Source organism: Sphaerospermopsis aphanizomenoides BCCUSP55, assembly GCF_001586785.1.
Taxonomy (GTDB): domain Bacteria; phylum Cyanobacteriota; class Cyanobacteriia; order Cyanobacteriales; family Nostocaceae; genus Sphaerospermopsis_A; species Sphaerospermopsis_A aphanizomenoides_A.
Genome location: NZ_LUFH02000030.1, coordinates 1 through 53687, shown reverse-complemented (window position 1 = coordinate 53687; position 53687 = coordinate 1). Strand labels below are relative to the sequence as shown.

47 protein-coding genes are annotated in these 53687 nt (G+C 39.6%); 26 read left to right on the top strand and 21 right to left on the bottom strand.

Annotation, left to right across the window (positions count from 1 at the left end; translation table 11 throughout):
* Positions 1–121 precede the first annotated feature (121 nt).
* Positions 122–1291, bottom strand: a complete 1170-nt coding sequence (carA, locus tag A0J48_RS09885; RefSeq protein ID WP_200322652.1) for a glutamine-hydrolyzing carbamoyl-phosphate synthase small subunit — start codon at positions 1289–1291, stop codon at positions 122–124.
* 480 nt (positions 1292–1771) lie between these two features.
* On the opposite strand from carA, the gene A0J48_RS09880 reads away from it, so the two are divergent.
* On the top strand, positions 1772–2827 hold the full coding sequence (locus A0J48_RS09880; protein WP_200322650.1) for a retropepsin-like aspartic protease family protein: 1056 nt from the start codon (positions 1772–1774) through the stop codon (positions 2825–2827).
* Here the strand turns inward: A0J48_RS09880 and trpD are convergent.
* The 4 genes from trpD to A0J48_RS09855 all read right to left on the bottom strand — a co-directional run bounded on the left by trpD (position 2757) and on the right by A0J48_RS09855 (position 8151).
* The gene (gene trpD, locus A0J48_RS09875; protein ID WP_200322648.1) at positions 2757–3806 is read right to left on the bottom strand and encodes an anthranilate phosphoribosyltransferase; all 1050 of its coding nucleotides are present in this window, start codon (positions 3804–3806) and stop codon (positions 2757–2759) included. The two genes, A0J48_RS09880 and trpD, sit on opposite strands and share 71 nt — an antisense overlap.
* Positions 3807–4543: 737 nt before the next feature.
* Positions 4544–6733, bottom strand: a complete 2190-nt coding sequence (locus A0J48_RS09865) for a lytic transglycosylase domain-containing protein (RefSeq protein ID WP_200322644.1) — start codon at positions 6731–6733, stop codon at positions 4544–4546.
* A gap of 175 nt (positions 6734–6908) precedes the next feature.
* Positions 6909–7493, bottom strand: a complete 585-nt coding sequence (locus A0J48_RS09860; RefSeq protein ID WP_200322642.1) for a hypothetical protein — start codon at positions 7491–7493, stop codon at positions 6909–6911.
* Between the two features lie 151 nt (positions 7494–7644).
* Positions 7645–8151, bottom strand: coding sequence for a GNAT family N-acetyltransferase (locus A0J48_RS09855; RefSeq protein WP_200322640.1), 507 nt, complete (start codon positions 8149–8151; stop codon positions 7645–7647).
* 18 nt (positions 8152–8169) lie between these two features.
* Between A0J48_RS09855 and A0J48_RS09850 the strand changes: the two genes are divergently transcribed.
* Positions 8170–9342 carry an NAD(P)/FAD-dependent oxidoreductase gene (locus A0J48_RS09850; RefSeq protein WP_200322638.1) on the top strand — a complete coding sequence of 391 codons (1173 nt, stop codon included), beginning with the start codon at positions 8170–8172 and terminating at the stop codon, positions 9340–9342.
* 130 nt (positions 9343–9472) lie between these two features.
* Here A0J48_RS09850 and A0J48_RS09845 read toward each other — a convergent pair whose 3' ends face one another.
* The 7 genes from A0J48_RS09845 to A0J48_RS09815 all read right to left on the bottom strand — a co-directional run bounded on the left by A0J48_RS09845 (position 9473) and on the right by A0J48_RS09815 (position 18422).
* A complete protein-coding gene (locus A0J48_RS09845; protein ID WP_200322636.1) occupies positions 9473–10069 on the bottom strand; it encodes a hypothetical protein in 597 nt (198 codons plus the stop codon).
* Positions 10070–10073: 4 nt separating this feature from the next.
* A complete protein-coding gene (locus A0J48_RS09840) occupies positions 10074–11834 on the bottom strand; it encodes a GGDEF domain-containing response regulator (RefSeq protein WP_200322634.1) in 1761 nt (586 codons plus the stop codon).
* A gap of 9 nt (positions 11835–11843) precedes the next feature.
* Positions 11844–12278 (bottom strand): response regulator, encoded by a 435-nt coding sequence (locus A0J48_RS09835; RefSeq protein ID WP_200322632.1) that lies wholly within the window; start codon positions 12276–12278, stop codon positions 11844–11846.
* Between the two features lie 115 nt (positions 12279–12393).
* The gene (locus A0J48_RS09830; protein WP_200322630.1) at positions 12394–14565 is read right to left on the bottom strand and encodes a PAS domain-containing sensor histidine kinase; all 2172 of its coding nucleotides are present in this window, start codon (positions 14563–14565) and stop codon (positions 12394–12396) included.
* 786 nt (positions 14566–15351) lie between these two features.
* Complete coding sequence (ilvD, locus tag A0J48_RS09825; RefSeq protein WP_200322628.1) at positions 15352–17043, bottom strand: dihydroxy-acid dehydratase; 1692 nt, start codon at positions 17041–17043, stop codon at positions 15352–15354.
* A gap of 168 nt (positions 17044–17211) precedes the next feature.
* On the bottom strand, positions 17212–17982 hold the full coding sequence (locus A0J48_RS09820; RefSeq protein ID WP_200322626.1) for a pentapeptide repeat-containing protein: 771 nt from the start codon (positions 17980–17982) through the stop codon (positions 17212–17214).
* 269 nt (positions 17983–18251) lie between these two features.
* Complete coding sequence (locus tag A0J48_RS09815; protein ID WP_200322624.1) at positions 18252–18422, bottom strand: hypothetical protein; 171 nt, start codon at positions 18420–18422, stop codon at positions 18252–18254.
* Between the two features lie 371 nt (positions 18423–18793).
* On the opposite strand from A0J48_RS09815, the gene A0J48_RS09810 reads away from it, so the two are divergent.
* The 4 genes from A0J48_RS09810 (at position 18794) to A0J48_RS09795 (ending at position 22675) form a co-directional block, all read left to right on the top strand.
* Positions 18794–20365 carry a histidine kinase gene (locus A0J48_RS09810; protein WP_200322622.1) on the top strand — a complete coding sequence of 524 codons (1572 nt, stop codon included), beginning with the start codon at positions 18794–18796 and terminating at the stop codon, positions 20363–20365.
* Between the two features lie 106 nt (positions 20366–20471).
* Positions 20472–20927 (top strand): BON domain-containing protein, encoded by a 456-nt coding sequence (locus tag A0J48_RS09805; protein WP_200322620.1) that lies wholly within the window; start codon positions 20472–20474, stop codon positions 20925–20927.
* A 429-nt stretch (positions 20928–21356) separates the two neighbouring features.
* Entirely contained in the window at positions 21357–21800 is a 444-nt protein-coding gene (locus A0J48_RS09800; protein ID WP_200322617.1) for a CAAD domain-containing protein, read from the top strand.
* 467 nt (positions 21801–22267) lie between these two features.
* Positions 22268–22675, top strand: coding sequence for a hypothetical protein (locus A0J48_RS09795; RefSeq protein ID WP_200322615.1), 408 nt, complete (start codon positions 22268–22270; stop codon positions 22673–22675).
* A 133-nt stretch (positions 22676–22808) separates the two neighbouring features.
* On the opposite strand, the gene A0J48_RS09790 is transcribed toward A0J48_RS09795, so the two are convergent.
* Together A0J48_RS09790 and A0J48_RS26855 are read right to left on the bottom strand one after the other, a co-directional pair.
* Entirely contained in the window at positions 22809–23768 is a 960-nt protein-coding gene (locus tag A0J48_RS09790; RefSeq protein WP_200322613.1) for a YegS/Rv2252/BmrU family lipid kinase, read from the bottom strand.
* Positions 23769–24031: 263 nt separating this feature from the next.
* On the bottom strand, positions 24032–25234 hold the full coding sequence (locus A0J48_RS26855) for a GGDEF domain-containing protein (protein ID WP_234300823.1): 1203 nt from the start codon (positions 25232–25234) through the stop codon (positions 24032–24034).
* 183 nt (positions 25235–25417) lie between these two features.
* Between A0J48_RS26855 and hemC the strand changes: the two genes are divergently transcribed.
* From hemC to A0J48_RS09765, 4 genes are all read left to right on the top strand, one after another.
* Complete coding sequence (gene hemC, locus A0J48_RS09780) at positions 25418–26386, top strand: hydroxymethylbilane synthase (protein WP_200322611.1); 969 nt, start codon at positions 25418–25420, stop codon at positions 26384–26386.
* A gap of 279 nt (positions 26387–26665) precedes the next feature.
* Positions 26666–28078, top strand: a complete 1413-nt coding sequence (gene glgA, locus A0J48_RS09775; protein WP_200322609.1) for a glycogen synthase GlgA — start codon at positions 26666–26668, stop codon at positions 28076–28078.
* A gap of 476 nt (positions 28079–28554) precedes the next feature.
* Entirely contained in the window at positions 28555–29418 is an 864-nt protein-coding gene (locus A0J48_RS09770) for a M23 family metallopeptidase (RefSeq protein WP_200322607.1), read from the top strand.
* Positions 29419–29838: 420 nt separating this feature from the next.
* Positions 29839–30411 (top strand): peptidoglycan-binding protein, encoded by a 573-nt coding sequence (locus A0J48_RS09765; RefSeq protein ID WP_234300822.1) that lies wholly within the window; start codon positions 29839–29841, stop codon positions 30409–30411.
* 47 nt (positions 30412–30458) lie between these two features.
* On the opposite strand, the gene wecB is transcribed toward A0J48_RS09765, so the two are convergent.
* Positions 30459–31574: a non-hydrolyzing UDP-N-acetylglucosamine 2-epimerase gene (gene wecB, locus A0J48_RS09760; protein ID WP_200322603.1), complete on the bottom strand. Its 1116-nt coding sequence runs from the start codon at positions 31572–31574 to the stop codon at positions 30459–30461.
* Positions 31575–31704: 130 nt separating this feature from the next.
* On the bottom strand, positions 31705–32076 hold the full coding sequence (locus A0J48_RS09755) for a hypothetical protein (protein ID WP_200322601.1): 372 nt from the start codon (positions 32074–32076) through the stop codon (positions 31705–31707).
* A gap of 904 nt (positions 32077–32980) precedes the next feature.
* On the opposite strand from A0J48_RS09755, the gene A0J48_RS09750 reads away from it, so the two are divergent.
* The 7 genes from A0J48_RS09750 (at position 32981) to A0J48_RS09720 (ending at position 39999) form a co-directional block, all read left to right on the top strand.
* Positions 32981–34252 carry a type IV pilus twitching motility protein PilT gene (locus tag A0J48_RS09750; protein WP_200322599.1) on the top strand — a complete coding sequence of 424 codons (1272 nt, stop codon included), beginning with the start codon at positions 32981–32983 and terminating at the stop codon, positions 34250–34252.
* A 155-nt stretch (positions 34253–34407) separates the two neighbouring features.
* Complete coding sequence (locus A0J48_RS09745) at positions 34408–35181, top strand: circadian clock KaiB family protein (RefSeq protein ID WP_200322597.1); 774 nt, start codon at positions 34408–34410, stop codon at positions 35179–35181.
* 108 nt (positions 35182–35289) lie between these two features.
* Positions 35290–36054, top strand: coding sequence for an MBL fold metallo-hydrolase (locus A0J48_RS09740; RefSeq protein ID WP_200322595.1), 765 nt, complete (start codon positions 35290–35292; stop codon positions 36052–36054).
* Between the two features lie 253 nt (positions 36055–36307).
* On the top strand, positions 36308–37915 hold the full coding sequence (locus A0J48_RS09735) for a tetratricopeptide repeat protein (protein ID WP_200322593.1): 1608 nt from the start codon (positions 36308–36310) through the stop codon (positions 37913–37915).
* Positions 37916–38058: 143 nt separating this feature from the next.
* A complete protein-coding gene (locus A0J48_RS09730) occupies positions 38059–38628 on the top strand; it encodes a hypothetical protein (protein WP_200322591.1) in 570 nt (189 codons plus the stop codon).
* Between the two features lie 164 nt (positions 38629–38792).
* On the top strand, positions 38793–39206 hold the full coding sequence (locus A0J48_RS09725) for a hypothetical protein (protein ID WP_200322589.1): 414 nt from the start codon (positions 38793–38795) through the stop codon (positions 39204–39206).
* A gap of 13 nt (positions 39207–39219) precedes the next feature.
* Complete coding sequence (locus A0J48_RS09720) at positions 39220–39999, top strand: pentapeptide repeat-containing protein (RefSeq protein WP_200322587.1); 780 nt, start codon at positions 39220–39222, stop codon at positions 39997–39999.
* 98 nt (positions 40000–40097) lie between these two features.
* Here A0J48_RS09720 and A0J48_RS09715 read toward each other — a convergent pair whose 3' ends face one another.
* Complete coding sequence (locus tag A0J48_RS09715) at positions 40098–40712, bottom strand: hypothetical protein (protein ID WP_200322585.1); 615 nt, start codon at positions 40710–40712, stop codon at positions 40098–40100.
* Between the two features lie 99 nt (positions 40713–40811).
* Between A0J48_RS09715 and A0J48_RS09710 the strand changes: the two genes are divergently transcribed.
* The 6 genes from A0J48_RS09710 to A0J48_RS09685 all read left to right on the top strand — a co-directional run bounded on the left by A0J48_RS09710 (position 40812) and on the right by A0J48_RS09685 (position 46621).
* A complete protein-coding gene (locus A0J48_RS09710; RefSeq protein WP_200322583.1) occupies positions 40812–41444 on the top strand; it encodes a hypothetical protein in 633 nt (210 codons plus the stop codon).
* Complete coding sequence (locus tag A0J48_RS09705) at positions 41437–42399, top strand: pentapeptide repeat-containing protein (RefSeq protein ID WP_200322581.1); 963 nt, start codon at positions 41437–41439, stop codon at positions 42397–42399. The genes A0J48_RS09710 and A0J48_RS09705 overlap by 8 nt, the downstream gene beginning before the upstream one ends.
* Positions 42400–42676: 277 nt before the next feature.
* Entirely contained in the window at positions 42677–43225 is a 549-nt protein-coding gene (locus tag A0J48_RS09700) for a pentapeptide repeat-containing protein (protein ID WP_200322579.1), read from the top strand.
* Between the two features lie 726 nt (positions 43226–43951).
* Positions 43952–44776: a sulfite exporter TauE/SafE family protein gene (locus A0J48_RS09695; RefSeq protein ID WP_200322577.1), complete on the top strand. Its 825-nt coding sequence runs from the start codon at positions 43952–43954 to the stop codon at positions 44774–44776.
* Positions 44777–44786: 10 nt separating this feature from the next.
* Positions 44787–45344 (top strand): DUF1634 domain-containing protein, encoded by a 558-nt coding sequence (locus A0J48_RS09690; RefSeq protein ID WP_200322575.1) that lies wholly within the window; start codon positions 44787–44789, stop codon positions 45342–45344.
* A gap of 581 nt (positions 45345–45925) precedes the next feature.
* Complete coding sequence (locus A0J48_RS09685) at positions 45926–46621, top strand: hypothetical protein (RefSeq protein WP_200322573.1); 696 nt, start codon at positions 45926–45928, stop codon at positions 46619–46621.
* A 132-nt stretch (positions 46622–46753) separates the two neighbouring features.
* Here the strand turns inward: A0J48_RS09685 and A0J48_RS09680 are convergent, their stop codons facing one another.
* Positions 46754–47302, bottom strand: coding sequence for an NUDIX hydrolase (locus tag A0J48_RS09680; protein ID WP_200322571.1), 549 nt, complete (start codon positions 47300–47302; stop codon positions 46754–46756).
* A gap of 101 nt (positions 47303–47403) precedes the next feature.
* Complete coding sequence (gene folK / locus A0J48_RS09675; RefSeq protein ID WP_200322654.1) at positions 47404–47883, bottom strand: 2-amino-4-hydroxy-6-hydroxymethyldihydropteridine diphosphokinase; 480 nt, start codon at positions 47881–47883, stop codon at positions 47404–47406.
* A 506-nt stretch (positions 47884–48389) separates the two neighbouring features.
* On the opposite strand from folK, the gene A0J48_RS09670 reads away from it, so the two are divergent.
* Together A0J48_RS09670 and psb35 are read left to right on the top strand one after the other, a co-directional pair.
* Positions 48390–50681, top strand: a complete 2292-nt coding sequence (locus tag A0J48_RS09670; RefSeq protein WP_200322569.1) for a transglycosylase domain-containing protein — start codon at positions 48390–48392, stop codon at positions 50679–50681.
* Positions 50682–50970: 289 nt separating this feature from the next.
* Positions 50971–51168: a photosystem II assembly protein Psb35 gene (gene psb35, locus A0J48_RS09665; RefSeq protein ID WP_200322567.1), complete on the top strand. Its 198-nt coding sequence runs from the start codon at positions 50971–50973 to the stop codon at positions 51166–51168.
* Positions 51169–51274: 106 nt separating this feature from the next.
* On the opposite strand, the gene A0J48_RS09660 is transcribed toward psb35, so the two are convergent.
* Positions 51275–51697 (bottom strand): tellurite resistance TerB family protein, encoded by a 423-nt coding sequence (locus A0J48_RS09660; protein WP_200322565.1) that lies wholly within the window; start codon positions 51695–51697, stop codon positions 51275–51277.
* Positions 51698–51754: 57 nt separating this feature from the next.
* On the bottom strand, positions 51755–53095 hold the full coding sequence (locus tag A0J48_RS09655; RefSeq protein ID WP_200322564.1) for a 16S rRNA (cytosine(967)-C(5))-methyltransferase: 1341 nt from the start codon (positions 53093–53095) through the stop codon (positions 51755–51757).
* 186 nt (positions 53096–53281) lie between these two features.
* Here A0J48_RS09655 and A0J48_RS09650 point away from each other — a divergent pair, with 186 nt between their 5' ends.
* The gene (locus tag A0J48_RS09650; protein WP_200322563.1) at positions 53282–53626 is read left to right on the top strand and encodes a Pepco domain-containing protein; all 345 of its coding nucleotides are present in this window, start codon (positions 53282–53284) and stop codon (positions 53624–53626) included.
* Positions 53627–53687 lie beyond the last annotated feature (61 nt).

Here is a 53687-nt window from a genome sequence, read left to right as displayed (position 1 = left end):
GGTGTGGGGTGTGGGGCTTACAGACAGCCCCAACAACCTTTGGGATACAAGCCCTTTCTGTTCAAGACGCGAGCGAGCGTCCTTGGCAGTTCAAGCTCCTTCCAAGGCTGTCCCCTACACCCTATACCCTAACCCCTACACCCTGTTGTTGACGTGCTGTTTGCATTTCTAGCACAAACTGCTCAAACAAGTAATCTGCATCGTGGGGACCGGGACTAGCCTCTGGGTGATACTGTACAGAGAACACAGGTAGAGACTTGTGACGGACTCCAGCAACAGTGCGATCATTTAAGTTGAGGTGACTAACCTCTACAACTGTTGATGGTAATGAATCCGGATCAATAGCAAAACTGTGGTTTTGGCTGGTAATTTCTATCCGTTGTTGTAGACCTGCGGGTTGATTTAAACCACGATGCCCAAATTTTAGTTTAAAGGTTTCTGCCCCCAGTGCGTGACCCAAAATTTGGTGTCCCATACAAATACCAAACATGGGTTTTTGGCTTTCTAGCAATACTTTGGTGGTGCTAATACCTTCTGTCACTGCGGCTGGATCACCAGGTCCATTGGAGAGAAATATGCCATCTGGATTATATTTGAGGATTTCTGCTGGAGGTGTATCGGCAGGAACAACTATGACTCGACAACCATAGCTGGCTAAACGGCGCAAAATATTACGTTTTACGCCAAAATCTAGAGCCACAACGGTAAAAGTTTCACCAATCTTCGCCACAGCTTCTGGGTTAAACTCCCAGGCGGTTTTGGTGGATTCAGACCATTCATAAACTTCTGGAGTCGTAACTTCCCGCACCAGATTTAATCCTGTCATATCGGGAGCAGCTTGTACCAGTTCTAATAATTCTGCTTCATCTGTAATCGAGGTAGAAATACCACCATTCATAGCGCCATACATCCGAATTTTGCGGGTGAGGGCGCGGGTGTCGATGCCAAAGATTCCAGGAATTTGGTGTTGTTTCAGGTAGTCTGGTAAGGATTGAGTAGAACGCCAGTTACTTGGTTTATGACAGATATTGCGAGCGATCGCACCTCTGACATGAGGTTTTGCTGATTCCTCATCTTCGGGATTAACGCCTGTGTTCCCCAATTCGGGATAGGTAAAAATGACAATTTGACCGCTATAACTAGGATCAGTTAACACTTCTTGATATCCAGTCATACCAGTGTTAAACACAACTTCACCGATGGTTGTTCCCGTGGCACCAAAAGACCAACCACGATAAGTTGTACCATCTGCTAAGACAAGTAGAGCCGGTATTGGATCAGATAAAGACATAAATAATTAGGGAATAGGGAATAGGGAATAGGGAATAGGAGTTCAGGAGGAAGAGGTGACAGGTGACAGGTGACAGGTGACAGGTGACAGAAAGCAGGAGTTCAGTAGTTCAGTAGTATGGCTTGCGCCAAGCTGCGCTATCAGGAGTTCAGGAGTATGGCTAACGCCACGCTTCGCTATCAGGAGTATGGCTAATGCCACGCTTCGCTATCAGGAGTTCCAGGAGTTCAGGATAAAGAAGAATTGAAGAATAAAGAACTAATTTTTTCTCCCCTGCACCCTGCACCCTGCACACTGCAACCTGCCCCCTACACCCTGCCCACATCTCCTACTGCGACTGTTTATTATCCCATGAGTTCAGTGTTTTGGACTTGGGGAGCAGTTAATTAAAAATTAAATAATCAACATTAAGCCTGGAGCATCTTTTTGTTTGGGGCGGTACACTTGGAAAGAGCCAGGGCGGTTAACCTGAAAGGAACTATGCTTGAGTCTTTTTTATCCCGCGCAGCCCTAATTATTCTATCCGGTAGTCTGGCAGTTGTAACTGTTGCCTGTGGTGACAATAAACAAACTGCTGGTAATCATGAATCTTTGCCTGTTGGTAATTTGGCAGCTATACAGCCGCCTAATAAGAAACCAGCACCACCATCAGCAAGTCTCAACTCACAGCCACTGGAGGAGTCAGCAACTGAATCCAGTGCTTTAGAATTAGCTCTTGATAAAGCTACTGGTGGTTTGAGTATTAGTCAATCTGCTCAATCTCCAGATGATTGGAATTTGGTGGCAAGTAAGTTTCAGGATGCGATCGCTCTCATGAAACAGGTACAACCAGATAGCCCCAATTTTCCTTTTGCCCAAAGAAAGATTGCCGAATACCAGCGTCAAATTCAATTAGCACGACAGAAAGCTAATCCCCGTAATTTAGCATCTCCAGTCACTAAACCGCCACAGGTAGTTGTGGCTGTTCCTCAACCGAAACCTATCAAGGTACAGCGTTATTCAACTCCTTACCCGACTAGACAAACACAACCACTACCACCACCTCAACCTGTTTTTCCTTCATCGGAAATCGTCGCTGAAAATAACGAGGTATTTATCGCCCCGATTAAGCGGCGAGTTGGTGGTACACCAATTGTGGAAGTTACTTTTAACGGTAGACAGCGATTTGAAATGATTGTTGATACCGGGGCTAGTGGTACGGTAATCACTCAGGAAATAGCAAGTGCTTTGGGTGTGGTGCCGGTGGGCAAAGCCAAAGCCAATACAGTTAGTTCCAAAGCGGTGGAATTTCCCGTTGGCTATTTAGATTCAATGGAAGTTGGTGGGGTAATGGTGAATAAAGTTCCCGTAGCGATCGCAGGTGCAGAATTAGAAACGGGATTACTAGGACATGACTTTTTTGGTAACTACGACGTTACCATCAAGCGCAATGTCGTCGAATTTCGTCCCCAACACCACTCAGAAATTAATCCCGCAGGAATTCAACTAACTGTTCCAACTTTTTCCAGGGGCTACCGTTTTGTAAAATTTCCTTAGCTAAACTCACACCTTGAGCATGATTAAATAAGGGGACTACACCCGCTACTTGTAAGGCCAAGGACGCATTTATTGCCACTGCATCCTGTTGGGCTTGAGTTCCCTTTCCTTGCAGGACATTCTGGAGAATTTCTGCATTTTCTTGCACATCCCCACCTTTTAAAGCTGTAATAGGCGCGGGAGTCACACCTACTTCTTGGGGATTAATAGTAGTTAACTCTACTTTACCATCAGACAATACCGCCAAATCGGTGATATCGCCTAACCCCACTTCATCTAATTTTTCTCTGCCATGTAGAACAATTGCCTTCTGTGTTCCCAACTGGTTTAATGCTTGGGCAATTGTTTCTATCAGCTTGGGATCAAATACCCCTATAACTTGGCCTGTGGGTCGCAGGGGATTTACTAATGGACCGAGTAAATTAAATACAGTTCGTACTTTCAAATTTCTTCGTAATGGTGCAACTGCTTTTAGTGCGGGATGCCAACCAGGGGCAAATAAAAAGGTAATTCCTACTTCTTGTACTGCTGCTTGTACCTTGTCACTAGCGGCACTCAAGTTCACTCCTAAAGCTTCTAAAACATCTGCACTGCCTGTTAAACTGGAGGCAGAACGACTACCATGTTTAGCTACAGGTACACCAGCAGCCGCAGTTACAAAAGCCACTGCTGTAGAGATATTAAATGTTGATGCCCCATCTCCACCTGTACCACAGGTATCAACTAAGGGAATATCAGATTGAATTTTTGTTGTTTGGATGGAAAGAGACTTCAAAACTTCTGCCATTCCTGTTAACTCTTGTGCAGAAATACCTTTGAAGTTCAAAGCCATTAAAATTGCCCCTGATAATTCTGGGGGAACGGCTTCATTAATCCATCCTTGCATCAATTCTGCTGCTTGGGTACGAGATAATGATTGACGGTCTAATAATTGTTGTAGCAAAATAGACCAATTAACAGTAACTGGAGAAGTAGTCATAACTGAGGTTTTTATTTGATCGCACGCTGGAGTTATCTTACCTAAAAACGGTAAGCAATCATCCCTATTCCTTTTGTAAGCACACAATCCCTCACAGAAGAAAAGAGTTTTAACAATTGACAATGAATAATGGAAAATGACCTCTTCCTAAAAGGTAGAGAATGGAAAGTAAGGAAAGATTTTTCTGGATCTTCCTCTTTAAAAAGGCAAATCATCAATTGATAATTGATAATTAATAATTGTTTCATTTAATTTTTAAAATCTACCATCTCCCCAAAAAAAAGAAAAAAATTCTATTTCTCAATTCGTTCACAAATGAAGGAGAGGTAATTGTCAATTGTCAATTGTCCATTTTTACTTACGAGTCAGGTGATTAGCAACCTCTTCCAAAGTTTGAATCAAATTTTCTAGAGTATAAATGTTTGATTTGTCTTTATGGGAATCGCGCTTCTCAGTAGACACTTGTGTTGCATTTTGAGAAGTGTTTTGTTTGATAGGTTGCATTGATTTCCAGCCCTGAGTCACTAATACGGTTAAACACTATGGAATTACTATAAATGATGTACGGGTGCAAATACTGAGACGATATCATTTTTTATGTAATTTTTAAGAGAAAACCAGGAGTCTTCACTTTTACTTTATAAATCATACTGAAGATGGATGACAGGGAAGAAGAGGCAGGAAGCAGGAGGCAAACGTTTTTGAATTGTTTTATATCCCCTACAACCCAGACCCCTTTACTGTTGAGGTAATTGCGGTTGTTCTGTTGAGTATTTAGCCACTAAAGCGGAAATTGATGGGTTATACAATCGCAGATAATTCCAGTAATTACCTAAGACTTGCCTGACGTAATTTCTGGTTTCACCAAAGGGAATTTCTTCTACAAATTCATCTGGGTCTTGTTTGGGTATGGTTTGCAGCCATTTGGCTACGTTACCTGGCCCTGCATTGTAACTAGCGATCGCTAACATGGAATTGTTGCCATACTGCTGATGGGTATGATCTAAATACCATGTACCCAGCATGATGTTATCATTCGGGTTTTCCAAGTCAATGGTTTTCATATCCACATTGATTTGTGGGGCTATCCAAGCTGCGGTAGTGGGCATTAGCTGCATTAAACCAGTTGCACCCACCACAGATTTAATTTTGGGTTGAAACATCGACTCTTGTCGCATCAAAGCCGTAACTAGCAGGGGATTAACTTGACGGGCAGTAGACCATTTAGCAATTTCTGGGAAATAGGGAAAAGGATAACGGGCCTGCCAATAGGTGATCTGTTTACTTAAAGCTGCGTATTCTTCCTGTTCTGCGGGTGTTTCCCGATCTTCCAATTTAGAAATCTTGGCAATACCGACCAGATATTCGCCCTTTGTGAACCGCATCAACCCTTCCGTAAATGCTTCTGCTACCGTGGGTTGACTGTTATTCTTAAACTCTGTCTCCCACTCAAACCAAGCATCTCGATCCTGCCCCAGCAAATATAACTCTTTAAAAGTATCAGAACCCGCTGTCGGTACAGGACGCTGCGGTGGAGTAATTTCTGGGTTCATCATTCGCAGGTTATTAAAATCACCTACATCCAAACCCAAAATGCTGGCAGAACGCCATGCGTAATAAGATTGGGGAAATTGACTCAGTACATACTCATAAGCTTTGCGGGCTTCCTGCTGCTTTCCTAGCATAGCTGCCCATTTACCTACCCAAAAACTGGCTCTGGGTGCCAAAATACTGTTAGGATTCTCTGTAGCAATTGGTTGCGCCCATTGCCATGCACTTACGTAATCTCGATTTTTGGCTTTATTAAGGGCAGTTTGCCAGCGATATTCGGCGGCTTCCTCAGATTTGCTGTATTTACCTAAGAGTAGTTTCCAAGCTGCATTAGCTGACTGGTTATCTTTAAGAGTTGCCAATAACTTGGCTTTCTGTACCAGTGCGGCAGGTGCTTGTTTGGGAAACTTATTAATAATTTGGTCAAGGTAAGGTATGGCTGCTTTACCTGGGGCAATTTCTGCTAATCTCAACAAGGCTGTTCCTGTTTCTTCGGCAGTGGGAAACTGTTGTATTTGTTGTTTATAAATAGCAACTGCCTGATCCCGCTTTTTGTCTAACTGCAACCCTCTGGCTGTGCGGTACAAATTTTTTGCTGTTTTCGGTGCTTTAGCATAAGCCGTAGCCGCTTTGGTAAATTGATTATTATCCCAATATACTGAACCAATTAATTCCCAGTCTGCGGGTGTGAGTCCTGACTGTTTCAGCAACGGTTCTAAGATGCCAATAGTTCCCGGCTCATCAGCCGCGTATTTGGCCAAAATTAATCTTAATTTAGGTTGATTGGGATTATCTTGTAAACGTTTGCGGATAATTTCCCAGGTGAGGGGATGGAAAGGAAATTGTGCGATCGCTTGATCCTGTAGTTTTGGTTGTCCAATTAAGTACATAGCCTTGACTACGGCCGCTTCCTGGGGATAATCTTTTAACACTTTTTGCCGCAGATCCGAAGCCTGACCCTTCTCACCCACAATATCTTGCGCCTGGGCTTGTTTAAGCAAAATATAAGGCGCTAAAGCAGGATAGTCTTTCTCCAACCCATCTAATAAGCTGAGTGCCTTTTCTCCTTGGTCTGTTTCAATGTAATCACTAGCCAAAAGATAACGGGCCCGTTCTTTATCGGGAGAACTGCCTTTTTCAGTAATTTCAATTAATTTAGCGGCTCGTTCTGGTAAAGATTGAGACACTAAACTAAATACGACTGACTTGGCTTTATTAGCCTCTGATAATTTCTCTGGCTGACTCTGACTCAAGTTCAACCATTTACTCAGGGTTTTTCCAGCTTGTGGTGCTGCTACCATACCCCCGACTAAAAAGGCACATAGTCCTGCACCAGCAATCAGATAAATTTGCTTGTTTTGTAGTTTCCTCAGCATGGATACCCGCAGTTAGTTTAGCGTCTCGAACAGAAAGATTTCGATCACTTTTCTGCAACTTTAACAGAAAGAAGGAGTTCAGGAGTTCAGTAGTATGGCTTACGCCACGCTACGCTATCAGTAGTTCAGGAGGAAGAATTAAATTTTCCCCCTACACACCTACACCCTGACTACTCTATTTTGGTAAAAGAGTAAAAGAATCACAAAATCCAGTAATACTCTTGGTTAAATATTTTTGCTTCTGTTTAGTCGTTTCTGCACTGACTTGATATAACCTTTTTTCCACTAAAAATATTCTTTGCTTGATAATTTTGTCACCTGGTTTTGTATAATTAACTTCTTTGCCCAAATAATCACCTAAATTTATTTTTTCTTCACTGATTAAAGTACCTTTGGCATTCTGTAAAGCTGTTTTTTTACCAGCATCTATCGCTTGTTCTACAAGATTATTTCGTTTCAGTAACTCAATATAATCTTCTGGATAATCAATATAAGCTACTGTATATTTTACTTCATCTTGTTGACGCTCGATAGTAAAAAGATTCACTTCTACAGTGCCATTTTTAGTATTAACTTTTTGTTTAGATTCTGTAGGTGTACCAGGCATTAAAATACTAAATTTACCTTCTGGTGAAGAAAATTTCTTCCAGATAGATTGAGATATTTTTTGAGGCTGATTAGCTGATACAGGTTGAGTGATTGTATAGCCGCTGCATAAAACAAATACTGTCAGAAAGTAAGGTGTAATTTTTAAGTTCATAGTTCTTGTTGTTACAAATCTGATCGTAAGATTATATTATTTACATAAATTTTTGCTATAAAAAGATACAATTTTTAATAGTGCTTCTACATAAATTCAACAAGGAGGCAACTAAAAAGTTTTAATGCTGACCGCTGATAACAGATGGATATCAAACCCCATCAAAAGCAGGAGGATAAACCACCTTACCCCGATACTTTTCCTCGTACCCTGACAAAGTTTTCACCATAAAAACGTCCTCTGGAACTGGAAAGGGAGATTCAATTTGATAATTTATGGATGGTTGAAAACCAAAGGGGTGATAAAGTTTAGGATAACCTAATACAACAATTAATGCTTCTCCTCTTTTGTCTGCTAGTTCCAACCCTGTTTTTAGCAGGGCTTTACCAATACCTTGATTTTGCAATTCTGGATGAACTGCCATTGGTGCTAAACTCAATACTGATAGTTTTTCTTTACCTACCAACTCAATATAGCTAAACATAATATATCCAACTACGGTATTTTCAATTTCTGCAACTAAAGAAAGTTCAGGAATATAACCGTTAGATGAGCGAATGATTTCTACAAGTTTAGCTTCTTTTTCTCCACCAAAAGCTAGTGTATTTACTTCTGCTATAGTTGGGTAGTCTATGATATGTTCAGGACGGATATTCATAATTATTTTTAACTATTTATGAAAGTGTATGATTGGATTGTAATAGGTGCAGGAATTACTGGTACTGCACTTGCTTATGAATTAAAGAAAATCGGTTTTTCTGTGTTGTTATTGGACCAAGATCAAACGCCGCAAAATGCCACTCGCTATAGTTATGGTGGGGTTGCTTATTGGTCGGGGACAACACCAATTACACAACTACTATGTCAAGAAGCGATCGCACGTTATCAAATTCTACCTCAAGAATTAGATACTGATATCCAATTCAGAGAATTAGATTTACTACTGACTATCGCTGCGGATACTGATCCAAAAGTAACAGCTACATCTTATTCCCATCTTAGCACTCCGCCCCAACTACTGAGTATTCAAGAAGCCTGTGAATTAGAACCACTGCTCAATAAAAATGCCATATCTGGTGCTTTAACCATCAAACACGGTTCTATCCATCCAGAAAAACTCACACAAGCATATATTCAAGCCTTTCGGCGGTTAGGGGGAGAAATACAGTGTAGTCAAGTATTAAAACTTACTGACACTTCTGATCTAGGAAAGAGTTTTCGGGGTGTAAACACTACTAACGCCACTTTCCACAGTGACAAAATAGCTATTTGTACTGGTGGACTAACCCGAAAGTTATTAAAATCAGCAGGTATCCCGATCAAAGTGTATTTTTCTCATGCAGAAATGATTGAAATTCCACCTGTAAATTTGCGGTTACAGACTATAGTAACACCAGCTAATTTACAACGTTGGCAATTAGAAATTGAGTCAACTCAAGATGATCAATTATGGAATGACCCTGGTAATGAACTAGTTCCACCCATTTTAGATGTAGGTGCAGTACAGTTTATTGATGGTAGTTTACGGTTGGGTCAAATTACTCGTGTGCTTACAGATCCTTATGCTCAAATTAACTCAAAGGAAAGTGAAAAATGGTTGCGAACAAGTATTATGCAAATATTACCAGATTTAGCAAATTTACCAGGAACTTGGCATCATTGTTTAGTCGCTTTTAGTAAAGATAAGTTACCATTAATTGGTGCTATTCCTGAATTTGACAATATTCATATTTTCTCTAGTTTCACTAGTCCTTTTGTTTTTGTTCCACCTTTAGCACAACGCTTTGCTAAATTTGCCTCTGGTCAGGAAGATGAAATAATTAATCAATTGGTAATTCTTCCGGAGTAACGAGTACCGAGTAATGAGTAACCCCATCACTAAAGTTAGGGTATTGAAACAAGGAAGCATTATTTCTAGTGCTTTGCATCTCGTTCACGCAGCGTGCCGTAGGCATAATAAATATTTTCTCTCTTCCCTGTCACCTATTCTCTCTATCAGAATCAATCAATTTAGCTGCTTCTTGTAAAAGTTGCTGCTGTTCATTGTGAATTATTTCTAACCTCTGATAAATTTCTGTTAATCTTGTTTGTTTATCTTGATAACTTATTGTCTCGACAAATCTGATTTTATTATTTTCAGTCTTTTGCTTATTCCCATTCGTCAAATTAGCTAATGCTAAAAAAATAGCTTTACTCAAAATTTGCCCCAAGTTTAAAGGAATTTTTAATATTGACCAACTAGCTGTCTCAATTAAATAGAAAATTCTTTTAATAATTCCTCCAGTACAAGCAATTATAAATAACAGAATTATGCCACTGATAATTGGGTGATTAATTGTCCAATTTAGGGTTTGTAAAAAATGTAGAAATTTAGGGTTTTGTGTTGGCAAATCATGAATATAGCCAGTAATTGTATTCTCAATTACTCCTGATGCGTTATTTGTTATTTGTGTAGCCGTTTGCCAGCTATTTTCTAAATAACCTTGAGCTTTATTTAAGGTGTTTGTGACTGTAGCAATTGTCCTACCTGACCACTGACTGCTGATAATTTGGGAAGTTTTTAAATTTTCTAACATAGAATTATAGATATTCAAATTCTGATGTTAATTGCAAATTTAGATTAACATCTAAGCTTGATTCTATTTTGTTTTTTTGCAACCAATCCTCAATTTGATGGGCTGGCATGGGTTTAGAAAATAGATACCCTTGTCCATAGTTACAACCAAGCGATCTCAAAATTCTCATTTGTGCAACTGTTTCCACCCCTTCCGCAACCACATCTAAGCCTAGTGTTTTGGCTAAAGTAATAATTGCTTGTACAATACCTAAACTGCATCTTTCTCCTTCTATACAGGATACAAAAGAGCGATCAATTTTCAGGGTATTAACAGGCAAATCACGTAAATAAGATAATGAAGAATAACCAGTACCAAAATCATCAATACTAATTTTCATACCTGCGGCACGTAACTGCTCTAAACAATTAATGATTGTTTGTGTATTAAGCATTAATGTACTTTCTGTAATTTCTAGTTTGAGTGTTACTTGAGGACAATTGAGTGATTGATAGTGTTGAATAATTTTGGCAACCATATCTGGTTCATGTAACTGAATACCTGACAAATTTACTGCCAAACTTAAGGGTAGATCATCTAAGAACTGATTTTGCCAGATATTCAACTGACGGCAAGCTGCTGCTAAAATCCAATCACCAAGGGGAATAATTAACCCAGTTTGTTCTGCTAAGGGAATAAATTTATCTGGTGAAATCCATCCTATTTGTGGATGTTGCCAACGAATTAAAGCTTCAAATCCCACTAATTTGTAAGAATTTAGACTCACAATAGGCTGATAAAATAATTGTAGTTGTTGTTCAGCAATTGCTTGTCTCAGTTCAGTTTCCATCTGCAATCGCTCTAAAGCTTTAGTCTGCATCCTTTGATTGTAGACAACGGTGGGATATTGTAATCCTTGTTCTTTAGCATTGTAATTAGCGATTTCTGCTGCTCGCAAAAACTCTTCCGGTTCATGAAAATCAACGTTACAATCTACTATACCAATTGTAACTGAGGCATAAATGAGAAAACCTTCTAACTCAAAAGGAGGATCAATTAGTCGATGTAGTTCTGTTGCTTTGATTTCAGCTTCACCTACATCAGTAATATTTCCTAGTACAAATGCAAATTCGTCTTTGCCGATTCTTGCTAAATAATCATACTTACACAAGCAATTTTGCAGGCGTTTTCCTACCTCAATTAGCAGTTGTTCACTTTTGATATGCCCAAAGCCATATTTAATTTTGCGATATTGATCAATATCTAAAAATAAAACTGCAAAATTATGCCCGTTATGTATATATTCTGGCAGCACATTTAAGAAAGCATTGCGATTAGGTAAGCCTGTTAATTCATCATAAAATGCTAAAAATTGCACCTTTTCCAAAGCCTGTTTGCGTTCATATCTGACCTTGGCTTCTCGTAATTCCCTTTCTATGGCTGGTGCTAGTCTTGTTAAGTTGTCTTTGAGTAAATAATCATGAGCGCCATCTTTCATTAATTCAACTGCAATTTCTTCACCAATTGAACCTGAGACAACAATAAAAGGAGTATCTAAATTGCGTTGCTTGACTAAATTCAGGGCAGCAACCGCACTGAAATGAGGCATGGAATAGTCTGTTAAAATTACATCCCATTCTTGACAATCTAGAGCTGCGTCCATTGCTTCAGCAGTCTCAATTTGTTGATAAACAACCTTGTAATTTGTTGCTTCCAGTGCTAATACCATTAATTCAGCATCATCTGGGTTGTCTTCAACAATGAGAATTCTCAGTGAATCATTCATAAAAATAGATTATTGGGTTAGAGGCGGAGGACTGTTGATAATCAACCAGTACATTCCTAGCTGTTGTAGAATATTCACAAACTGGTCATAATCGACTGGTTTGCAAATGTAGCTATTACAACCCAAACTATAGCCTTGGAGGCGATCACTCTCTTCATGAGAGGTCGTCAAAATCACAATAGGTAACAACTTAGTCCGAGCATGAGAACGAATTTGTTGCAGCACTTCTAATCCATTGATTCGCGGTAACTGCAAGTCCAATAAAATCAGATCAGGAAGGGAATCTAATGCTGGATTTTCTGTAAATAGATAGTTAATGGCTTCAACACCATCTCTAGCAATAACAATATTTTCTCGTAGTCCTGTTTGCTCAAATGCAAGTAGTGTTAGTTCTATGTCATCAGGATTATCCTCAATAATCAACAGCGTAGATGTCTGAGCCATATAGCTTGGAAATATCAAGTTCGGGTGATTGTTGATAATTACCGCATCTGTGCAGAATTTTCCTGCAATTTGCTGTAAGTCTGGAACTAGACATTATATGACAACCGTTTTCATTCTACAGTGTGAAATAAAAAGTTGCACCTTCTCCAACAGATGCATTTACCCATACATCACCGCCATGACGGCGAATAATTCTTTGCACAGTTGCTAAACCAATACCTGTTCCTGGGAATTCTTCCACGCTATGGAGACGTTGAAAGGCTTGAAACAGCTTGTTAGCATAAGTTTGATCAAAACCCACTCCATTATCCCTGACTATGTAAGTTAAGTAATCAGTGTTTTCACTTTCAGACACCAAAGTCGTGAACTCAATTTTGGCTTGTATTTTTTTAGATGTAAACTTCCAAGCGTTATTTAGTAGGTTTTCCATAACAATGCGTAAAAGTTGAGCATCACCCTGAACAATGATATTAGGAGAAATTACCCACTCTACCTGTCGTTTTGGTTCTGTTTCTGCCATTTCTTGAGCAATTTCTTGAGCAATCACACTGATATTAACCTGATTATACTGCATTTGAGTGCGGGTGACTCGTGAAAGTTGCAGGAGACTGTCAATCAGTTCCCCCATCCGCTGAGTTCCCACCCGAATCCGAGTTAAATAGTGCTTACCTTTATCATCTAATTGATCTTGATAACGCTCTAGCAATGTTCTACTAAATCCATCAATACTACGTAAAGGAGCGCGGAGGTCATGGGAAACCGAGTAAGAAAATGCTTCTAGTTCTTTGTTAGCTGCCCTGAGTTCAGCGGTGCGTTGTTGTACTATTTCTTCTAATTGTTCATTCAGTTGGTGAATTTTTAGTTCCGCTTGTTTGCGTTCGGTAATATCAGCCGCAATCCCTACATGACGTAATATGATGCCAGATTGGCTGTAAATAGGGAAAACACGGGCTAAAATCCAAGTTATTGCTCCGTTTGGACTCATGATGCGATATTCTTGCTTGAGGGGTTCTCCTTTGATCAAACGTTGACAAGCAGCCAAAACGCGAACTCGATCATCTGGGTGTATGGACTCACTCCAAGATTCAGGATGCTGGTACAGACTTTCGCAACTTCTTCCCCATATTTCTTCATAGCCAGGACTAACATATAACATCTCACTCAAGTCAGCAGAGTTAATATGAAAGACTTCGTGAATATTTTCCGCTAGTTCTCTAAACTTAGCTTCACTGTCTTTGAGTGCTTGTTCTGCTTGCTTGCGTTTCGTAATATCCGCAATTGAACCCACCAAGCGCACAGGATTTCCTTCTTCGTCCCATTGGGCAATAGCTTGAGACTCTACCCACCTGTAACTACCATCCTGATGACGCAGACGATATTCACTGTGATATTGGGGAGTCCGATGTGTAATGTAGTCCTCAACTTTTTTAATCACCTGTTCACAGTCATCAGGATGAAGATACCTCATCCACTCTGCCCTAGTGATAGTCAGATTTTGGGCTTTTTCTCCCAACAAATTGAACCAGCGTTCAGATAACGTGGTTGTATCACTGGCACCATCCCATTCCCAGATAGCATCTAAGGCGCAACTTGTGGCTAGTCGCCAGCGTTCTTCACTTTTACTTAATGCTACTTGTGTCTGTTTGAGAGAAGTAATCTCAGTAATAAAACCTTGAATGCTGTTGTTGCCATCAATTAATGTTTCAATTCCTTTTTCCCACAACCATTTTTCCTGACCACATTGAGTATGAATACGATACTCTACCTCGTAGGCATTTTTATTCTTGATTGCTATTTGAATTGCCGCAACAATTTTGGGTACATCTTCTGGCACAATTAAATCTTGAAATGTGCGATCGCCATCAGATAATTCCTTGGCACTGCAACCAATTATAGAGAAATAACCATCACTTAAAGTCTGAATTGAGTAATCACTATTAAAACTACGAGAAAACACAATTCCTGGTAAGGTGTTGATCAGATTTGATAACTGAAGACGGCTATTTGTCAAAGCTTGATTTGCTAACTCTAATTGGGATGTACGCTTTTGAACTTTTGCTTCTAAATTTTCATTAGATTCCTGTAATGCTTGTTGAGCATTTTGGTATTTTTTGTCAGTAGCATTTAAATATCTGGCATTCCACCATACAATTGTACCTAAAACACAAATATTGAGAATAGAGGGAACAATCAATGCTGCCTCAATATTAATAGTATTATTTCGGTAAGCCGACAAAAATAATCCTGAAGTCAAAATTGGCATCCCAATCACCAAAGGTAATATCATGTCCGGTTGTTCGCGTAGCGTCTCGTTAGAGATATTCTTATCATTAAGACAGCAGGGGGCAGGGAGCTTTCTAGCAGGGGGAAAAGAATTTTTTGGATTTCTGCACAACCAGTTATATCGCAAGTGATTAGGCGGACATGATATAAGAGATTACGGGCAATCATTCCACCCAGATAAGGATTCATTACTTCCCTGAACCAACCTCTTTCTGGCTCAACTAACAAAACTCCTATTGAGCATCTTGACCTTATGCCTTACGGCTGCAATTCTTCTTATGAGAACTACTTGTGCGACTGCAACGTCCCTGTCAGTGGTATGACCGCAATTTGTACAAACATGAGTACGTTTTGAAATGCTAAAGACATCCGTAATTATAATATTTTTGCGGTTTTTTGTATTCAATTTTAATTGGACTATACTGAATTATAATTAGCAATACATCTTTAGTTATATTTTGAATCTATCTCCAGATAGATGTTTAGTAACAATACTTATGATTTTTTTCAACTCTTACCGAAAAAATGGGTTTGAAGTTCCCCGTTCGGAGACGGCTTTGTGATCACATCAAATAATGGAAACAGGCAGGGCATTGTCTGTTGGGCGAGATGGCTGTGGAAGTAAGTAGGTAGGCGTTGAAATTTATCGTTATGGCAAGGCAAAAGGCAAGAGGCAAAAGGCAAGAGGGAAGAGACTTTCACCGACTTTACATTTTGTAACATACCTCGGTTTTTTCGAGCCGACTTACTTATATTCTTTGCCAACAGCCAACACCCTTCGTCACAATGGCTAATTACCAAACAAATCTAAGTCTGTAACTGCACCAACACTACTAGAAGATACGAGTTTGGCATATTTCGCCAGCACACCTTTTGTATAACGGGGTGGGCTTGGTTGCCAGTTAGCGCGACGACTAGCTAATTCTGCATCGGATATATTTACTTGCAATAATCGAGAATTAGCATCAATGGTGATACTATCGCCTTCTTCTACCAAGGCAATATTACCGCCAACTGCGGCTTCTGGGGCAACGTGACCAACTACCATCCCATAAGTACCACCAGAAAAGCGTCCATCGGTAATTAAACCAACAGCATCACCTAAACCAGCACCAATAATTGCAGAGGTGGGAGCGAGCATTTCCCGCATACCAGGCCCACCTTTTGGTCCTTCGTAACGGATAATGATGACATCACCGGCTGTTATTTTCCCTGCCAAAATTGCATCTAAGCAAGATTCTTCCGATTCAAATACTCTTGCTGGTCCAGTAATTACTGGTTTTTTCACACCTGTAATTTTAGCAACGGCTCCTTCAGTAGCTAAGTTACCTTTGAGAATTGCTAAGTGTCCTTGTGCATACATGGGACGATCCCAAGGACGAATTACATCTTGGTTGGGTGATGGTTCTGCTGGTATGTCTGCTAAAACTTCGGCTACTGTTTGTCCAGAGATAGTCAGACAGTCTCCATGTAGTAAATCATGAACTAATAGCATTTTCATGACTTGAGGTATACCACCAGCTTTATGTAAGTCTGTGGCTACATATCTACCACTAGGTTTTAAATCGCACAAAACTGGAACACGACCGCGAATAGTTTCAAAGTCGTCTAAAGTTAGTTCTACACCAGCAGCACGGGCGATCGCCAGAAAATGTAATACTGCATTGGTAGAACCACCAACGGCCATAATTACAGATATGGCGTTTTCAATAGATTTGCGGGTAATAATTTGCCGGGGTAATATCTGCTGACGGATGGCTTCGACTAAAACAAAGGCAGATTTTTCGGTGCTATCGGCTTTTTCCGCATCTTCTGCGGCCATAGTCGAAGAATAAGGTAAACTCATGCCCATCGCTTCAAAAGCGGACGACATAGTGTTAGCTGTATACATTCCCCCACAGGAACCAGCACCAGGACAAGCATTGCGTTCAACTGCTAAAAGTTCATTTTCGTCAATTTTACCGGCGCTGTATTGACCAACTGCTTCAAAGGAACTAACAACGGTTAAATCTTTACCATCGTAGTGTCCGGGTTTGATTGTACCACCATAAACAAAAATAGCCGGAATATTCATGCGAGCGATCGCTAACATTGCACCGGGCATATTTTTATCACAACCACCAATAGCCAGCACACCATCCATACTTTGGCCAGTACAGGCGGTTTCAATGGAATCTGCGATGACTTCCCGTGACACTAGGGAGTATTTCATCCCCTCAGTTCCCATGGAAATTCCATCACTGATGGTAATTGTGCCGAAGATTTGGGGCATAGCTCCAGCATTTTTGACGCTAATTTCTGCCCTTTGTGCTAATTGGTTAATCCCCATATTACAGGGGGTGATGGTGCTGTAACCATTCGCAATACCGACAATGGCTTTGTTGAAGTCTGCATCTTGAAAACCAACAGCCCGCAGCATAGCCCGGTTAGGCGATCGCTGTACACCTTGTGTGATAACTTTACTCTTTAAGTTTTCTGGCATCTATCTTTGTTCCTTCTTTAGCATCATCGCCATCATGACGATTTTTGTAGACAATTATTCTCTCAAAAATTAGTCATTAGTTATTATTTAGTTGTCAGTTGTTAGTTTTGATTCTCCCCCTACTTCCGTTTTTCTCTTCTCTGTCACTTGTCACCTATCACCTGTTACCTAAAAAGGCAGAAATTGTAGTAATACTGATCCCAAACTCCCGACAAAATCCATAAAGCTGGGTTTACCACTAGTTACTTTTTCACCATAGGGTGTTTTCAGTTCCAGAATAAACGCTTGTGCTGTTTGTATTCCTTCAGCATTTTTTTGTTCTGCAAACAGTTTTGCGGCCATTTGGGCATCTTCCAAGGCGCTTTTTCTGTCTAAGTTTTGGTAACTAGCTACACCACGGGATAAATACGCACCTGCATAATCTGGTTTAAGTGCGATCGCTTGACTAAAATAATCAATAGCTGGTTTTAGGTTGCCTTTATCAGCCGCTGCTACACCCCAAGCATAGAATTCCTCTGGTTTAGCAATTTGCAGAGGTATACCCACTGCACCTTGAAAGTTAGTACCGTTGAGGTTAGCGTTTGTCAATTCTACATTCATTAAATAAGTATTTCGCAAATCAGCACCCGTGAGATTTGCTTCATTGAGTTTAGCCCTACTTAAATTAACACCAAATAAACTAGCACCAGCCAAGTTTGCACCCCGCAAATCAGCACCTGTCAAATTCGCACGACTCAGGTTAGCACCTTCCAGGTTCGCACCTCTCAAATCAGCCCCCGATAAGTCAGCAATTGCTAAACCAGCATTAGCAAGCTGACAGTTTTGACATTTTTTAGTAGATAACAACTGTCTTATCTCTTCATCATTTGCTGCTTGCGCGGTTATTGGCAAGCTAAGGGTAAGCAAAAACGCTGCTGTAGAAATAATTTGGCTTTTCATACTTAGTGTTGCAATATATTTTCACCTTGACTCAATCTTTGTTGCATCTAGATTGAGATTGAGTGGATGATATGAGTAATTTGCGTCAATCTAACACAGTATTTGCTTGGGTAGCAATCTTACAGCAGCTATCAACGGAAAGCAGATTACTAACTAGAAAGGCTTGAAAAAACAGAAGTAGGTAACGAAACTTAAATTTGCCTAAAAACCTTTTTCCTCTTGCCTCTTGCCTGATCATAACGACAATTGTTAACGCCGACCTGCTTCAGTTACCGATTTATGTCTATCTCTGGATTTTTGTAATTGTGAGTTAAAGTAAAAACTTCATGGTTATAGGAAGGGGTTTCTACGAGTTCCTTTCTGGGATTAGACGAACCCATATCTGTCAACAGACTGACGCTAAATGTTAGGATGGATGCTAATAATATTTTTTCCAGCATAAGCGTAACTCCCCATAATTACCACACAATAATTTAAGAATTTAGTGGATATATTTTGAAACTGATTTAGTTAACTACAAATTAACAGCTAATTTAATCTAGTAACAGTGACTTTAATAATAAAAAAATTGTGATTAATATCACAACAGTATTTTTACTTGATTTTCAAATTTTCATCTAAGAGTAATCCAATAGTTGTTTGTGCTGAATGCTGAATGCTGATAGCTGCTATATCTAATGGTAGAAAAATAAATTCCTCCAAGGGAGTGATGAAACCCGAATCAAAAAACGTAGTAATAGAGCTATTGCCTGCAATAAATTCAGAAATAATTCTTTGCTATTTATTTAGCAAAATATGGAGGAATATAAGTATGGTTATAGATAGACACAGGCGTGCTTTAGGGGTATTTCCTGCTCGTCGTGATGCTGAACAGGCGCTACATGAATTAAAAAATTCTGGTTTTCCCATGGAAAGAGTTTCTGTAATTGCCAGAAATGATGATGGTCAGGAAATTGCTGGTACACCAGTGCGAGAAAAAGTTGGTGATAAAGCTGATGAAGGAGCAAAAACAGGAGCGATTTCTGGAGGGGTTTTAGGTGGATTAACTGGTTTATTAGTGGGACTGGGAACTTTAGCATTACCAGGAATTGGTCCAATTATGTTGGCTGGAGCTACTGCTACCGCCTTAGCAACAACTCTTGCTGGGGCTGGTATAGGTGCAGTCACAGGTGGTTTAATTGGTGCGTTGATTGGTTTAGGAATTCCTGAAGAAAGAGCCAGAATTTATCACGAAAGAGTAGAACGGGGAGAGTATCTAGTTATCATAGATGGTACTGATGCGGAAATTGCTAAAGCCAGAGAAATTCTCCATCGGTGGAGAATTGAAGAGTTTGAAATTTATGATCATCCAGAAAATAAACAAACTACCCCAGAAGTTATTCATCAGGATGTAACTGTTAATAAATACGCCATTGGTTACTTGACAATGCTGCAAGATGCAGAAGCAGCAATTAATGATTTACGAAATGCAGGTTTTCCCTTAAACCAAATTTATTTAATTCATAGAGAACGCCCACAAAGGAATGCTTTTGGGGGAATTCATGTTAGAGATAGCATTGCTCCTGCTGTTTTAAATCTGCCACCTAACCGGACTCAGTTTTACAACGATTGCATCCATCAAGGTAACTATATAGTCATAGTCACTGGTAATGATGCAGAAATCCACCAGGCTGCGGCAATTCTCAGCCGACATCACATCAAACAGTGGGAAGTTTACGAAAAAAATGGCCATCAGGATTTACCTTTGCAAACTGCTAAAAGAGCAATTGGTGTTTTTTCCCATCGTCGAGATGCAGAAGCAGCATTGAGAGAATTACGTAATGTTGGTTTTCCCATGAGCCAAGTTTCCCTGATTGGTAAAGATACAAATGGCGGTGTACACAGGGATGTAGACAGAGGTAATAGAGCCGACGAGGGACTAAAAACTGGTGCTGCTACGGGTGGGGCTTTAGGTGGTTTGGGTGGTTTATTAGTAGGTCTTGGTGCTTTGGCAATTCCGGGAGTAGGGCCTGTCATCGCTGGTGGAGCAGCAGCTACGGCTTTAGCCACAACTCTAGCAGGTGGTGCTGTGGGTGCAGCAGTGGGAGGTATTGCTGGGGGATTGGTTGGTTTAGGAATTCCTGAAGGACGAGCGCGAGTTTACAGCGATCGCTTTCAAAAAGGTGACTACTTAGTCATTGTTGATGGCACAGACGCAGAAATTCATCATGCTGAAACAATTCTCAAACGTGCAGGAATAGAAGAATTTTCCATTTATGATGCCCGTAATGTCAGCCAACCTCAACCTAGTTTTGAACCAGTCAGAAATACTGAAACCGTACCCAGCCATCATCCTGAAGAAGCTCCTGTAGTGATCATTGACCACCGCGAAAAAACGGTTTAATTTTCCTTCAATTAGTCCAAAATTAGGAGCATTGACATCAAAATTTTGCTCCTAATTTCTAACCTATACAATCAAAAAAATTACATTTATATCAAGAACTAAACAAATGAAAAAGTTAACTTCTTTCTTAATTGGTTCAATTTTACTTTTTAGTGCTGCTTGTGATAATACAGCCAAAACAAGTGTGAATGCTCCAGAACCTGGAGAAGCTCCAGCCAGCCCAGCCGCACAAACAACACAGGCTGCAAAAGAAGACGCTCAAAGTCAAGTCCGCAGAAGACAACTAAATGCAGATATTCGCTCCCGTGAAGAACGAAATTTGGCAACTGGCGATCGCACAGATAGAGCCACAGGGGATTTAGCAAGTGAAGTCCGATCTAAATTAGAAGCTAATATCCCTGGTGGTGAATTAACAGTAAATGCTGCTAAAGATGGCACGGTTACTGTCTCAGGAACTGTGAGTAATCAGGAACAATTAGCCAAAATAGAACCTTTATCAAAAGAAATTAAAGGAGTCAAAAATGTAATTGTTAAAGTAGCTGTTGCACAACCAAAAAGGTAAAGTTGCTAACAATTCAATTGATAATTGACAATTGTTTCCTTCAAGGTTTAAAACCTCCTCTTTGAAGCGAAAAAAAGAAAAAAATTCAGATTTTTCCATCCTCCTGCCTTGCCAGGGAGAGGAAATTGTCAATTGTTCATTATTGAACTTTCCTTTTCCCCTTCACCGAGCGTCAACTGTGGATAAATCCACCACTTCGTGGTATTGTGCGAAAAGTTGTCACTTAATCCCTGAATACGGTCAAAAACCCAATAAGTGGAGACAGCTAAAAAATCCAATCCAGGCAACATTGAGATTAAACTCAGTGAAGCCATGAGAGGCGCTTTGGCTACGCCTTTAAGAGTCCGATTTTCGGTCTACTTAGGAATCTCTGTAGCTATAGCTCGGAGAAAAGTCAAGTTCAGTCACTTATCAGAACTGTTCTGCCAAATGGCAAACGTTATGGAAACTCAACAACAGCCACCAGAGACAGTAAATACAGGTACACCTGAAGGTGGATTAGCCCTTGAGGGTGCAGCAACGAGTAAGTTGCCAACACTACCGTCAGCTAAAGCTCCTGACACCCAATGGCAACGAATTAGCAAACAAATCCTTGACTTGTTAGACCAACTGCCCAATTATATAGGTAGTTTTTTTGACAAAAATAAGCAAGCTATTTTCACTCTTGTTTTGATTTTGTCTGCGTTTGTTACAGTCAAGGTAGAAATTGCTGTCCTAGATGCTGTTAATGGTGTGCCGTTACTAGCTCCCATTTTTGAGATAATTGGCATATTTTATGCCATCTGGTTTACTTTCCGTTATCTCATCAAAGCTGAAACTCGGCAAGAATTATCCCACAAGGTTAGTTCATTCAAACAGCAACTTTTAGGTTAAGAATTGTCAGATCCTTTAATATCAATCTATTTATGAATTTAATGTAGGGTTAGCCTTTTTTACCCTACATTTTTTATCAGTTATGTAGGTAGAAACTAAAAAACCCAACTATAGGACTCCTATTTGATTATTGAACAAAACTCCGTACACCTAAATCTTCTACAACCCTTTTGCCTTTTGCCTCTTGCCTCTTGCCTGCCTACACAAGTATTTATGGCTTACGCCACGCTGCGCTATCAGGAATCAAACCGGATGCCTATATGTAAAAAATAATTAACAAGCTGCAAATTCTCTTCCCTCTTACCTCCTGCTTTCAATGTTATGTATCTTTAGATAGATCATCTAAAGTAATATTTATCTTTAATTCACTTCTGAAGATAGTATTTTTATCATCTCCAAAAAACTAATCTAGTTCTCGAAGTTATTTCTCAAAACAATTAAAGATAACTAAAAAGAGGACTAAATATATGGCTAATAACCCAGTTAAGAAAACAGTAGATTCTGCTCATCGAGTTGAAGCAGATACTTATGACCGGGGAATTATCCCAGCCGAAACAGCCGCGCGTATGGCTAGAGAAGGAGAACATTATAAACAACTGCCCACTGAAGAGAATTTGTCTAACGCCCCTACAGATGATCAAACAAATGTTGAAAGTATCCGCACTACCGATGGTTACACTGTGGATAAAGAAGGTTTGTTAAATAATTATCCAGTTGAACCAGAAATGTATTATGAAGTTCCCGGTGATGCACAGGAAGAGATGGCTGAAGAAACCGCAGAACGTTTGCAAGAACTCAGAGAAGTGAATGAAGATAAGGAAGGTGAGTTAACAGAAAAAAGAGACAGTCGCGGTAAAGGTCCAGGAATAATTTAGTTATCAATTGATAATTGTTTAATTTCCGGATTAAAACCTCTCCTTTCAAGGAGAAAAAAAGAAAAATTTTCCTGTTATCCAATTTTCTCACTTTCTCCTGAGAGGTAATTGTCAATTATCCATTGTCCATTGATTAGTCTTTCATCTCCACAGTTAAGTTAGGCAAACCTTCTAATTTTTCTGTGGGAATTTCTTCTGGTGTAGATGGTACAAAAACCTTCAAACCTGCTGGTATGCACTTAATTTCTACAGGAGTTATCCCAATTATTTCTCCATCTACAACTACTTTTTGCGGTGGTTCAGTTGTAATTTTAAGGTGTTTGGATCGCAAATAGCCAATGTCATTTCGTTCTACTGGTGTACCTGTAGAGGCTGTTTGAAATAAATGAAATGTGGCTGCGATCGCACCTACTTTCGTCTCTGGTGCTACAATTGTTAAATCTAGTAATCCATCATCAAAAATAATACCTGCTGGCCCTTGAGCTAAAACAGAAGTGGGAGGTGCGGCATTTGCTACGGTTACTGCTGAAGCAATAGTTTTAATTATTTTATCTTCGGTTTCAATTTCTACATCAAATCTTTGCAAGTTTCGCAGTTCTTGAAATCCAGCTAAAATGTAAGCCATCATCCCAAAGCGATTTTTAGCTTCTCTATCTGCTTTTTCTACAGTTGCTGCTTCAAAGCCAATTCCTGCTAATAATACCATCTGTCGCTCATTGCAACAGGCTACATCTATTGTCCGGGTTTTACCTTGTAAAATTGTCTGACAAGCTGCGGCAATTGTATCAGGAATACTTAAAGCTGCGGCAAAAGCGTTTGCTGTTCCCCGTGAAATAATCCCAAAGGGAATATCTGTATTAATTACTGCTTCTGCTGCTGCGGATAATGTACCATCTCCCCCAGAAGCAATAATTGTCTCTACTCCCCGTTGTACCGCTGCACGTGCAAGTTCATCAGCATCAACTTCTTCGGTGGTGAAATAAATATCTAAGGCAATTTCTGGTTCTAATATTGACCTAATCTGATCTAGTTCTAATTCTGGATCACCCTGACCTGCAACGGGATTAAAGATTAAACAAGCAGAACGATTCATAAAGATAAAATCATAAAGTTATGGATGATACCTAGTTATTCCTAGCATAGTTGTAAAATTTAAACTTCTCTCTCAAGACTGGTTTAACAAAAGAGCCAAATTTTTTAACGAAGGCCGAAGGCCGTTGTTGTAACTGGGATTTATACCTCACTCCAAAAACTTTTCGCCTTAAAAGGTGTTAGCGTAGCGAGACGAAGTCCGGTTTTAGACCCGATTGTTTTGATAAAATTACTAATGAAGCTAGGAATTGGTTGGTTCACGTTTCATTTGAGATTGCTATATTTTGGTACACTAATTACCTGATTACGACCCTTTTTTTTAGCTTGATATAGGGCTTGATCAAGGGCGATAAAGAATAACTCTAATGAATTTATATAAGCTTCTTCAAAAGTTGCTAACCCTAAACTAATGGTGTAATTAATTCGTCCATCAGCCGCTGGATTTTCTTCAACTCTTGTTCGTAACCTTTCAGCAATCAGAGATGCACTCTCAATATTTGTGTTTGGTAATAAGATGAGAAACTCCTCTCCTCCCCAACGACTGACCAAATCTTGAGAACGGAGAGATTGTTTAAGGGTGTTAACTAGGTGCTGTAAAACAATATCTCCATAGGTATGCCCATAATTATCATTAATTAATTTGAATTTATCAACATCTATTAAAATTAAACTAAAGGGTGTTTGACTGCGACTAAATCTTGCTACTTCATGGTGTAAATACTGTTCTATAGCTCTACGATTTAGCGCCTTTGTTAAAAAATCGGTTGTAGCTAATGTACGTAAATCTTGATGCAGTCGTTGATTGACCATCATAATAAAGCCGGAATTACGCAGGTAATCAAATAAAAATATTGACCAAAATGTGATGATATGTATGCTATTTGCTTGCATGAAAGATTTTGTGTTAGTCAATGGTATTATGACTGCGCGTAGAAGTGAGACAATTATCGGAAGCATGATAGTAATAGGAGTAAACAGAGAAGATGCGAACAGTGATCTCTCTAGATTCGAAAAGAGATAATAGACAGCAAGAATATGAATTATGGTTATGGATGAAATATTAATCAAATTCCTGGATAAAAAATCATCTTTGATATAGACATAATAAACCTGGATGACAAAAAAGGCAGAACTAAAAGCAACTACAATCAGGTAATTTATGGTCTTGCCAACAAACTTTACAATGCCTATGGTGTACATTATTTGAGCCGTGGTCATCAATGAATTACCCACAAAACGGAGATTCAGGAGCAATATTTGATCTGATAAAAATAAGCGCATGGGGAACATGAGAAATCCCAAGGCTGATAAAACTGTGCCAATCGCATAAATACCAACTCCGCGATTCTGATTTGCTAAGAAGAATAAAAATACCAGTGTAATTGATTGCAAAACAGATGCAGCACTCACCATCAACGACATAGTGCCAACATCAATCATCATCATGGTAACTGAAAAATTCTGCATATAGGTAAATCCTGAAAAAAAAGGATATGTAAAAATATACCTAAAGTTTTATCAGCCTCAAGGCTGCTGTTGATGTATGAAAAATGTAAACAAATGTAAAGACATGAGTTCAATCCGGTAAGTCACTTGCTGAGGTAGTCTAGATCAATGTGAATTTATCGCCTGGTTTGACAAAATTGTTTTATGACTTCAGTTTCTAGCCCTCCACGCACTATTCGTATTGGTTCACGTAAAAGCCAACTGGCTTTAGTTCAAACATACTGGGTAAGAGATCAGCTTCAAAACAGCTTCCCTGATATCACATTTGAAGTCCACACCATGTCTACCCAAGGCGACAACATCCTGGATGTAGCATTAGCCAAAATTGGCGATAAAGGATTATTTACCAAAGAACTGGAATTGGGAATGCTGAATCAAGAGATTGATTTTGCTGTTCATTCACTCAAGGATCTACCCACTAACTTACCACCAGGGCTAACACTGGCAGCAATTACTGAACGGGAAAACCCAGCGGATGCCTTGGTACTGCATGAAAAATACAAAGGACAGACTATCGACACTTTACCAGCAGGTGCAGTGATAGGTACATCTTCTCTCCGCAGATTGGCACAATTACGCCATCAATTTCCCCATTTTACTTTTAAAGATGTGCGGGGAAATTTGAATACACGCATGGCAAAATTAGATGCTGGTGAATATGATGCTCTAATTTTAGCGGTAGCTGGTTTAGAAAGATTAGGAATGAGCGATCGCATTCACCAGAAGTTACCTCCAGAAATTTCCCTTCACGCAGTGGGACAGGGTGCTTTAGGTATAGAATGCCGTGCTGATGACCCTGAACTGATCACCATCCTTAAAGCCATTGAACATCCGCAAACACGCGATCGCTGTTTAGCAGAACGCTCTTTTCTCCGCTCTTTAGAAGGCGGTTGTCAAGTACCTATTGGTGTAAACACAGAAATAGTTGGTGATAATTTAACACTAACAGGTATTGTAGCTAGTGTAGATGGTCAAAAACTGGTAAAAGACATCGTTACTGGCTTGGCTAAAGATGCCGAACAACTAGGAACAGAACTAGCAAACATCTTACGCCAACAAGGAGCTACAGAAATTTTAGAAGAAATCTTTACCGAGATTAAACGCGGATCATAAGGTGACTGGGGAATTGAGGAGATGGGGAGATGGGGAGATGGGGAATTGAGGAGATGGGGAGATAGGGAGATGGGGAATTGAGGAGATGGGGAGGTAGATTTTAGATTTTAGATTGGAGATCACAAAAACAATCCAAAATCCAAAATCCAAAATCCAAAATCCAAAATCCAAAATCCAAAATTAAGAATTTCTGTCACCTGTTCCTTGTACCCTGTTCCCTATAACCTGTTCCCTTTTTTCCAATTATCAATTACCAACTACCAATTACCAATCAATACCATGCGGATTCTATTTGTTGCAGCTGAAGCTGCTCCCATTGCCAAAGTAGGTGGAATGGGTGATGTTGTCGGTGCATTGCCAAAAGTCCTCAGACAAATGGGGCATGATGTACGGATATTCTTACCCTACTATGGTTTTCTGCCAGACAAAATGCAGATTCCTTCAGAACCAATTTGGAAGGGATATGCTATGTTTCAGGACTTTTCAGTTTACGAAACCGTCCTTCCTGGAACAGATGTCCCTTTGTATTTATTTGGACATCCTGCCTTCATGCCTCGCCGTATTTATGCTGGAGAAGATGAAGATTGGCGGTTTACCTTGTTCTCCAATGGTGCAGCGGAATTTTGCTGGAATTATTGGAAGCCAGAAATCGTCCATTGTCACGATTGGCACACAGGAATGTTACCCGTGTGGTTGAGCCAATCCCCAGATATTACTACTGTATTTACCATTCATAACTTAGCTTATCAAGGTCCGTGGCGCTGGTATTTAGAGAAAATTACTTGGTGTCCTTGGTATATGCAAGGTCACAACACCATGGCCGCAGCAGTGCAGTTTGCTGATAGGGTAAATACAGTTTCTCCTACCTATGCAGAACAAATCAAGACACCTGCTTATGGTGAACAAATTGAAGGTTTGCTATCTTTTATTAGCGGTAAGTTATCAGGGATTATCAACGGTATAGATACAGATGTTTATAATCCTGCTACTGATAAATATATTACCCAAACTTTCACCACTGATACCTTAGATCAGCGTAAAGCTAATAAAATCGCCTTGCAAGAAGAAGTAGGTTTAGAAGTTAATTCCAAAGCCTTTTTAATTGGCATGGTGAGTAGGTTGGTAGAACAAAAAGGTCTGGATCTGGTATTGCAGATTCTTGATCGCTTCATGGCTTATACAGATGCTCAGTTTATCTTATTGGGAACTGGCGATCGCTATTATGAAACCCAAATGTGGCAGTTAGCATCCCGTTACCCTGGACGTATGGCCACCTATCTTTTGTATAATGATGCTCTTTCTCGTCGCATCTACGCCGGTACTGATGCCTTCTTAATGCCGAGTCGGTTTGAACCTTGCGGTATCAGTCAAATGATGGCTTTACGTTACGGTTCTGTTCCTATTGTCCGTCGCACCGGAGGATTAGTTGATACTGTTACCCACCACGAACCCGTAGAAGCAGCAGGTACAGGTTATTGTTTTGACCGTTATGAACCTTTAGACTTATTCACCTGCATGATTCGTGCTTGGGAAGGTTTCCGCTACAAACCCCAATGGCAAGAATTACAAAAACGCGGTATGAGTCAAAACTTCAGTTGGTATGAATCTGCTAAACAGTACGAGAACCTCTATCGGTCAATTTATGGTTTACCACCACAAGCAGAAGAACCAACACCAGAACCAGAATCATAGCAAGTAACAGGATTTGAGGAGTATGGCTTGCGCCACGCTATGCCTACGGCACGCTGCGCGAACGCTATCAGGAGTTCAGGAGTAAAGATGAATTGAAGAATAAAGAACTAATTTTTCTTCCTCATTTCCCCTGCTCCCCTGCTCCCCATATTTGAGACACAATAAAGCAAGTATGCTTTCTAATAAACCGGGAATGAGATCCTGTATTTGATTATATATATTTTTTTATATATTTTTTTTATATATTTTTTTATATGGGCGTACAGATTCCCATTATAATAAAAGCATAATATTTAGTAACAAATTTGTCAAGGATTAAATCAGGCGCAGATGCCAAAATTCCGAAAGAAGTTAGGCATATCTTTGTAACCCAATGATTTAAGCTTGTTGTATGTATCTTATATTTAACGGTAACAATTTTCCTGATGTTGACCGAGTTACCCTGAAACAGCAAATAAAGAACTCAAGAGTTTTTTATGAAAAAAAATACTATATCTCGGTTATGTACTTATACTTTGATAGGGTTAATATCTTTAACTTCTGTTTTAGCTACAGCTAACTCTGCATTACCTCAGACTGTCAAAGCTGCTCCCGTTAAGCAAATTCCCTTACCCAGTAGCAATTTAATCTGGCCTACTCACGGGATTGTTTCTCAAGGGTTTCGTAAATATCAACATGAAGGAATTGATATTGCGGGTGCTATTGGCACTCCTGTTGTTGCCGCTGCATCAGGTACAATTGTTAAAGCTGGATGGGATGATTGGGGATTAGGAAATCTTATTGAAATTCGCCATCCTGATGGTAGCGCAACAGTCTATGGTCACAATAATCGTTTGTTAGTGAGCAAAGGTCAAGAGGTTACTCAAGGGCAAATCATTGCAGAAATGGGATCTACAGGTAATAGCACAGCACCTCATTTACACTTTGAATTTTATCGAGATGGTCGGTTAGCAATTGATCCGATCAAACTTTTATCCTCTCCAACTACTGCCCAATTACCAGTAGAGCAACCAGTTACTCCTTCGCAACCAATTCCTGTCAGCATTGCACCTATAAAAGCTAATGTTGAATGTGCTGGAACAGCAGTGATTACAGGTGAAACGGCAAAAATTCGTGTTCAAGTCTGTGAAGAAAACGGCCAACTGTTTTACATTGGACAATCAAAACAAGATGCTAGTAACCCTGTCAAGATAGTTGCTTGGAATGTTGGTAAAAATAAATATCGAGCAGATAACGGTTCTTTTTCATACTTAGTCAGTCCAGAAAAGGTGGAAGTTTGGCGTAATGGTAGTCAGATTCGTTCTGATAGTTTTAATACTTCCCAACACGCTGGCAATTAAAATTACTGTTTGTTTCCGTAAGTTATCATTTCCTGAAAAACACCATAGTGTGACAGTTGAAAGGGCGTAATATGGTGTCAAAAATTCTGCAAATTAAAGAGTATAAAATGTAAGCATTCAGCCGTCAGCCGTCAGCCGTCAGCTATGTACCTGGAATCTTGAAATACAAAGAAGGAAAAAAACGGATGCAGATAACATTCCTGAAATTAAAACTTCTGAATCCTTGCTATTGCTACTATTGGCTGTTAGCGTAGCTTGGCGTAGCTACTTACTGATTACTGATTACTGATAGCTGAATACTTACTATAAAATACATCTAGATTTAATCTAGAAAAAATCACAGACACTGTTTGTAATATCTCCAATATTTATATCAAGGAGCAGAAAATTATGGAATATATGGCTTATTCCTATATGTATATGGCGAACGAAGAGACTCCCGTTACAGTGGATTTGCATCTTCCCAAGATATCATTTAATTGGCAAAAATTACTGAAGTCTTCTGCTTGGTTGGCTTTAGCTGGTATCAGTGTTTTAGTTGCTTCTGTTTCTCAAATTCAGCAAGCCTCAGCAGATTATGTGAGAACTAATGGTAATTGTTTATATATTCGTAAGGGTCCTAGCAGTGATTATTCATCGGTAGCTTGTGTACCCAATGGTACAAATATTGGGGAAACTGGAAATGTGAGCAATGGTTATGCTCAAATCACTACAGGACGTTACCAAGGAAATTATATTGCGGAAAGATGGCTTGGGATGAAGCCGGGGAATTCTCATGGTCGTCCTGGCCCTGGTGTTGGTGGTCGAATTTTGCTTAGACAGGGAGCCAGGGGTGAGCGAGTGAGAGTTGTTCAAAGAGCTTTAGGTATTAGAGCCGATGGAGTTTTTGGACCAAATACCGCTCGACAAGTCCGCAATTTTCAAAGCAGAAATGGTTTGCTTGTGGATGGTATAGTCGGCCCAGCTACTCGCAGAGCTTTGGGTATCAATTGATAATTGATAATTGATAATTTACCCAATCATCAATTACCTATTACCCATTATCCATTACCCATTTGCAAATAATTTTTCACAATCTGCAAAATGCGTTCTGCTGCATGACCATCACCAAAGGGGTTAATAGCATTAGCCATTGCTGCGTAAGCTTCTGTGTTACTTAATAACTCACTTGCAGCAGCAACAATACTCTCTGTTTGCGTTCCTACTAATTTAGCTGTTCCGGCGGTGACTGCTTCTGGTCTTTCTGTGGTATCTCTGAGAACGAGTACCGGTTTACCGAGACTTGGTGCTTCTTCTTGTAACCCACCAGAGTCTGTTAATAATAGGTGCGATCGCCCAATTGCTCCTACTAATTCTGCATAATCTAAGGGTTCTGTCAAAAAGATTCTGGGATGTTTACCCAATAGTTGCTGTAATGGTTCTCTAACGGTAGGATTCCTGTGTAAAGGCAATAATAAAGCTGTATCAGGAAACAGATCCAAAATCTGTAAAAATGCTTGAGCGATCGCTTGCAGTGGTTCTCCCCAATTTTCCCGACGATGGACTGTTGCTAATATCGTCCGATATTGATCCCAGTTTAAACCGGGAATATCACAAGCTGGGTTAGTTGCAGCCACATTCAACAAGGCATCAATTACTGTATTACCTGTGAGGTGAATTTCTCCCAACACACCGGAAGCTTGCAAGTTTTCCACCGCCAGGGAAGTAGGCGCAAAATGTAGTTGAGTAATTTGGGAAATTAACCTTCTATTAGCTTCTTCGGGATAAGGATTAAATAAATCATCGGTTCTTAACCCTGCTTCCACATGACCTACAGGAATTTTTTGATAAAAAGCCGCCAACGCCGCAGCAAAAGCAGTTGTTGTATCTCCCTGAACTATCACTAAATTGAGCTTTTGTTCTGTAAATAAAGCTTCTAAACCTTGTAAACTCCGACAGGTAATATCATTCAGAGATTGTTTAGGCTGCATAATCTCTAAATTCCAATCTGCTTTCAGGTTAAATAATTCCATTACCTGTGCAACCATCTCCCGATGCTGTCCAGTCAGAATTACCTGCACTTCTACATCAGGTGAACTTTGAAAAACTTGAATTACTGGTGCTAGTTTAATCGCTTCGGGACGAGTACCTAAAATAATCCCAACTTTATTAGTCATTAGTCATTTGTTATTAGTTATTAGTCATTTGTTATTAGACAACCAACAACTGACAACTGACAACAATTAAAAATGAAAAAACCCGGCTTCACCGGGCAGATGTACTGTTTGTCGAATTTAACAATGTTAATTATTTGAGTTCACAAGTTAAAGGACAAGCTGCGTAAACAGTGGTTTGAGCTTTGTCTTCCTCACCATGTAACCAGCTTAACCATTTAATTTCTTTGGGATGAATACCTTTAGCAGTTAGTACACCAGCCACTATTAATACTGCCATAACATTGAACATGATTAAACCACCTGCTACCAGTAGCACTGCACTCACAGGCATTACTGATTGCAGAACAATCGACAACAGGCATCCGACCGTAGCCATTAACACAACCAATGGAAAACCAACAACAAGCAGACATACTGCTAATGTGAAAGTCCAGATTAAAAAGCTTTTAATCATCAACAAGGAGTAGGTCTTCCCTTGATTAGAGCTTTGAGCCAAAACCATGACTTTTCCTCCCAATTACACAGCAAAGTTTAAAGCTGAATTTTTTAGTTGTAGCTCGCTGTTTACGAGTTAACTGTTTTGATTCAGTGAAATCCAGTATATAGAACCCTGGGATAAAGATGAGCATTTCTTTATTAAACTTTACAGTTAATTTTTTGTAATTATGGAAGTGTCGTCTAGTTGGTATTTCTGTGGTCTGACCTCTTGACTCATACGTCTCCAGGAATAGACCTTTGTGGATAGAATCGCAACAGTCTGATCCCCGAAACCTTTATTGGAGTTAGCTTAACATTTCTTATAAAAATTAGGATTCCTTCTCATAATTCTCAGGCGATGCTGAAAAAATTATCTGCTGTTGATTTTATGGGTCGTTTGAGTGGAAATAGATCACAAATTTCTCATTTAACACCTGGAAATATTCATACCTTACATTCTAAGTAAGAATAAATACTGTGATATTATCAAATATTTAAGGGATAACACTGAAGATTAACCTGTGTAAAACAAGGTTATATTGGTTAAAGTAGTTGGATATAATCAGTAAAATATCCTGCAAATAGCAGTGAAAAAATACATAAGGAGGTGGATGAACTGAAACTAACTGTTGTGCCTAATTTCAAATCATTTACCTCTGTGTAAGTAGCTCAACTAAAAAAACGTAATTCCTAGATTCCTGACTTCTCAAAGCTGTTAGTTATCTATCTTCTGAGCTTTTTATGTTTAATTTTGTTGACCTACTGATCAGGTCTTTACATAACTTCAAGTATTTCCCAAATTTTGTGGAGAACAGAAATTTTGTTAAGGCTGGTAACGAGTAATTGGTAATTGGTAATGAGTAGAAATTCTTACCTATTCCCTATTCCCTAAGTTGATTTAATTTTTAACCTACTCAAGTTGAAGATATATGACAGAATCACAAAGCCGTAATCTACCACCTGCACCACCACCACTAACAACATCTGCTGCACAGCGCCCCACACAAACGATGCAGATGCAAACAGAGATAAAGAGTAATCCTCCTGTAAGGACTGCACCACCTCCACCACCAACTGGGATGCAACGTCCAGCGGCACCACCACCAATGCCACCTGCACCAGCTACTCCTAAACAGCCGTCAGGAATGACTTTGGCTCAATTGGTGCAAGAAGCTTTTGATCAGGGATATTCTGACGTTCACGTGGGTATAGGTGAAAAACCCCGCTTCCGTAACCGAGGAGAAATTCAAACAACGAATTATCCAGAAACTGATAAAGCGACCTTTATTAGTTGGTTACGGGAGATCATGACTGATGCAGAAATCCAACGCTTTCAAGACAATTTAGAATTTGACGGTGCGACTCAGTACGAATTTGCCCGTGTACGGATTAACGTTTTTGACTCCCTTCGCGGCTATGCAATGGTACTGCGGTTGATTCCGCTCAAAATATTGTCGATGGATCAGTTAAGATTACCACCAATATTTCGAGATATTTGCCATTATCACAAAGGTTTGATTTTGGTGACTGGGCCAACTGGTTCTGGTAAATCTACAACAATGGCAGCAATGGTTGACTACATCAATCGAGAAATGCCCAAACACATTATCACCATTGAAGATCCCATTGAATTTGTTCACCAAAGCCGCAAGTCTCTGATTAAACAGCGGGAAGTGGGAATGCACACCCGCAAGTTTGACAATGCTTTAAAAGCAGCTTTGCGGGAAGACCCAGATTTGATTCTGGTGGGGGAAATGCGGGATAAAGAGACTGTGAATACTGCCTTGAAAGCCGCTCAAACTGGTCACTTGGTGATGGGAACCTTGCACACTAATAGTGCGGTGAAAACTATTGAACGGATTCTCAATTTGTACTCAGGTGAGGAACAGGAAGCCATGCGGGTGGCGGTTTCTGAGTCTTTAGTGGCGGTCATTGCTCAAGGTTTGTGCCGTACAACCGATGGCAAGCGGGCTGCTTTCCACGATATTCTGATTAACACTGAAGCAGTGAAAGAATGGATTAAAGATGGTAAGTATGATGAAATTACAGAATTGATGAAACAAGCTAGTTTTGACGGCATGATTACTATGAATCAGGCTTTATTCAATCTCTATCAAGAAGGACGCATTACGGAAGAAACTGCAATAGAAATGTCACCAACTCCCAATGAAATGATGCAATTCCTCCGTGGTCGTGTTTAATGGGTAATGACAAGAGGGTGTAGGGTGTGGGGTGTAGGGTGTGGGGTGTAGGGTCTAGGGTCTAGGAAAGAACTTTTACCCCATCTCCCCATCTCCCCATCTCCCCATCTCCCCATCTCCTCATCTCCCCATCTTCCCATCTCCCCCTTTCTTGGATGCTTGTGATTAAGTTGAATTTGGACAAAGTAGCTAGACCCCAGTTGTTTAAAGGTATTGCTCTGTTTACACCTGGAGGAGATTTAATTTACTGTATTGATCCTAGTAAGCAAGATCGATGGCATTTGCATTTGTGTGCGTCTTTGCAAGAAATCCTGGATTTACCAGAACCGCCACATTTTTTAGTACCTTGTTATACAGCAACTATTGACCACTGGTTAAACCCACGTACACAACAAGTACAAACCTTTGCAGAAGCTTATCCAGCAGTTATGCGTCATCAATCTGTACTACGAGCAATTTTTGGTACTGGGGAATTAGTCTGGCAACCAGCACCTTGGCAGGATGGTTTGTGCGATCGCATGGTGTTAGCAACGTATCGCGCTTCTTTTCCCCAACTTTGGGAAGATCATGATTTAATCGTGCGTTTAGACCTGGCAGATATAGCACCAAGATACCCTCAAAATACACTGTATCCGCAACGGGAAAAACCTAATACTCAAGGCTATGTGTTACGCCTGTTTGTTGCTGGTCATAGTGCATCTACTGAACGCAGTTTAGAAAATTTACATGAATTACTAGAGCGATCGCTAAAATATCCTTATACCCTGAAAGTGATTGACGTTTTAACACATCCAGAACAAGCAGAAATCGATCAAGTTTCGGCAACTCCCACCTTAGTCAAGGTTTGGCCTCATCCCATTCGGCGCATTGTTGGCGATTTGGATAATGTTGATAAACTATTACAAATGTTAGGAGCAAAGGATAATTGATAATTGATAATTGATAATTGATAATTCGTAATTGTGAATTAAGCATACAAGTCTTACAACAAAAGCCTTTTTACTCTGTCAACTATAAATCTCATTACCTACTCAGTTATGTACTTCACTTGGTTAGACAACAATAGTTGGTTAATAGAAATTGGCGAACAAAGGATACTGCTTGATCCTTGGTTAGTTGATTCCTTAACTTTCAGTAATTTGGATTGGTTATTTAAAGCTTATCGTCTTCAAGATCGACCAATACCAGGAAATATTGATTTGATTTTGTTATCTCAAGGTTTGGAAGATCATGCTCACCCACCAACTCTTAAGCAGCTTGACAAAAATATTCCGGTTGTCGCTTCTGCTAATGCTGCGAAAGTAGTAGAAAAATTGGCTTATACCAATATAATTACTCTCAATCATGGTGAAATTTTCACTTTGAACAATCAAGTAGAAATTCAAGCTTTACCTGGTTCTTCAATAGGCCCAACTATTTTAGAAAATGGTTATCTTCTTAAAGAATTGACCAGTGGCTTAAAAATTTATTATGAACCACATGGAAATCATTCCCCACAACTTAAACAGCTTGCACCAATAGATGTGGTAATTACACCAATTGTTAACTTTGATTTACCTTTGGTGGGGTCGATAATTAAAGGTATGAATAATGCCTTAGAAGTCGCTAAATGGTTGCAACCACAAATTATGTTACCAACAGCAGCGGGAGGTGATGTTTTATTTGAGGGATTATTAAACAAATTTTTGCAAACCAAGGGAAGTATTGCAGAATTTCAGGCGTTATTAGAAAGAAATAATTTCACTACACGAGTAATTGCACCTAAACCAGGGGAACAGATTGCTTTTAATGCTGAGTCCTGAGTAAGAATTTTCTTACCTGTTGGGAGCATCCCAATGAAAGCAAAAATAAACGCAGCAATACTAAAAACTCTCTTAAAACCTCTTAACTTTGTGTCCTACCCTGCGGGAAGCCGCTCCGCGTCTATGCGTTCTTTGCGGTTGATTCATACCTTGGATCAATTGCCTTTCTTTCAAAAAAAATAAACTTACACATTTGGGATGCTCCCTACCTGTTCCCTGTCACCTGTCACCTGTTCCCTGTTCCCTGTTATAAATGGATTGGATTACCTTACTGCGATCGCTACAGTCTGATTTTCTTCAAAGGTTAAAATCTGGTTCTCTACTTCACTGTGAAGCCGAAGGTCAGCATAGTGAATTAACTATTATTTCTGGTAAAAGATTAAAGGCATTACGGGAATTCTGCTGGTTGATGGCAGAAAAATATAAACGTACTTCCCCAGTCCGTGATGTTTTTATTAGTAACCTCAAAGGAAAATTAGGTGAAGAAGTAGTCAAAGAACGGTTAGCTGATTTTATTACTGAAGTTGATTATGAGAAACGCTTTGGTGGTGATGGAAAAAGTGATTTTACTCTCACCTCAAACCCTGCTCTTGGTGTAGAGGTGAAATCTCGTCACGGTACTATTGATAAAGTTAGATGGTCAGTCAGTGCTGAAGAAGTAGAAAAAAATGCAGTTATTGTTTGTATCTTAATTCAAGAAGAAGTAAATGAAGCTCAATCAGAATATCATCTTTTTCTGGCTGGGTTTCTACCTACCAAAATGATTAAATTAAAAACAGGAATAATTTCCTTCGGAATCAATCAATTATTATATGGTGGAGGGTTACTCTGCTATCTAGAACAACAAGTTTCTCTAGCTAACTCTCCTCAACAAGAATCTCATACTGAGCAAACAACTATATCTAAACAACAAATACCTAACTATCCTACGTCGCCAGAAATATCTAAATCTTTAGAAACCGACTTAACAATTGCTGAAAAGCTGGGAGATGAATATTATTTAAAAGGTGATTATGCTGCGGCAATTAACAGCTATAATCAAGCATTACAAAATAAATATAATCAAGCAAATATCCATTATAAAATAGGTTTGGTTTATCACAAATTAGGTGATTATCAAACAGCGATTTTAGATTATAATAAGGCTATTAACATTAATATTAATTACGCCAAAGCTTATAATCACAGAGGGTTAGCATATTATCAATTAGGGAATTATCAGGCAGCGATTGCAGATTACAATCAAGCAATTAGAATTAATCCAGAATTGGCAGTTAATTATAGCAACCGTGCTGATGCGCGTTTTCGGATTGGAGATAATCAAGGAGCAATTGAAGATTATAATCAAGCAATTAGAATTAATCCTCATTATGCTATCATTGGCAAAAATAAAGAAATTACTGCATATCTGTTAGAGAATAAAGAGAATAAACATAAATTAATTCAAGGAATTAAAATTTCTCCTAACGATGCTATTGCTTACAAAAACAGAGGTAATACTCTTGCGGAATTTGGAGATTATGAAGGAGCAATTGCAGATTATAACCAAGCAATTAAAATTAATTCTGATTACGCAGATGCTTATTACAGTCGGGGTAATGCTTATTTTGATTTAGGAAACCATGCAGCAGCTATAGATGATTTTAATAAAGTAATTAAAATTAATCCTAATTACACTGATGCTTATTACAATCGCGGTCATGCTCGTTTAATTATAGGAGATAAGCAAGGAGCAATTGAGGATTTCCAGAAAGCAGCAGATTTATATTGGAAAAACGGACAACTAGAAGAACATAAAGATACACAAGCTAAAATTCTAGATTTAGAAATAGAAAAATCATTAGATATTTTAAATTTCTAAAAATTTCTAAAAATCAGTTATACGAATTAAAAGTTCACAATTTAAAAATTTAAAAAAATTAAAAATTTTGGGTATATGTCTGTTGCATTCTTTTTTACTCTTGGTATAAAATTTATAATATTGTATCAACCTGGTTCTTGAGTATGATTGTTAAGTCAATAAATATTAGTGCTGTCTCTGCCCTATTTTTTTTAATTAGTATCAGTAGCTTCCACAATGCAGCTATAGCATCTGCCAAAACTCAATCCCAGTTATTAGCAAAACAGCAAGTTAATAACACAACATCTCAGCCACATCCAGTTTTTAAATCAATTCTTCCCAAATTAAAACAAAAGAGTCAAATTAAGATTCTATTACCGAAGTATGTTCCTGAATCAGATGGAGAAAATAAACTTTACGCGATTATCGAAACTGTTGGAAAAAATAAGTATGACATATTACTAGGTTTCAGCCCAGATTGTAGTGGAGGTACAGCTTGTCGTCTGGGTATTATTAGTGCTGAAGCTATTAATAACAAAACTCCTAAACTCACTGGAAAATTTGTATCTATAGCTAAAGGTATTACTGCCTATTTTGTAGATGCTCAATGTGGTGCTAATTGCTCCGACTCTACATTAACTTGGCGACAAAAAGGTGTGCAGTACACTATTGGATTAAAAGCAGGTAAGCAGACTGAATTAGTAAAAATGGCAAAATCAGTAATTGCATTTTAGAAAAAGATCCTTGACTTCTGTAATGAAGTTGGGGATATGAGTATAAGTAAATCGTGTCTAATTTTACCGTAAGGAATACACGTATCAGATAGTATTGCTATAGCAGCATATAATGACAGCATATTGCAGAAAAATGCTGTAAAAATTGAAATATTCGAACTATTATGAATCAGCAGCAGAACCCACAACCACCATCACCTCCACAGCCTGTAACACCATCTCCAGTAGCAGATACAAAATTGGGGAAAAGCACCAAAACAGTAGTGATGAACGTTCTAGAATTTGTGGATCAGTTATTTTATGGATTCATGGGAGAGTTGGGGAGAACGGTTTATGCTTCCATTCAGGATGCGATCGCTCTTAGTATTCTCTTACAAGTTCCCGGATTAATTGGTAAAATCATTATTGGTAAGGATTTCTCCAGTTTTGATGTTTGTTTAAAAGAAAATCCATTAGGTGCGTCCTGTTACGCCTGTTTTATTATAGTTACATCAGATTTCTTACTATGGATTGTTCTCGCTGGTCGGATAATTGCTCGTTTTTGTGCTGATATTAAGAATTTGCGGAAAAAACCATAGGAGCAGCAAAATTATGACATTAACTAGCCACAAGCAAATTAGCCTTTATCAAGAAGCTAAAGCCGGATTAAATTCTTTAGTCAAGCAAACGGCTCAAGTTGGTTTAGGTTTTTTAGTCATGTTATTGCTCACAGGTGGGAATCCTCCTGCTTTTACGGTAGGATTAAGTGTTATTGCTGGAATTGGTTTTGTTGCTTGGAGTGAAGAAAAACGACTAACCAAACAGAGATTAACAAGTAAAATGCCTGTTTTAAAAGAAGAAATTCAACAGCAAGTAAAACTGCTTCTGGAAGCAGACACAGAAAACTTGTCTGAATTAATTAAAAGTGCTGGATTAAATCCATCTGCAGATTTAGTTGGAGCTAATTTCGTTGGTGTTAAAGGTGTTGGTTGCACCCTCAATAGTTTTAACCTCAGTGCTGCTGATTTAAGTGAAGCTGACTTGAGACGCGCTGATTTGAGTGGTGCTAACCTCAAGGATGCAAAACTACGGTCTGTTAAACTCAGTCGTGCCTATTTAGTAGGTGCTAATTTATGTAATGCAACGCTAATAGATGCTGATCTCAGTCATGCTGACATGAGAAATAGCAACTTGAGTAATGCTGACTTGATTAATTCTGACCTCAGTGGTGCTGACCTGAATGGTGCTAACTTAACTGAGACAAATTTCACCAGTGCCATAGTAATTAATACTCTATTTGGTAATAATGCTGGACTGACTGATGATGTTAAATCTGACCTGAAACAGCGAGGGGCAATTTTTCCCCAGGATCAACTTGTTCCCATAAAATAAACACAGTGCGTTACCCAAACTAAGAAAATTGTAGGTTGGGTTAAACGAAGTGAAACCCGACATTTCCCGAATTTTGTTGAGTTTGCATTTTAGCCTGTTCAAATCTCTTTAACCCAGATAGCCAAACCACCCCCACGGCCACGCGCTGCAATACAATTCTCCGTAACTAAAAAGAAAGCAAAAAAGGGTAATTTAGCTATGGGTTGGTTGTAAAAATTCTCAGATTGAACTTTACCAGAACGAATAGGTTGATTGTAAACAACACGATTAAATAAACTAATCTGCATTTGGTTAAAGTCAAATGCCAATAGATTTTTTTTACCTAAATATTGTGCTGATCCGGTCAGCTTTAAGAATATCGAGCCTAATTGTACCTGATTGGCAATTTCGCCTCTAACTAAAGCATCTTCAGTGGCACTAAAAGAAATATAAATTTTCACGAATTTAGGTACATAAAATCCTTTGCCTAAAATAATTCCTCCGCGCTGTCTGACTTTTTTAGTACCAGTAGCAAAGCACAACCGCCATTTACCAATCAGAGATGGAAAAGGATAATTAAGCCGTTGTTGTTTGGCAGTCTTTTCTGCTTGCAGCAAAGCATTGACTACTACCTCAGCAGTGGGGGGTTTGCTCCCTTCTCTATACGCAGTGGCAGTGTGGGAGAGAATGCTGAGAAAATCAGGCGTAATAGTAGATGTCAAATCAGCAGTCATGAGAACATTGGTAATTTAGGGTTTTATCGGCATTTGCTCATTATCTTCATAGATTCTAACCTTTATTTTCCTTAACAAAGGATAGGGTTTAGCTAAATCATGTTAGCGTATATACAAGGAAATCTATCAAATCCTCAGTCCACCTTGGCAATGCAACAACTTCCATCTACCACGCCTCAACCCCAACATGAAAACAGATACCCAGATTGTTTGTACATGGAATTACAAGCAATTCCAGTTAATCCTGATCAAATTGATCTGCCTGTTACCATGCACTTTAACGAACAGTGGGAACCACTATTAAATGGGCGTGTTAAGTTTGGAGTGAAAGGTGGACAACTGAAGCTAAAGCTGAAAAATTGTAAGATTCCTTATGATTCCCATGAACTGACTGGACGTTTTGTTCTGAAACCTGCTGTGTGTCAGGTAACTACAAATGGTTCAAAATCAAACCCCACTTGGGAGTTTGAGCTAAGTATTGGTGCAAGAGTTTTGATAGGCTCACTTCAGAATCAGAAATTAGGAACTGTGCAGCTAAGAAACAAGCCATGCTCTGTGGAAGCAACATTTGAGGTTTCACAGCAATATGTCCATTTAATGGAAACAGAAGGGCTATATCCAACGAATATAAGTCGCAATAAACAGATAATTTTAGAGGCAAGTTTCAGGAAATATCTGCTGGAATCAAAGTTACAACCCTATCTCAGTCGAGCAGAGTTGCACTATGGCTAATGAAGAATCTCTTCAGGAAGTTCAAGAATTAATTCAGCGAGTTGTCGAGGCAGAAACCGATGACTTTTCCGCTTTGGTAGAAATTGCTGGCTTAGATCCTCTACAAGACTTTGCTGGTGCCGACCTGAGATATGTAAACCTGAGCAGTGCCGACCTGAGATATGTAAACCTGAGCAGTGCCAACCTGAGAGATGCAAACTTGAGCGGTGCAAACCTGAGCGGTGCAAACCTGAGTTGTGCCGACCTGAGTTGTGCCGACCTGAGAGATGCAAACCTGAGCGGTGCCAACCTGAACAGTGCCAACCTGAGCAATACAAACCTGAGCGGTGCTGACATGAGAGGTGTCACACTCAGAGGAATAAAACTGAAAGATGCCGACCTGAGTCGTGCTGACCTGAGAGGTGTCACACTCAGCGGTGTCAGCAAGTTCAACTGGGCAGATGCCAGCTTCAACCTGTTAGATACTGAGCAGAGAAGTGCCAATCTGTTCGATGCCAATCTGAGAGATGCCGATCTGAGAGGTGCCAACCTAAGAGATGCCAACCTGACTGGTGTCATACTCAGTGGTGCCAACCTAAGAGATGCCAACCTGATCGGTGTCTACCTGTATGATGCCAATTTGAAGGAGACCGACCTGAGCGATGCCGACTTGAGCAGTGCCAACTTGAACGGTGCTAATCTGAGCGATGCCAGACTTGTAAAAACTCGATTGTCTAGTTCAGATTTATCTGATGCCATATTGGTTAACGCAAATCTTATTGGTGCTGACTTAAAAAAAGCCCGATTGTTGGGGGCTGACCTGAGTGAAGCTGACTTAAGCGGCGCAAAAGTTAAAAATGCGCTATTTGGATATAATCAGGGCATTTCTACAGCTATGAAGCTCGACTTAATTGAACGTGGGGCAATATTTGAAGATTATCCAGGTGATCGCTCTCGTGTCCTCACTCCTGTTTAAATACTTTGTGGAAATAATTTCGGAATGTGATCCCTAGAATCAAGATGAAGAAGGATGATAGAGTGCGATCGCCTCTGGCGCTGCGCTCTGTGCGATCGCTACTGACCAAAAATCTATTTATTCCCTAACACTTCCTACTCATTACCATTAAGTTAAGTGTCTTTCCTCTCAGGAAGGATTAAAAATCCAAAAATCTTTAGCACAATAGAATAACCCAATAGTATTTAATGTGGTTTGAGGAGTTTCCAACTCACCTATAAAAATAGCGAGGTGAATTATGGATACTATCAGTTTCCTGAAGCAATATAAATCAGGACAGCGGAATTTTCAGGGCATAACTTTGCATCAAGCAAAGCTTACTCAAGCTAACTTAGTTGGTGTCAATTTATCTGAAGCTGACCTTAGCGGTGCTGACCTAAGTGAAGCTAACTTGAGTAAATGTAATCTCAGCCGTGCAAATTTAACTAACGCTGACCTTAGTGGTGCAAATTTACAAGCTGGCAACTTGAGTGAGGTAAATTTGATTGGTGCTGACTTAATAAAAGCTAACTTTCAAGAATCCAACCTCAGTCGTGCAGACTTGCGAGGTGCAAATTTAAGGTTGGCTAACCTCCTGGGTGCTAACCTGAGTGAAGCGGAAATAAGTGGTGCTGATTTTAGTGGTGCTAATCTTCAACAAGCCAATTTAATAGGCAGCAATATCAATGAAGCAGAACTCAATAGTGCAGATTTAACTAATGCAATTCTCACTGAACGAGAAATAACTGGGCAAGTTCTGCACATCGGTTTATCCCATAAATGGATAACTTGGGCTGGGAGCTATTGATATGTTTGGGGAAATGGATAAGTAAACAGTTATCAGTAAACAGTTATCAGTTATCAGTCTCTTCACTGTTTCCTATTCACTGATTACTGTTTACTGTTCCCCAGAAAAGAATCGAACCGTTGCCATTCCTCTTAACAAATAAGTAGTTATACTCACTAGACTACCCGCGCAAAACAATATAACTTTAAGTTATCTCTGACTGGTCTTTGACTTCTGATAGGGGATTCTTTATAACAGTTGTCAGTTAAATGACAATAAAAAGTTATTATAAAATATGGCTTATGCCACGTTACGCTACAGACAGTAAAAAACTTTCAACTCTGTTAAGTAGTCGTGCAAAATAAATTTTCTAGTTAGGAGAGGGAATAGGGAATAGGTAAGGAATACAGACATTTTTGTTTTCAATCAATATATACAATTAATTTTGCTTGGGTACTTATCTGTCACTCAATTTTGGATTTACAATTTTGGATTTTGGATTAACTCCACCCTCAAGTCTGGAAGCTTGAAAATTTTGGATTTGGGATTGACGTTAGCGAAGCGTACGCAGCGCAGCGAGTATTTTTCTGTCCTGAAAGACTCCTGACCTATACCAAATTTTTTTAATCTAAAATCTAACATCTAAAATCTAAAATTCCCGGTCAACTGCCATATTATAGTTAATAATATTCAATTTGCCATTTTAAGTTCTCAAGCAAAATACATCTGAATCAAGAGGAATAGACCTTGAATATACTGGTATTTTCTTTACTCATCTGGTTGGGATCATTTAGTGCTGGGTTGCTAGGATCTTTAACTGGCTTAGGAGGGGGAGTAGTAATTGTTCCTTTATTAACTTCCGTTTTTGGAGTTGATATTCGCTATGCTGTAGGTGCTTCATTGGTATCTGTAATTGCTACATCTTTAGGGTCAGCATCCACATATATTAAAGAAGGTTATACAAATCTGCGGTTAGGAATGTTTCTAGAGGTAGCAACAACTATTGGTGCGATTATTGGAGCTATGGTTGCGACCTTTGTTTCAGTCAAAGTTCTGGGAATAATCCTGGCAATAGTGCTAATTTATTCAGCATACCTGTCTCAACGACCTAGACCAGAACATATTGACAGTGACGCAGCAGAACCTTTAGCAACATATCTCAAACTTAATAGCACTTACCCCACTCCTGATGGATTAATGTCTTACCAGGCACATTCTCTTCCTGGGGGGTTTAGCATTATGTTAATAGCGGGAATAATTTCCGGGTTACTAGGAATTGGTTCGGGAGCATTCAAGGTATTAGCAATGGATCAAATTATGCGGTTGCCTTTTAAAGTTTCTACCACTACTAGTAATTTTATGATTGGTGTGACAGCCGCAGCATCAGCAGGAGTTTATTTAACGCGGGGTTATATTGATCCAGGGTTGTCTATGCCAGTAGTTTTAGGTGTATTGCCCGGAGCTTTTTTGGGAGCAAGAATCTTAATTGGCGCTAAAACCCAAATTTTGAGAACTATTTTTAGTTTGGTACTGGTAGTAATGGCTTTGAAGATGATTTATAACAGTTTCTAGGTAGGTTTTTATGTATAAAATTAATTCTGGGTTTCGATGGACTTTAACAGCAAAAGCAGAGAGTGAAATTGTCACACTAGTTTTACTGCCAGAAACGCTAGATGCTGATCATCAACAGTTAGAACAACAGCGCCAAGCCAATATAGCCATGTTAAACAATTGCTGTGAGATTAACAGTAATTACAATTTTATAAAAACATCAAGTGACCAATATTTAGAATATTTACTCAGTAATTTACTTAAATATGGCGTTTTAATTGCTAGTGCAGTTATTGTGTTGGGTGGGATATTGTACTTAATCAGTCATGGTGCTGAACCTGCTCAATATCATTTTTTTCAAGGATCACCATCTGATTTGCGATCGCCCCTAAGTATCATTAATGCTGTTTTATCAGGTAGCAGTCAAGGCATCATTCAATGCGGATTATTAATATTAGTGGCAATTCCCATTCTACGGGTGATTATTTCTTTTTTGATTTTTCTAGTGCAGCGAGAATTTATTTATGTAATTATCACCTCTTTAGTTCTCGCTAGTTTAACTTATAGCCTGATTGGAGCGCATTATTAAGAATTGATAACTCATATCATGGGGTGATTTTCGCGGAAAGATACAAAGGAGGAGAGTCTGAATTTAATATCACCCCACCAATACTAAGCTGTTGTGCATTTTAAATGTACAACAGCAAGTCAAAAGTCAAAAGTCAAAAGTCAAAAGTCAAAAGTCAAAAGTCAAAAGTCAAAAGTCAAAAGTCAAAAGTCAAAAGTCAAAAGTCAAAAGTCAAAAGTCAAAAGTCAAAAGTCAAAAGTCAAAAGTGAAGAAAGTTTCAGGGTACTTTTCCTCAATATCGCAATATACAATCTAGCTGCACAGCAGCTTACCTGAACGGTTTGTTATCACTCTCAGCTATTGCTCAAACTAGCCTCAAAATTATTCAAAATATCAATATCTTTCTTCACTGTTCTCTGTTCTCTGTTCCCTATTCTCTAACTCTACGAGTACGTTCTGAAATCAAACCGGATTACCGTATTTTTTCAGAAAAACTTTTGTAAAGAATATATAAAGCTACTTATGTTCTTTTGATATACTGTAAAAACAATAGTTTCTTTGTTTGTATGAGAACTATAGCCTTCAAATCACAACCGATTAAAATGAGTGTGACAAGTTTGTTAGGCTCATTTGCACTAATGGCATTAGGAACAAGCATTGCTCATGCTGGTACTGTAACTGCTACTTTAACAGCAGATAACCATTATGGACTCTACTATGGTCAAGCTGATGGTAGTGGTCTAACCTTGGTAGGTAGAAATGAATTTGGTTCTAATGGGAATCCAGGTGAATACAATTGGTCTTTACCAGAAACTTACAATTTCCAAGCCAATTCAGGAGATTACTTATATGTTGTAGCTTGGGATGATGGCGGTCCACAATCTTGGTTAGGCCAGTTCACACTACCTGATAACACTACATTATTCTCTAATACTACAGATTGGGAATACAGTATTGGTAGTGGACAAAACCCTGGTACATTGGGGAATTTACCAACATCAACTACGCTCGTATCTGACATCACTAGTGCAACTTGGCTAACACCATTAGCTTCTGTCCCTAACACTGGGAGCAATGGAATATGGGGAGCTATTCCTGGCATATCTGCTTCAGCTAATTTTATTTGGACTGATGACTTTAACAGCACTGCCACTGATAATAATTACGTGATATTTAGAACTAAAGCCCCATTAGTTGCAATACCAGAATCCCAACCTATTACTCTTGTAAGTTTGGTTGTAGCTGGGTTAAGTGTGCAAATGGTGCAAATGGTCAAGCATAAATTTAAAGCTCCTTAGAGGATATCGGTTAGGGCATGATTTTTCAAAGATTTTTTAGCGATTGCCTCCAGCACTACGCTCCACGCAATCGCTATTTATTCAGTAGTTAATCGTCAAAAACCTGAAAAGACCGAATTTCGTGATTACACATTACATCAACAATGAACGAGCTAGGAAAAAGCTGGCTATCGTTTTACCATCTACAGGTTGTCCATCACGAATGGCTGTTTCTAATTCTTCAGGAGTGAAAAATACTGTTTCGATATCTTCATCTTCTTCTTGTTTTGGAGGTGTCTCCAGTTTTTCCAAATCTCTAGCCAAGAAAGCATAGAGAATTTCATCGGAATAGCCAGGAGCCAAGAAAAACTCTCCCAGTTTATCCCACTTATGAGCGCGGTATCCTGTTTCTTCTTCAATTTCTCGTTTCACCGTCTCTAAGGGTTCTTCATTCGGTTCTACAGTTCCGGCTGGAAATTCTAACAATCTTCCCTGAACTGCAAACCGATACTGTCGCACAAGGATCAGTTTACCCTCAGAGGTGACAGGAATAGCCAGAGCGCCACCAGGATGACGAATACACTCCCATTCTCCTTCAGATTTATTGGGTAAACGCAAGCGATTAACTTCAAAGTCAAACTTGCGTCCTTTATGAAACAAACGTTGCTTGAGTAGTTGTGGTAATTCTCTACCTAGTGGCATAGTAAAATTCTATTGTCTGCAAATACACAGAATATATACGGGGTGGTGTTCACAAATCAGGGTTTTTCTGCGTTGAGTGAGGTAATTCCAAGAGCCGTTAATTAATCCTTAACTAAATGTACATCAGAACGGTCTACTTCTTGCAGTAGATTCTCAATTGTCCGTCCAGATTTTGGCTCTCTCCAAGTTGGGGCAATCTCTGTCAATGGTACTAGGACAAAAGCTCTTTCGTGCATCCGGGGATGGGGGATCTGAAGATTTGGTTGATCTAAGATTAAGTCATCGTATAATAACAAATCCAAATCTAGAGTTCTCGGTCCCCAATGTTCGTGACGCACACGCCCAAATTTATTTTCCACAGCTAACAATGTTGCTAACAATGTTTGAGGTGGCATTTTTACTTCCAATATGGCACAGCCATTTAAATAATCTGGCTGAGGTGGTCCGATAGCTTTAGTTTGATACCAACTGGATTTTGCTGCCAAAATAATACCAGGAGTTTGCACTAAAGTCTCTAGAGCCGCTGCTAAAATAGCTTGGGGATCACCCATATTACTGCCAAGAGCGATAGCACTTCGCACCTTTTTTTTAGATAGATCAGCTTTGGTTAATCCTTTCTCTATCTCGACGGGGATCAATCTTGCTTCATCGTTTGTAGAGGTTGCCAATGGTTTTGATCTCCCAAAAATTATTTAAAAATTTGCAGAACCCAATTTGATTAACAGTTTTGGAAATAACAAGGTTGGAGACTGAATCAAATTGATGATTTATGAGATATTATAAAGAAATCGAGCGAACCAAAACCACCGAGATTAAGTATTGGAGCTTGGCGAAAATACTCAATCACGCTTAAGACGAGTCTAAGTAGACCCGCTGAACCAAGAATCTGCAACCCTTGAGGGCGCAGAGTATCAAACTAATGGCAAGTTATTGAGCCAACCTAGGATTCTGACAAGGTAGTTAGGTGGCGATAACTTAAGGGAAAAAATCCACAAATTTAAGTAGCTCTGACGAGGAGAAACTGCTCTTGCCCCTTGGGAATCATCAAAAAAACGAGGAGTCCACACATGAAAACTTACCATCGACAATGCTAGTAAAGGCGAAGCATTTACTGAGCCAGATGTCGAGTTTATCATCTGGGATGGTTGCCAGAATTAGTAGGAGCGATAAACCTTTTTATCGTCAGATTTGGTTTTGGACAGGCTTGAGTTTAGGTGGCGGGATCGTTGCTATTGGTTATGGTATTGGCGCAATAGATAGTTCTTTGCCAGATAAAGCTGAACTCAATGCGGTAGTGCGAGAGCAAACACTAACTATTAAAGCTGGTGATGGTACAATTCTCCAGCAGCAAGGAGAAGCAACTAGAGAACAGCTAAAATTAGAACAAATACCAGAGAATTTCAAGAAAGCTTTTATCGCTTCAGAAGACAGAAGATTTAAACAACACAATGGTGTAGATACTCAGGGTATTCTCAGAGCAGTTGTCAATAATTTGCGATCGCAAGATGTCGTCGAAGGTGGTAGTACCATCACCCAACAGGTAGCGAGAATTCTTTTCCTCACCCAAGAAAAAACAATCTGGCGCAAACTCAAAGAAGTTCGTCTGGCTCAAAAAATGGAGCAAGAACTCAGCAAAGACGAGATTTTAGAGCGTTACCTCAATCTGGTTTACTTAGGTTCTGGTGCTTACGGTGTAGGAGATGCGGCCTGGGTATATTTTAGTAAATCGGTGGATCAACTTACCTTGTCAGAAATGGCCACCATTGCTGGACTAGCTCCTGCACCTAACATTTATGCCCCAGATAAAAACCTCCCAGCAGCCATAGAAAGGCGAAATCTGGTGTTGCAGCGAATGTTGGAAGATGGAGTAATTACAGCTGATCAAAAACAAGCCGCTACCCAAGAACCTCTCACAGTTAAAAGCAGTTTACCCAAACGTCTACAGGTTGAATTTCCCTATTTTACCACCTACGTTCAACAGGAATTACCAAAATATGTTACGCCTGATGTGTTAGCAGCAGGAGGGTTAGTTGTAGAAACTAGCTTAAACCCAACTTGGCAAAAGGCAGCAGAAGCCGCAGTAGACAAAACTTTAAGAAATCAAGGCAGTTGGGAAAACTTTAAAGAAGCAGCCCTAGTAGCCATTGATCCTCGCAACGGTGAAATCCAAGCAATGGTAGGTGGTAAAGATTTTAGTCAAAACCAGTTTAATCGTGTCACTCAAGCACAGCGACAACCAGGATCGACATTTAAAGGGTTTGTTTACGCTACAGCTATAGCTACAGGCAAAAGTCCCTACGATAGCTACTTGGATGAACCGTTTGTAATAGATGGTTATGAACCAAAAAACTACAGTGAAAAATTCTATGGTTCGATGAACATGAGAGATGCCCTCACCCGTTCTATTAACACAATTGCGGTGAAGGTATTAATAGATGTGGGATATGAGCCAACCATTAAACTTGCCCATGATATGGGTATCAAATCAGAACTTAAGCCTACCTACTCTTTAGCACTTGGCTCTAATGAAGTCAATCTTTTGGAATTAACCAGTGCTTACGGTTCATTTGCTACGCAAGGCTTACACACAGAAGTACATGGGATTCGGCGCATTCTGAACCGTCAAGGTAAAGTTATTTGGTCTGCTGATTTCAAATCTCAGCGGGTTTTAGATGCAGATAGCGCCGCGATTATGACCTGGATGCTACGCAACGTAGTCAACAACGGTACTGGTGGTGCAGCCCAATTAAATGATAGACAAGTAGCTGGAAAAACTGGTACATCAGATGAAGCCCGTGATTTGTGGTTTATTGGCTACATTCCCCAAGTAGTAGCAGGAGTTTGGCTAGGCAACGATAACAATCGCCCTACCTATGGTAGCAGTAGTAGCGCCGCCTATACCTGGCATGAATTTATGGAAAAAGCGGTCGAGGAAATGGCGGTAGAAAAATTCCCGGAACGACCTAAATTAGAAGATCGCAAAGGTACAATTAAAGCCCAACCTATCAAACCGAGCAAAATTGTTAATCGCTCTATTGCTGCTGACAATGATGAAAAATCTGATGCAGATAATAGCGGAAATGATTATTCATCCAGAAGACGCAGACGCAGAAGAACTAACTCTGAAGTAGAACAGCAATCAGATTACACCCCAAGACGCAGAAGACGTTACCGACAACAACAGGAAGAAGATACAACTCCTAGAAGACGGCGCAGATATGAAAATTCTGGTAGTTCTGCTTCTAGAAGGCGCACCAGAAATCAAGATTCCAATTCTTCAGGTTCTTCCTCTGCTGGAAGTAATACTCCTGCTAATTCTGCCCCATCTAAACCTTCTTGGCGTGAGCGACTAAAACCAGGTTCTTCTTCATCAGAGTAATTGGGTGTGGGGTGTAGGGTGTAGGGTGTAGTGAAAGCAGGGAAAGCAGGGAAAGCAGGGAAAGCAGGGAAAGCAGGGAAAGCAGGGAAAGCAGGGGAAAAATTACTTCTTTCTTCTTTCTTCTGACTACTGAACTACTGAACTACTGATAGCGTTCGCCATACTACTGAACTCCTGAACTCCTTTTTCCCTCCCCCAGACCAAGTATTTCCCACTGATGAGAGATGTAGGTGACAAGCTCGTTTTATACTTTGTTAAGAAGTGTAAAATAAAGTCGGAGAATATACTCGTGCATTTATTACTAGAAACAGCAGCGCCAGCCGCCGCAGGAACACATTTTCCATTAGCTTTTACATTGGTGTATGTAGTTGGTTTTATTGCTGCTGTCACCATCGGTTCAATAGCTTGGTACAACTCCAAACGTCCCCCCGGATGGGAAAGCAAAGAACGTCCTGATTTTGTACCTAAAGTTGATAAAGATTCATAGGAGGCAGGAGGCAGGGGGCAGGGGGCAAGAGGCAGGGGGCAGAAGTTAAGAATAAGAATTAAGTTCTTCCCCTACACTCCACACCCCACACCCCACACCCTCTTCTTTAATTCTGCACATCAACCCAACGACGGTATAGTTTTTGAATTTGTTTAAGCAAGGTTACATGACCTGGTTGGGTTAACTCATGAGATTTGCTCAACTCCTCTAATTTAGTGAGCAATCTTGCTTCTTCAATTGCTACTTCACCATCGCTGTAAATTAAGCCGCTGATAGCTTCTATTAAATTCTCGCAATCTTCCAGGCTGGGGCGATCGCCTAAATAGTCCTTTACCCATTCATAACATTGATTTGGCTTGACTGGTACTAATTCATATAACCAAGGCTTAATTTCTGGATCATTAGCCAAGCCTTTAGCTTGAGCTATTTCCCGCAAATATTGCCGTTCTTCCGGCTGGACTCTACCATCAATCCAAGCGGCTCCGATCAGAATTTTAACTAAGTTTTTTACATTGGCATGATTAACCATTACTGCCTCCTCTAGTAGATTCGGGCTTTCATCAAATGGTACAATCCCTAGCAGTATTCACTCGGAATCCTTGGTTTTTCTTAAGCGCACCATGAAAAAACCATCCATGTCCAATTGGTGAGGCCATACCTTCAACCACCCAGGGGTAGAAATATCAACAAAATCAAAACTGGGAGGTTCAATTTGCCAGTGGGGATTTGTAGCTAAAAATTCAGAGATTACTTCTTCGTTCTCCGCTGGATGCAGTGTACAAGTAGCATAAACTAAAACCCCTCCAGCCTTGACAAAAGTTGCTGTATGTGATATTAGCTCTTTTTGCAGTTGGGAAAGTTCCTGCACAGAAACCGGTGTTTGTCGCCAACGTGCATCAGCATGACGATGCATAGTTCCTAAACCAGAACAGGGAGCATCTAATAATACACAGTCAGCGATGTTGTGAAATTGGGTAAAAGTGCGACTATCCCCGGTGCTGATTTCGATAGATTGTAAATTCAGACGTTGGGCGTTTTCCTTGAGTTTACGTAAACGGGAAGCAGTTTTATCACAAGCGTAAATTTTGCCTTTATCTCCCATTAACTCGGCAATATGGGTGGTTTTTCCTCCTGGTGCAGCACAAACATCAATCACCACATTTCCAGGTTTAGGGTCAAGTAAATGGCTAACTAATTGGGCGCTACTATCTTGAACAGTCCACCAACCTTCACGGAAACCAGGTAAATTTTGAATTGCACCATTATTACCAATTAATCGTAAAGCTTGAGGTAAATGGGGAATACGTTTAACTAAAACACCAGCAGATTTAAAAGCTGATTCTACTGGTTCTAAGGAACATTTAAGAATATTTACTCTTAAATCAATTGTCGGGGTTTGATTCATCCATGCACAGAGTTTTTCTGTTTCTTCCAAACCCAATTGTTTTAACCAAACTTCAATTATCCAATCAGGAAAACTATGTAAAATTCCTAATCTTTCTATGGGGTTATCCGGTAATTTTAAAGGTTCTGATGATGTTTCTACCAGACGCAGATATTGACGTAATAAGCCATTAACAAAACCTGTTAAACCAGAAAAACCATTTGCTTTTGCTAATTCAACAGTGGTATTGACAGCAGCGGAAGGGGGAATTTTTTCTTGATAGCGCAGTTGATAAAAACCGAGATGTAAAATTGTGCGGAGTTCTGGTGGTTGTTGGTGTGCTTTTTTAGTAGCCAGTTGGTCAATGATAGCGTCTAGAGTGCGTTGTCTTCTGACACTGCCATAGACTAATTCTGTCATTAACCGCCGGTCATTGTCGGGTAATTTATACTTTTGTAATACACGGTCGAGGGCGACATCAGCGTAAGCCCCCCTGTGTACTTCTTTGAGGGCGATAAAAGCTACTTGACGGGGGTTAGACATGGAAGGTAAGGACAATTTGACTCAGAGTAGCCATTATAGCTTTAGTAAATCTTTGGGACTTACGGATTCAGAAAGTTTCTCAAAAATGTTCCTGTCTTAATCCTGTACATCCTTAAATCCTGGACATCCTGATTCTGACAGTATGTTATGTGCGAAAATGGTCAGAGCAGGTGTTTAGGATGTAACATGACAGACAAAAATTGGCAAGACGAAGAGCTATGGATTGTCACCGCAAGTAGTTCTGATAATGGTGTAAAATCAGGTGCAAAAGGTGGTGGTTTCCCCAGCAGTGATCCTAAGAAGGATGAAGAAACAAAAGACAGTCGCATGAAAGCGGGGACTTTAGCAAAGCAAATGTCGCATTTTGTGGGAGTTATCAGTGGTGTATTTACTGATGTGCAAAAGCAAATCACCACTGAAGGAGAACTCCAGCTTGATGAAATTACTCTTACCGTAGAAATTAGTGGTGAAGGTGAAGTGAAATTATTTGGTACAGGTGGAAAAGCTGGTAGTAAAGGTGCAATAGAGTAGACATCTCCAAAATAGTAATATTATGTGGGAAAAGGAGAAGATGAGAGATTTTTAATACACA

Bases quoted from the DNA above. Each gene is read 5' to 3' on its own strand.
- carA (WP_200322652.1), bottom strand. From the start codon at position 1,291: ATGTCTTTATCTGATCCAATACCGGCTCTACTTGTCTTAGCAGATGGT.
- A0J48_RS09880 (WP_200322650.1), top strand. From the start codon at position 1,772: ATGCTTGAGTCTTTTTTATCCCGCGCAGCCCTAATTATTCTATCCGGT.
- trpD (WP_200322648.1), bottom strand. From the start codon at position 3,806: ATGACTACTTCTCCAGTTACTGTTAATTGGTCTATTTTGCTACAACAA.
- A0J48_RS09865 (WP_200322644.1), bottom strand. From the start codon at position 6,733: ATGCTGAGGAAACTACAAAACAAGCAAATTTATCTGATTGCTGGTGCA.
- A0J48_RS09860 (WP_200322642.1), bottom strand. From the start codon at position 7,493: ATGAACTTAAAAATTACACCTTACTTTCTGACAGTATTTGTTTTATGC.
- A0J48_RS09855 (WP_200322640.1), bottom strand. From the start codon at position 8,151: ATGAATATCCGTCCTGAACATATCATAGACTACCCAACTATAGCAGAA.
- A0J48_RS09850 (WP_200322638.1), top strand. From the start codon at position 8,170: ATGAAAGTGTATGATTGGATTGTAATAGGTGCAGGAATTACTGGTACT.
- A0J48_RS09845 (WP_200322636.1), bottom strand. From the start codon at position 10,069: ATGTTAGAAAATTTAAAAACTTCCCAAATTATCAGCAGTCAGTGGTCA.
- A0J48_RS09840 (WP_200322634.1), bottom strand. From the start codon at position 11,834: ATGAATGATTCACTGAGAATTCTCATTGTTGAAGACAACCCAGATGAT.
- A0J48_RS09835 (WP_200322632.1), bottom strand. From the start codon at position 12,278: ATGGCTCAGACATCTACGCTGTTGATTATTGAGGATAATCCTGATGAC.
- A0J48_RS09830 (WP_200322630.1), bottom strand. From the start codon at position 14,565: ATGATATTACCTTTGGTGATTGGGATGCCAATTTTGACTTCAGGATTA.
- ilvD (WP_200322628.1), bottom strand. From the start codon at position 17,043: ATGCCAGAAAACTTAAAGAGTAAAGTTATCACACAAGGTGTACAGCGA.
- A0J48_RS09820 (WP_200322626.1), bottom strand. From the start codon at position 17,982: ATGAAAAGCCAAATTATTTCTACAGCAGCGTTTTTGCTTACCCTTAGC.
- A0J48_RS09815 (WP_200322624.1), bottom strand. From the start codon at position 18,422: ATGCTGGAAAAAATATTATTAGCATCCATCCTAACATTTAGCGTCAGT.
- A0J48_RS09810 (WP_200322622.1), top strand. From the start codon at position 18,794: ATGGTTATAGATAGACACAGGCGTGCTTTAGGGGTATTTCCTGCTCGT.
- A0J48_RS09805 (WP_200322620.1), top strand. From the start codon at position 20,472: ATGAAAAAGTTAACTTCTTTCTTAATTGGTTCAATTTTACTTTTTAGT.
- A0J48_RS09800 (WP_200322617.1), top strand. From the start codon at position 21,357: ATGGCAAACGTTATGGAAACTCAACAACAGCCACCAGAGACAGTAAAT.
- A0J48_RS09795 (WP_200322615.1), top strand. From the start codon at position 22,268: ATGGCTAATAACCCAGTTAAGAAAACAGTAGATTCTGCTCATCGAGTT.
- A0J48_RS09790 (WP_200322613.1), bottom strand. From the start codon at position 23,768: ATGAATCGTTCTGCTTGTTTAATCTTTAATCCCGTTGCAGGTCAGGGT.
- A0J48_RS26855 (WP_234300823.1), bottom strand. From the start codon at position 25,234: ATGCAGAATTTTTCAGTTACCATGATGATGATTGATGTTGGCACTATG.
- hemC (WP_200322611.1), top strand. From the start codon at position 25,418: ATGACTTCAGTTTCTAGCCCTCCACGCACTATTCGTATTGGTTCACGT.
- glgA (WP_200322609.1), top strand. From the start codon at position 26,666: ATGCGGATTCTATTTGTTGCAGCTGAAGCTGCTCCCATTGCCAAAGTA.
- A0J48_RS09770 (WP_200322607.1), top strand. From the start codon at position 28,555: ATGAAAAAAAATACTATATCTCGGTTATGTACTTATACTTTGATAGGG.
- A0J48_RS09765 (WP_234300822.1), top strand. From the start codon at position 29,839: ATGGCGAACGAAGAGACTCCCGTTACAGTGGATTTGCATCTTCCCAAG.
- wecB (WP_200322603.1), bottom strand. From the start codon at position 31,574: ATGACTAATAAAGTTGGGATTATTTTAGGTACTCGTCCCGAAGCGATT.
- A0J48_RS09755 (WP_200322601.1), bottom strand. From the start codon at position 32,076: ATGGTTTTGGCTCAAAGCTCTAATCAAGGGAAGACCTACTCCTTGTTG.
- A0J48_RS09750 (WP_200322599.1), top strand. From the start codon at position 32,981: ATGACAGAATCACAAAGCCGTAATCTACCACCTGCACCACCACCACTA.
- A0J48_RS09745 (WP_200322597.1), top strand. From the start codon at position 34,408: ATGCTTGTGATTAAGTTGAATTTGGACAAAGTAGCTAGACCCCAGTTG.
- A0J48_RS09740 (WP_200322595.1), top strand. From the start codon at position 35,290: ATGTACTTCACTTGGTTAGACAACAATAGTTGGTTAATAGAAATTGGC.
- A0J48_RS09735 (WP_200322593.1), top strand. From the start codon at position 36,308: ATGGATTGGATTACCTTACTGCGATCGCTACAGTCTGATTTTCTTCAA.
- A0J48_RS09730 (WP_200322591.1), top strand. From the start codon at position 38,059: ATGATTGTTAAGTCAATAAATATTAGTGCTGTCTCTGCCCTATTTTTT.
- A0J48_RS09725 (WP_200322589.1), top strand. From the start codon at position 38,793: ATGAATCAGCAGCAGAACCCACAACCACCATCACCTCCACAGCCTGTA.
- A0J48_RS09720 (WP_200322587.1), top strand. From the start codon at position 39,220: ATGACATTAACTAGCCACAAGCAAATTAGCCTTTATCAAGAAGCTAAA.
- A0J48_RS09715 (WP_200322585.1), bottom strand. From the start codon at position 40,712: ATGACTGCTGATTTGACATCTACTATTACGCCTGATTTTCTCAGCATT.
- A0J48_RS09710 (WP_200322583.1), top strand. From the start codon at position 40,812: ATGTTAGCGTATATACAAGGAAATCTATCAAATCCTCAGTCCACCTTG.
- A0J48_RS09705 (WP_200322581.1), top strand. From the start codon at position 41,437: ATGGCTAATGAAGAATCTCTTCAGGAAGTTCAAGAATTAATTCAGCGA.
- A0J48_RS09700 (WP_200322579.1), top strand. From the start codon at position 42,677: ATGGATACTATCAGTTTCCTGAAGCAATATAAATCAGGACAGCGGAAT.
- A0J48_RS09690 (WP_200322575.1), top strand. From the start codon at position 44,787: ATGTATAAAATTAATTCTGGGTTTCGATGGACTTTAACAGCAAAAGCA.
- A0J48_RS09685 (WP_200322573.1), top strand. From the start codon at position 45,926: ATGAGTGTGACAAGTTTGTTAGGCTCATTTGCACTAATGGCATTAGGA.
- A0J48_RS09680 (WP_200322571.1), bottom strand. From the start codon at position 47,302: ATGCCACTAGGTAGAGAATTACCACAACTACTCAAGCAACGTTTGTTT.
- A0J48_RS09670 (WP_200322569.1), top strand. From the start codon at position 48,390: ATGCTAGTAAAGGCGAAGCATTTACTGAGCCAGATGTCGAGTTTATCA.
- A0J48_RS09660 (WP_200322565.1), bottom strand. From the start codon at position 51,697: ATGGTTAATCATGCCAATGTAAAAAACTTAGTTAAAATTCTGATCGGA.
- A0J48_RS09655 (WP_200322564.1), bottom strand. From the start codon at position 53,095: ATGTCTAACCCCCGTCAAGTAGCTTTTATCGCCCTCAAAGAAGTACAC.
- A0J48_RS09650 (WP_200322563.1), top strand. From the start codon at position 53,282: ATGACAGACAAAAATTGGCAAGACGAAGAGCTATGGATTGTCACCGCA.